We start from the raw sequence: 54607 nt of genomic DNA on the forward strand, positions 1-54607 counted from the left end.
AGTCCTACCGCGAGATCATGCCCTTCCTCGGGGCCGTCGGGACGCTCACATGGAGCGGCTGAGGATGGCGTTCTTGACCTCGGAGATGGCCTTGGTGACCTGGATGCCGCGGGGGCAGGCCTCGGTGCAGTTGAAGGTCGTGCGGCAGCGCCACACGCCCTCCTTGTCGTTGAGGATCTCCAGGCGCAGGTCCCCGGCGTCGTCGCGGGAGTCGAAGATGAACCGGTGCGCGTTGACGATGGCAGCCGGACCGAAGTACTGGCCGTCGGTCCAGAACACCGGGCAGGAGGACGTGCACGCGGCGCAGAGGATGCACTTGGTGGTGTCGTCGAAGCGCGCGCGGTCCTCCTGGGACTGGTAGCGCTCCATGGTCGGCTCGTTGCCGCCGGCCACGAGGAAGGGCATGATCTCGCGGTAGGACTGGAAGAACGGCTCCATGTCCACGATCAGGTCCTTCTCGCACGGCAGGCCCTTGATGGGCTCCACGGTGACGGGCTTGGACAGGTCCAGGTCCTTGAGCAGCACCTTGCAGGCGAGGCGGTTCTGGCCGTTGATGCGCATGGCGTCGGAGCCGCACACGCCGTGGGCGCAGGAGCGGCGGAAGGACAGCGAGCCGTCGATCTCCCACTTGACCTTGTGCAGGGCGTCCAGCACCCGGTCGGTGCCGTACATGGTGAGCTTGAACTCGTCCCAGCGCACCTCGTCGGACAGCTCCGGGTTGTAGCGGCGGACCCGCATGGTGAGGTCGAACGTGGGGATCTCCTGGTTGCCCTGCTGCTCCTCGGGCAGGTCCACCTGCGAGGCGGGCTCACCGCCCTCGGCGTTCTCGGCGGCGGGGTCCACGGCCGGGGCCTCGGCCTCGTTGCGCTCGTCGACGGATCCGGCGTCCGCATCGGTCTTGTAGCCCGCGCGGTCGTCCTGGTCGTGGCCCGGCGCGTGGCCGTGCTCGGGAGCCCGGTCCTGCGGGTCGTCGTTGCGCCCGTCCTCGGGTCGGTCGGGAGTGTGTGCGGTGGACATCAGTACTTACGCTCCATGGGCTCGTAGCGGGTGAAGATGACGGGCTTCGTCTCCTGCCGGATGCCCCCGGTGGGGGAGGAGGGGTCGAGGTAGACCATCGAGTGCTTCATGAAGTTCTCGTCGTCGCGCTCCGGGAAGTCCTCCCGGAAGTGGCCGCCGCGGGACTCGTTGCGGTGCAGCGCCGCGACCGTCATGACCTTGGCCAGCTGCAGCAGGAAGCCGAGCTCCACGGCCTCGAGCAGGTCCAGGTTGAAGCGCCTGCCCTTGTCCTGGATCGAGATGTTCGCGTAGCGGGCCTCGAGGGCGGCGATGTCGTCCAGCGCCGTCTGCAGGGTCTCCGCGGTGCGGAACACCTGGACGTTGAGGTCCATGGTGTCCTGCAGGTCCTTGCGGATCGCGGCGACCTTCTCGGTGCCGGTGCCGTTGCGGGCGTTGTCGAGCAGCGCCTCGGTGCTCTCCAGGGCGGTGTCCGGGACGGGCACGAACTCGGCCTGCTGGGCGTACTCGGCCGCGTAGATCCCGGCCCGCTTGCCGAACACGTTGATGTCCAGCAGCGAGTTGGTGCCCAGGCGGTTGGAGCCGTGCACGGACACGCAGGCCACCTCGCCGGCGGCGTACAGGCCCGGGACCACGGTCTCGTTGTCCTGCAGCACCTCGGCCTTGATGTTGGTCGGGATCCCCCCCATCGCGTAGTGGCACGTGGGGAACACCGGGACCGGCTCGGTGTAGGGCTCCACGCCCAGGTAGGTCCGGGCGAACTCCGTGATGTCGGGCAGCTTCGCGTCGATGTGCGCCGGCTCCAGGTGGGTGAGGTCGAGCAGGACGTAGTCCTTGTTGGGCCCGGCCCCACGGCCCTCGCGCACCTCGTTGGCCATCGAGCGGGCCACGATGTCGCGGGGGGCGAGGTCCTTGATGGTGGGGGCGTAGCGCTCCATGAACCGCTCGCCGTCGGCGTTGCGCAGGATCCCGCCCTCGCCGCGGGCGGCCTCGGAGACCAGGATGCCCAGGCCGGCCAGGCCGGTCGGGTGGAACTGGATGAACTCCATGTCCTCCAGCGGCAGGCCGTTGCGGAACGCGATGGCCATACCGTCGCCGGTGAGGGTGTGCGCGTTGGAGGTGGTCTTGTAGACCTTGCCCGCCCCGCCGGAGGCGAAGACCACGGACTTCGCCTGGAAGACGTGCAGCTCGCCGGTGGCCAGCTCGTAGGAGACCACGCCCGCCACGCGCCGCTGACCGTCGACCTCGGTCATCACCAGGTCCAGGACGTAGTACTCGTTGAAGAACTCCACGTTGTGCTTGATGCAGTTCTGGTAGAGCGTCTGGAGGATCATGTGCCCGGTGCGGTCCGCGGCGTAGCAGGCCCGGCGCACGGGCGCCTTGCCGTGGTCGCGGGTGTGGCCGCCGAAGCGGCGCTGGTCGATCTTGCCCTCGGGGGTGCGGTTGAAGGGCAGCCCCATCTTCTCCAGGTCCAGGACCGCGTCGATGGCCTCCTTGGCCATGACCTCCGCGGCGTCCTGGTCTACGAGGTAGTCACCACCCTTGATGGTGTCGAACGTGTGCCACTCCCAGTTGTCCTCCTCCACGTTGGCGAGTGCTGCGCACATGCCGCCCTGCGCCGCGCCGGTGTGGGAGCGGGTGGGGTACAGCTTGGTCAGTACGGCAGTACGAGAGCGCTGGCCGGCCTCGATGGCGGCGCGCATACCGGCACCACCGGCACCGATGATGACCACGTCGTACTTGTGAACCTGCATACCGGTTGTTCTTTCTGTTGGGTGTTCAGGAGGTGTTCTGGGGTCCGGTCGCCTGCGGCCGGACGGCGCGGACGGCCCGCCGGGGAGCGGGCCGTCCGCGCGAGAGGTCTCAGCCCGCGGTGCAGAAGGAGGCCAGCAGGGCCGGGTCCGCGCCGGTGGGGCAGGGCTCGAAGGTGAAGATCACCAGGGTGCCCAGCAGGATGACGAAGGCGGAGGTGGTGAAGAGGAAGACCTTCAGCCAGAACCGGGTGCGGTCCTTCTCGGCGTAGTCGTCGATGATCACGCGCAGGCCGTTGGTGCCGTGCAGCATCGCGAGCCACAGCAGGAGCATGTCGAAGACCTGCCAGAACGGGCTGGCCCACTTGCCGGCCACGAACGCGAAGTCCACGGCCTCGACCCCGCCCTCGGGGGAGACGAGGTTGACCCACAGGTGGACGAAGACCAGCACGAGCAGGACCACGCCGGAGAAGCGCATGAACAGCCACGCGAACATCTCGAAGTTGTTGCGACGGGAGGAGGAGCGGTTGTACTTGACGCCGTTGACCTCGAGGTCCTTGCTCCGGGGGACCGAGATGCTTGCCTTGAGCGGAGTGCTCATTGTTTAACCCCCGAAGATGGAGAGGTGGAAGATGTTGGACAGGTGCCGGACCAGGAACGGGACCATCACCACGAGCCAGAGCACGAGGACGCCCCAGAGCATCTGCTTCTGGTAGCGGGTGCCCTGCGACCAGAAGTCCACGAGGATGATGCGCAGGCCGTTGAAGGCGTGGTAGACGATGGCCGCCACGAGGCCGGCCTCGCCGAGGCCCATGACCGGGTTCTTGTAGGTCTCCATGACCGCGTTGTAGGCCTCGGGCGAGACCCGCACGAGCGCGGTGTCCAGGACGTGGACCAGAAGAAAGAAGAAGATGGCCACGCCGGTGATGCGGTGGGCGACCCAGGACCACTGGCCATGGGCCTGGCCGCGGTACAAGGTGCCCTTGGATGTCTTCGCCACTGAAAAACCTCCCTGAGTCGCTCGCCGTCGTGCGCTCTTGAAAACCGGGAATTCGCACTGCGCACGACGTGAGCGGAGCCCTCCGGCTCTGTGTCGGATGTTGCGCGAGTTCCTTTCCACGATACCAGCACGGACGCCGTTTACTGACAGCCTGTCCCCCGCCAGGTCACGGATCTCGCCGTGGGCGGACGTCGTTTTCCGTGCCGCCCGTCCCGGCGTCGTATGGTGATCCGTGTGACCTCTCCCCTCGCGCACTTCCACCCCTTCATCCCGGCCGGAGGGGTCGGCTCCCGGCTCTGGCCGCTGTCCCGGGCCGACGCCCCGAAGTTCCTGCTGGACCTCACCGGATCCGGCTCGTCGCTGCTGCGGGCCACCTACGACCGGCTGGCCGGGCTCAGCGGCGGCCGCGTGATGGTCGTCACCGGACGCACCCACGCCCCCGCGGTCTGCCGGCAGCTGCCGGAGCTGTCCCCGGGGGACCTCGTGCTCGAGCCGTCCCCCAAGGACTCGGCGGCGGCCATCGGCCTCGCCTGCATGCTGATCGCCCGGCAGGACCCGGACGCGATCGTCGGCTCCTTCGCCGCCGACCACGTGATCGAGCCCGCCGAGGCGTTCCAGGACGTGGTCCGGGAGGCGGTGGCGGCGGCGGCCTCGGGCCGGATCGTGACCATCGGCATCCCGCCGAGCTCCCCGGCCACCGGCTTCGGCTACATCCGCGCCGGCACGCAGCTGGGCCTCGAGGGCGCCCCGCACGCCCTGCAGGTCGAGCAGTTCGTGGAGAAGCCGGACGAGGCCACCGCGCGCGCCTACGTGCACAGCGGCAACTACACGTGGAACGCCGGCATGTTCGTGGCCCCCGCCTCGCTGATGCTGCGCCACCTCGCCGCCAGCGAGCCCGCGCTGCACGCGGGGCTGGCCGAGATCGCCGACGCGTGGGGCACGCCCGCGCAGGACGAGGTGGTCGACCGGGTCTGGCCGGGACTGCCGAAGACCGCCATCGACTACGCCGTGGCCGAGCCCGCGGCCGCGTCCGGGGACGTCGCGATGGTGCCCGCGACCTTCACCTGGGACGACGTGGGCGACTTCGCCGCGATCAGCAGGCTCAACCACGTCGACCCGCAGGGGGACCCGCACGTGACCGTGCTGGGCGACAACAGCCGGGTGCTCGCCGACAGCTCCACGGGCATCGTCGTCTCCGACACGGGCCGGATGATCGCGCTGATCGGCGTGGAGAACATCGTCGTCGTCGACACCCCCGACGCGCTGCTGGTGACCACGCAGGAGCACGCCCAGCGGGTCAAGGACGCGGTGGCCTCGCTCAAGCAGAGCGGCAACACGGACGTGCTGTGAGCGTCCCGGGCCGCGCGCGGCCCGGAGTACCCTGGACAGATGCCTGACGCGCCATCTCCCGCCGCGGCCCTGGAGGCCGGCCTCCCGCCGGCCATCGGCCCCCTCCTCAAGCGGTTCCTGCCGGACCTGATCGCCTTCCGGCGCGACCTGCACCGGCACCCGGAGCTGTCCTACCAGGAGTTCCGCACCACCGACCGGATCGTCGCCGCCCTGGAGAACATGGGCCTGAGCCCCGTGCGGCTCACCGACACCGGCTGCTACGTGGACATCGGCCACGGGCCGCTGGCCGTGGGCCTGCGCGCGGACATCGACGCGCTGCCCATCCAGGAGGCCACGGGCCTGGACTACTCCTCCGTCAACGACGGCGTGGCCCACTCCTGCGGCCACGACATCCACGCGACCGTGATGGTGGGCGTGGCCAAGGTGCTCGCGGACCTGCACCGCACCGCGCACATCGCCGGCACCGTGCGGATCGTCTTCCAGCCCGCCGAGGAGCAGCTGCCCGGCGGCGCGCTCACGGTGATCCGCCAGGGCGCGCTGGAGGGCGTGCCGCGCATGTTCGCCCTGCACTGCGAGCCCAAGGTCGACGTGGGGCAGGTCGGGACCCGGATCGGGGCGATCACCTCCGCCTCGGACACCGTGCGGATCGAGTTCACCGGCCGCGGCGGGCACACTTCCCGCCCGCACCTGACGCAGGACCTCGTCTACGCGATGGCCCAGATCGCCGTCAACGTCCCCGCCGTGCTCTCCCGGCGGATCGACGTCCGCTCCGGGGTCGCGGTGGTCTGGGGGCAGATGCACGCCGGTGTGGCACCCAACGCCATCCCCGCCACCGGGTTCATGTCCGGGACCATGCGCTGCCTCGACGCCGACGCCTGGCACCGGGCCGGCAGGCTGCTCGACGAGGTCGTGCACCAGGTCGCGGCGCCCTACGGGGTCGACGTGGAGCTGGAGCACATCCGCGGCGTGCCTCCCGTGGTCAACGGGGAGACCGAGACCACCATCATCGAGAACGCCGCCCGCGCGGAGCTCGGCGAGGACGCCGTGGTCCTGGTGCACCAGTCGATGGGCGGGGAGGACTTCGCGTGGTTCCTCCAGGAGGTCCCCGGGGCGATGATGCGCCTGGGCACCCGGACCCGGGGCGGGCACACCTACGACCTGCACCAGTCGGACTACGTGGCCGACGAGGCGGCCATCGGCTGCGGCGTCCAGGTCATGGCCAACACCGCCCTGCGGGCCATCCGGCTGCGCTCCCGGGAGACGCGCCCCGACGTCACGACGAATTAACGCCAGCCTCCGTCCACCGCGCCTACCCGTGGGTAGAATGACACCACGTCACGCCACACCGCGTGGACGGGACCCGTTGCCCGCGGCCGGGTCACGCCTGTCTCCTGGAGGAACCATGACCTTCTCGCCCCGGATGTCCCGAGGACCCCGCCCGCTCTCCGCCGCCGCGCTGCTCGGCGTCTCCGCCCTGGTCCTCGCCGGCTGCGGGGCCGCGCCCGAGGAGGGCGGTGAGGCGCAGGAGCAGGCCAGCGACTTCACGGGCTGCATCGTCTCCGACTCCGGGGGCTTCCAGGACCGCTCGTTCAACCAGAACTCCTACGAGGGCCTGCAAGCCGCCCAGGAGTCCATGGGCATCGAGATCCAGCAGGCGGAGTCCCAGGCCGAGACGGACTTCGTGCCCAACCTCAACTCCATGGTCCAGCAGGGCTGCGACCTGACCGTCGCCGTGGGCTTCCTCCTCGCCGACGCGACCCGTGAGGCCGCCGAGGCCAACCCGGAGTCGAACTTCGCGATCGTGGACGACGCCTCGATCGAGCTCGACAACGTCAAGCCGCTGGTCTACAACACCGCCGAGGCCGCGTTCCTCGCCGGCTACGTCGCGGCCGGCACCACCCAGACCGGCAAGGTCGCGGCCTACGGCGGCATGGACATCCCCACCGTGACGGTGTTCATGGACGGCTTCGCCGACGGCGTCGCCCACTACAACGAGACCAAGGGCGAGAACGTCGAGCTGCTGGGCTGGAACAAGGACGCCCAGGACGGCACCTTCGTCAACAGCTTCACCGACACCTCCGCGGCGAAGACCACCACGCAGAACTTCATCAACGAGGGCGCGGACATCATCATGCCCGTGGCGGGCCAGGCGGCGCTGGGCACCCTCGACGCCGTGGTCGCCGCCAACGACGGCGGCGACGAGGTCCGCTTCGTGTGGGTCGACGCCGACGGCTACGAGACGCTGGACCAGGGCCAGCAGTACCAGCTCACCTCCGTGCTCAAGCAGATGAGCACCTCCGTGCAGGACGTCGTCGAGAACTCGGCGGAGGGCGAGTTCAGCAACGAGCCCTACATCGGCACCCTCGAGAACGGCGGGGTGGGCATCGCGCCGTACCACGACCAGGAGGAGGCCGTGGGCGAGGAGCTCGCCGCCGAGGTCGAGCAGCTCCAGCAGGACATCATCGACGGCACCGTCACCGTCGAGTCCGAGAACTCGCCGCAGGCCTGATCCCGGACGTCGGCGACCACCGCACCCACCGCCGCCAGCACGGCTCCCCGGCCGCAGCTGGCGGCGGTGGCGTGCCCGCCCGGGGCCGCGCACGGCCCAGGAGGAGGACCACCATGAAGCTCGAGCTGCAGTCCATCACCAAGCGGTTCGGTGCCTTCGCGGCCAACGAGGACATCGACCTCGTCGTCGAGCCCGGGCAGATCCACTGCCTGCTCGGGGAGAACGGGGCCGGCAAGTCGACCCTGATGAACGTCCTGTACGGGCTCTACCGGCCCACGGCGGGGCGGATCCTCGTGGACGGCACCGAGGTGTCCTTCAGAGGCCCCGGTGACGCCATGGCCGCCGGCATCGGCATGGTGCACCAGCACTTCATGCTCGTGCCCGTGTTCACGGTCGCCGAGAACGTCGCCCTGGGGGCGGAGAGCACGAAGGGCGCGGCCCTGGACCTGGAGACCACCCGCCGCCGGATCCGGGAGATCTCCGACCGCTACGGCTTCCACGTGGACCCGGACGCCGTCGTGGAGGACCTGCCCGTGGGCGTCCAGCAGCGCGTCGAGATCATCAAGGCCCTCGTGCGGGAGGCCCAGGTGCTGATCCTCGACGAGCCCACCGCCGTGCTCACCCCGCGCGAGACCGACGAGCTGCTCGAGATCATGCGCCAGCTGCGCGGCTCGGGGCGCTCGATCCTGTTCATCTCGCACAAGCTGCGCGAGGTCAAGGAGATCTCCGACGTGATCACCGTGGTCCGCCGCGGCCGCGTGGTGGGGCAGACCTCCCCGGAGGCCTCGACCTCCGAGCTCGCCGCGCTGATGGTGGGCCGCGACGTCTCCCTCACCGTGGCCAAGGGGCAGGCCGAACCGGGGGAGCGCGCCCTCGAGGTCAGCGGTCTCACCGTGGTCGGCGACAACGGTGTGAAGCTGCTCGACGACGTCAGCTTCGACGTGGCCCGCGGGGAGATCCTCGCGGTGGCCGGTGTGCAGGGCAACGGCCAGACCGAGCTCGCCGAGGCGATCCTGGGCCTGCGGGAGCGGGCCACCGGCTCGATCCGGCTGGGCGGCACGGAGTTGCTGGGCCGGTCGGTGCGCCAGGTGCTGGAGTCCGGCGTGGGGTTCGTCCCCGAGGACCGCTCCACGGACGGGCTCGTGGGGCCCTTCACCGTGGCCGAGAACCTGGTCCTGGACCTCTACGGCGACGACCGCTTCTCCCACGGGCCCTCCCTGCGCCTGGGCGAGATCCAGACCAACGCCCGCCGTGCCGTCGAGGAGTTCGACGTGCGGACCCCGTCGGTGGACGCCCCGGTGCAGACGCTCTCCGGCGGCAACCAGCAGAAGGTCGTGATCGCCCGGGAGCTGTCCCGGCCCCTCGAGCTCTTCCTCGCCTCCCAGCCCACCCGCGGGGTGGACGTCGGGTCGATCGAGTTCATCCACGAGCAGATCGTCGCCGAGCGGGACAAGGGCGTGCCCGTGCTCATCGTCTCCACCGAGCTCGACGAGGTCTACGCGCTCGCGGACCGCATCGCCGTGTTCTTCCACGGCCGCATCATGGGCATCGTCGGCCCCGACACCCCGCGGGACGTCCTGGGCCAGATGATGGCCGGGGCCACCGTCGAGGAGGCCCGCGCCTCCGCCCCCCCGCACACCGCCCCGCACACGAAGGAGCAGGCATGAGCGCCACCGGAGCGGCCCCCGCGGTCGCCGAGCAGCAGAGCGTGCCGCCGCCCACGGCCACCACCCCCGACGCCCCGCGGCGCACCTGGCTGGGCTCGGCGCTGCAGTCGGTGCTCGCGATCGTCGCGGCCCTGGTGCTGGGCGGGCTGCTGATCGCCGTGACCGACGAGCGCGTCGCCGACGCCGCGGGCTACTTCTTCGCCCGCCCCGGGGACACCCTCGCCGCGATGTGGGCCGCGGCGTCGTCCGCCTACGAGGCCATGTTCTACGGCGCCGTCTACAACCCCAGCGGCACGACCTTCGCCCAGCGGATCTACCCGCTCACCGAGACCCTCACCGTGGCCACCCCGCTGATCCTCGCCGGTCTCGGCGTGGCCGTGGCCTTCCGGGCGGGGCTGTTCAACATCGGCGCCCAGGGCCAGCTGCTGATCGGTGCGGCCCTCGCCGCGTGGGTGGGCTTCGCCTGGCAGCTGCCGGTGGGCGTGCACCTGCTCGCCGTGGTCCTCGCCGGCGCCCTGGGCGGGGCCCTGTGGGGCGGGATCGTCGGGCTGCTCAAGGCCCGCACCGGCGCCCACGAGGTGATCCTCACGATCATGCTCAACTACATCGCGCTGAACCTGGTCGCCTACCTGCTGACCCGGCCCGCGTTCCTGCGCCCCGGCTCCTCGAACCCGATCAGCCCGCAGGTCGCCGAGACCGCGATGTTCCCGCGGCTGCTGGGGGAGCAGTTCCGCCTGCACTGGGGCTTCGTGCTCGCGGTCCTCGCCACCGTGTTCGTGGCGTGGCTGCTCCACCGCTCCACGGTGGGCTTCGAGCTGCGCGCCGTGGGCGCCAACCCGCGCGCGGCCCGCACCGCCGGCATCTCCGTCACGCGCGGCTACGTCGTCGTCATGCTGCTCGCGGGCGCACTGGCCGGCCTCGCGGGCGTCGCGCAGATCGCCGGCACCGAGCGGGCGCTGACCTCCGGGATCGCCGCGTCCTTCGGCTTCGACGCGATCACGGTGGCCCTGCTGGGCCGGTCCAGGCCGTGGGGGACCTTCTTCGCCGGCCTGCTCTACGGCGCCTTCCGCGCCGGGGGCGTCACGATGCAGTCGATGACCGGCACGAACATCGACATCGTGCTGGTCGTGCAGTCGCTGATCGTGCTGTTCATCGCCCTGCCGCCGCTGCTGAGGACCGGCCAGGACCGGGTCCGCCGCCGGCGCGGACGGGGCACCACCACCATCGCCACCGAGGGGGCCCGGGTATGAGCTCGCAGGAACCGACACCGCAGCCCGAGAGCGCCCCGTGGGCCGGCGGCAGCACCGCCACCACCGCCGCTGACACCGCCACCGCGCCGGCCGAGGCCGAGCTGTCCACGGCGGCGGCCAACGAGGTCGTGGGCGTGACCAGCTGGCGCACCCCCGTGGTCCTGGCCCTGCTGAGCGCCGTGGCCCTCGTCCTGTTCGCGCTCAACGCCCCGGACACCCGGGTCGCCTTCCGCGTCTCCGAGGACGGCGACCTCTTCCGCGTGCCGGACCTCGCGGTCAACGGCGTGGTGTGGGGCTGGCTCACCGTGGTCGTGCTCCTCGCACTGACGGCCCTGGCCTTCGTGCGCGCCCGGGCCCGGGCGCAGCTGCCGCGCTGGGCGGTGCTGGTGTTCGGCTTCTTCTTCGTCAGCGGCTTCCTCGTGTGGGTCGTGGGCAGCTCGCGCACCCCGGACGTGTCCCTCTCGGGCCTGCTGGCCGGGTCCGTGGCCCTGGCCATCCCGCTGATCTTCGGCTCCCTGGGCGGACTGCTGTGCGAGCGCTCCGGGGTCGTGAACATCGCGATCGAGGGCCAGCTGCTGTTCGGCGCCTTCTCCGCGGCCGTGGCCGGGTCCCTGTCCGGCAGCGCCTGGGTGGGTCTGCTGGCCGCCGTGGTCGGCGCGGCCCTGGTCTCCCTGGTCCTCGCCGTCTTCTCGATCACCTACAAGGTCAACCAGGTGATCGTGGGCGTGGTGCTCAACGTGCTGGTCTCCGGGCTGACCGGCTTCCTGTTCGCCACGGTCCTGGAGACCAACGCGAGCGTGTTCAACTCCCCGCCGCGGCTGCCGCGCTTCGCCGTGCCCGTGCTCTCCGAGATCCCCGTGGTCGGCCCCATCCTCTTCGACCAGTCCGTGATCGGGTACCTGATGTACGTGGCGGTGGCCGTGGTGTGGTTCGCCCTCTACCGCACCCGCTGGGGACTGCGCACCCGCGCGGTGGGCGAGCACCCCAAGGCCGCGGACACCCTGGGCGTGAGGGTCAACGCGCTGCGCTTCCGCAACGTGCTGCTCGGCGGTATGGTCGCCGGTGTCGGCGGGGCGTTCTACACCCTGGTCTCCGTCTCCGCGTTCACCCGGGACATGACCTCCGGTGCGGGGTACATCGCCCTGGCCGCGCTGATCTTCGGCCGGTGGAACCCCATCGGGGCGCTGCTCGCGTCGCTGCTGTTCGGCTTCGCGTCCAACCTCCAGTCGATCCTGTCCTTCCTGGGCACCCCGGTGCCCAGCCAGTTCCTGGCGATGCTCCCGTACGTCGTGACGATCCTGGCGGTGGCCGGGCTCGTCGGCGCCTCCCGCGCCCCGGCGGCCTCGGGCCAGCCCTACACCAAGGAGTGAGCCCATCGTGACCGAGCACCAGCCCCCGGCGGGGACCGCAGCCGAGCACGGCGCCCCGGAGGACGCCGTGGACTGGGCGCGTCTGCTCGCGGCCGCCGTCGCCGCCCGCGAGCACGCCTACGTCCCGTACTCGCGCTTCCCCGTGGGCGCGGCCGCCCTGACCGAGGACGGGCGGGTGGTCTCCGGGTGCAACGTGGAGAACGCCTCCTACGGTCTGACGCTGTGCGCGGAGTGCTCCCTGGTCTCGGCCCTGCACATGTCCGGCGGCGGCCGGCTCGCCGCCTTCGTCTGCGTGGACGCCGGCGGCGACGTCCTGATGCCCTGCGGGCGCTGTCGTCAGCTGCTGTACGAGCACCGCGCGCCCGGTCTGCGGCTGCTCACCGTCTCCGGGGTGCGGACCATGGCCGAGGTCCTGCCCGACGCCTTCGGCCCCGAGCACCTCTGACGGGTCGCGGGCGCCTCCGACGAGTCCTCCGGCGGTCCTCCGCCGCCGCACCGCACCTCCTCCCGAAAGGACCCCTCATGACCGAGCAGTTCGACGCCGTCGACGTCATCCGCACCAAGCGCGACGGCGAGGCGCTCTCGCCCGCACAGATCGCGTGGGTGGTGGACGCCTACACCCGCGGGGCCGTGGCGGAGGAGCAGATGAGCGCGCTGGCCATGGCGATCTTCCTGCGCGGCATGGACCGGGACGAGATCGCGGGCTGGACCCGGGCGATGATCGCCTCGGGGGAGCGGATGGACTTCTCGCAGCTCGTGCGCTCCGGGGCCCGCTCGGCGACCAGCGACAAGCACTCGACCGGCGGGGTGGGGGACAAGATCACGCTGCCGCTGGCCCCGCTCGTGGCGGTCTACGGGGTGGCCGTCCCGCAGCTGTCGGGCCGCGGGCTCGGCCACACCGGCGGCACCCTGGACAAGCTCGAGTCGATCCCCGGGTGGCGCGCCGCGCTGACCAACGCGGAGATGATGGACCAGCTGCGCGACGTCGGCGCCGTGATCTGCGCCGCCGGCTCCGGCCTGGCCCCGGCCGACAAGAAGCTCTACGCGCTGCGTGACGTCACCGGCACGGTGGAGTCCATCCCGCTCATCGCGTCCTCCATCATGTCCAAGAAGATCGCCGAGGGCACCCAGTCCCTGGTGCTCGACGTCAAGGTCGGCTCCGGCGCGTTCATGAAGGACCTCGCGTCCGCCCGCGAGCTGGCCCGCACCATGGTGGACCTCGGCACGGACGCCGGCGTCACGACCACCGCGCTGCTCACCGACATGTCCACGCCACTGGGCCTGGCGGTCGGCAACGCCGTGGAGGTCCAGGAGTCCGTGGACGTGCTCGCCGGGGGAGGCCCGGCCGACGTCGTGGAGCTCACCGTGGCGCTCGCCGCGGAGATGCTCGACGCCTCCGGGATCCCCGACGCCGACCCCGCGGAGGCCCTGCGGGACGGCCGGGCCATGGACGTGTGGCGGGCGATGATCTCCGCCCAGGGCGGGGACCCCGACGCCCCGCTGCCGCAGGCCCGGGAGTCCGAGACCGTCACGGCCGAGGCCGACGGGGTGCTCACGGAGCTCGACGCCTACAAGGTCGGGCTGGCCTCATGGCGTCTCGGCGCGGGCCGGGCCCGCCGGGAGGACCCGGTCCAGGCCGGGGCCGGAGTCCTGCTGCACGCCAAGCCGGGCGACCCCGTCCGGGCGGGCCAGCCGCTGCTGACGCTGCGCACCGACACCCCCGAGCGCTTCGCCCGGGCCCGGGAGGCCCTCGAGGGCGCCGCCGTGGTCCTGCCCTCGGCCCCGGAGGACCGTGCGGCCCGCGGGGTGGTCCTCGAGACCGTGCGCTGAGACCGCCGGGAGGGGGCCCGCGGGCGCGCCTATACTGCGGAGAGAACCAGCGCGAAACGAGAACCGAGGGCGTGCGCACACGCTCAGAAGGGTGGGTCCAGTTGGGTCTGCGAGGCATTTTCCGGAAGAACAGCGGTGACGGCAGGTCGCAGGAGACGGCCCCGGAGGGCCGCCCGGCCGCTCCGCCCGCCGGGCAGACCGGTCCCGGCGACGCCGAGGGGCGAGCGGGCGCACCCGTGAGCCCGGGCCGGGAGCACGAGGCGCCCGGGGCCGGGGAGGCCCGTCCGGTGCCGCCGGAGGGGCCGCTGGCCGTTCTCGTGGAGCGGCTGACCTCCCGCGGTGCCGACCGCGCCGTGCTCACCCTGGTCCAGCGCGGCAACACCATGACGCACCAGACGGAGCAGTCCGTGGGGGACGTGGCCCCGTCCGTGGAGTCGGGCACCGTGGACCAGGACTCGCCGCTCTTCGACCCGGTCGCCGACCTCTACAGCGAGGCCATGTCCTCCCCCCGGGGCGCGTGGCAGAGCGCCCGCATCGAGGTGGGCCCGGAGCAGGACGGGGTCCGTCCCGTCGTGACGACCTACGGGTTCGCCGACGGCGCCGAGGACGTGCAGACCTGGCGGTCGGGCCGTCCGACCCCGGCGCCCCCGGCGAGCGCCGTGGGGACGGACGGCGACGAGCGTCCCGGTGACCGGGCCGCCGCGGACGCCCCGGCGCCCGAGCAGCGCCCCGACGAGCGGTGGACCGAGGAACCCGGGGACCGCTCCGGGACCGGCACCGCGGAGGCCGCGGCGCAGGACGCCGAGGCCTTGGGCAGCGATGCGACGGCGGACGCCCCGTCCGCTCCCCGGACCGGCGGCACGCCGGTCATCACCGAGGTCGACGGGCCCACCGGCTCCTCCGCCGGGCGAACCGCGCCGGGGACCGCGACCGGGAGCGACGACGCCCAGCGCGTCCCCGACCACGTCGACCACGAGGAGTGGCACGAGGACGTCGAGCCGCCGGCCCCCACGGGCGCCGGCGCCGCCGCTGCCGCCGCGGTCGCGGCCGGCACCGCGGCCGGCGAGGACCAGGACTCCTCCGCGCCGGAGACCGCCGTCTCCACCGACGTCTCCCCGTCCTACCGCGCCCCGTCCGGGGCTACGGACCGCCCCTCGCAGGACGCCCTCGCCGAGGGCAACCTCGTGCTCAAGGAGGCCGACGTGCTGCGCCGGCTCGCGGCCGCCCAGCGGCGCCTGTTCGGCCCGGACGGCACCGCCATGGACGTCTCCACCGTCCTGGTGCGCATCCGTGCCCTGGGCACCTACTACGACGCCCTCACGCACGTGCGCAAGAACGGCTTCTGGGACCAGCGCCGCACCTTCGACCTGGTCCCCGAGGACCTGCTGCACGTGCAGGAGTTCAAGGACGAGTCCTACGTGGAGGGCACCGGCGCTCCGCTGGCCATGATGTTCCGCTTCCGCCCGGGCATCCCCCCGGAGGTGTCCTTCGACTACGCGGACGAGGAGGCGTTCGTGCGCTACGAGGAGCGGCTGCCCGCGCAGAACTACCTCGAGGAGCTGCGCATGTACCCGCGGACCGGGGCGAACATCCCGCAGCACATGAACGAGGCCCTGCAGGACTGGAACTACTGAGCCCGTGATGCTGACGTCCGCCGAACGCGGTCCGGCCCGTGTGCCGGACCGCCTGCTCCGCGACCTGCCCAAGGTCTGCCTGCACGACCACCTGGACGGCGCGCTGCGCCCGGCCACGGTGGTCGAGCTGGCCGCCGCCGCCGGGCACCGCCTGCCGGCCGAGGAGCCCGAGGCCCTCGGCCGGTGGATCCGCGCCAGCGCCGACTCCGGCTCGCTGGTGCGCTACCTGCAGACGTTCGAGCACACCGTAGCCGTGATGCAGTCCCCCGAGGCGCTCGTGCGCTGCGCCCGGGAGTACGTCGAGGACCTCGTCGCCGAGGGCGTCGTGCACGCGGAGGTCCGGTGGGCGCCGGAGCAGCACACCGCGGGCGGGCTCTCGATGGCCGAGGCCGTCGAGGCCGTCCGGCTCGGGCTCTCCGAAGGGGTGCTCGCCGCGGAGGACGCCGGGCACATCGTTTCCGTCACCCAGATCCTGTGCGCCATGCGCCACGCCGAGCGGTCCCTCGAGGTCGCCCGCCTGGTGGTCGACAACCGGGACCGCGGCGTCGTGGCCTTCGACCTCGCCGGTCCCGAGGACGGCTTCCCGCCGGTGCGCCACCGGGCGGCCCTCGAGCTGCTCGCCGACGAGCTCATGCCGGTCACCCTGCACGCCGGCGAGGCGGCGGGCATCGGGTCCATCCGGGACGCCCTGGCCACGGGCCGCGCCCTGCGTCTGGGCCACGGGGTGCGCATCGCGGAGGACATCGAGATCGAGGAGGAGGACGGCGTCGCCGTCGTCACGCTCGGCCGCACGGCCGAGTGGGTCCGGGACCGGGGCATCGCGCTCGAGGTCTGCCCCACGTCCAATCTCCAGACCGGCGCGGTGGCCGCCTTCGGTGCCGCCCCCGAGCGGCACCCGGTGGACATGCTCTACCGCACGGGCTTCACGGTGACCATCTCCCCGGACAACCGGCTGATGAGCGGTACGTCGGTGACCGGCGAGCTCGCCTATCTCGTGACCCACTTCGGCTACGGGCTCGAGGACCTGGAGCAGCTGCAGCGCAACGCGGCGGCCGCCGCGTTCCTGCCCCTGGAGGACCGCAGCGCGCTGGAGGGCATCATCACGGAGGGCTTCGAAGGGATGCACGGATGAGCCAGGGACACGGGACGGACGACGTCCCCGCCGGACTGGGCGTGCCCGAGCGCACCGCGCAGCGCTTCGCGGAGCTCGTGGCGGTCATGGACCGGCTGCGCTCGCCGGGCGGGTGCGCCTGGGACGGCCAGCAGACCCACGAGTCCCTCGTGCGCTATCTCGTGGAGGAGGCCTACGAGGTGGTCGAGGCCGTCGAGGCCGAGGGCGGCCCGGCGGCCCACGCCGCCCTGCTGGTCGAGGAGCTCGGCGACGTCCTGCTGCAGGTGGTCTTCCACGCGCGCGTCGCCCAGGAGCGCCCGCGCGCCGAGGGCGGGTTCGACGTCTCCGACGTGCTGGAGGCGATCACCGCCAAGCTGGTGCGCCGCCACCCGCACGTCTTCGACCCCGGGGCGTCCGGGGACGTGGCGGGGGAGCAGACCCTCGACCAGCTGCACTCCCGCTGGGAGGACCTCAAGAAGGCCGAGAAGCCGGAGCGGACCGGGCCCTTCGACGGCATCCCCCCGCACCTGCCCGCCCTGGCCCTCGCGGAGAAGACCCTCGCCCGGGCCCGCAAGCACGATCTCGAGCCCCCGTCCCCCCACGGGCAGGAGGCCTCCGGCCCGCACACCGAGGAGGAACTGGGGGAGGCCCTGTTCGCGCTGGTGCGCACCGCCTCCTCCCGCGGACTGGACGCCGAGCGGGCCCTGCGCGGGGCCGCCCGCTCCTACGCCGCCGCCCGGGACGGCGGCTGAGCCCGTCCCGGGCCGCCGCCGGCAAGGACCGGGCCGCCACGAGTCGCTAGGCTGGATCCGGCAGGGGCGCCAGGTCGTGACGGGGCGTGCCCCGACGGGTGCCCGGCACCGGTCTCCCGCCCGCCCCGCACGTTCCACGCCAGCACCACCGTCAGCACGAACGCCAGCACCAACGTCAGGAGCACCACATGGCCATGATCACCGCAGTGCACGCCCGTCAGATCCTCGACTCCCGCGGCAACCCGACCGTGGAGGTCGAGGTCCTCCTGGAGGACGGCAGCTACGGCCGGGCGGCCGTCCCCTCGGGCGCCTCGACCGGAGCCTTCGAGGCCGTCGAGCGCCGCGACGGCGACAAGAAGGTGTACCTCGGCAAGGGCGTCCTCGACGCCGTGAAGGCCGTGGACGAGGAGATCGCCGAGGCCGTGATCGGTCTCGACGCCACCGACCAGCGCCTGATCGACCGGACCATGCTCGACCTCGACGGCACGGACAACAAGGGCAGCCTCGGCGCCAACGCGATCCTGGGCGTCTCCCTCGCCGTGGCCCGCGCGGCCGCCAACGCCTCCGACCTGGAGCTCTACAAGTACCTGGGCGGGCCCAACGCCCACGTGCTGCCGGTGCCGATGATGAACATCCTCAACGGCGGCTCCCACGCGGACTCCAACGTGGACATCCAGGAGTTCATGATCGCCCCGATCGGCGCGGCGACCTTCTCGGAGGCCCTGCGCACCGGTGTGGAGGTCTACCACTCCCTCAAGGCCGTGCTCAAGGAGCGCGGGCTGGCCACCGGCCTGGGCGACGAGGGCGGCTTCGCCCCGAACCTCGAGTCCAACCGTGCGGCCCTGGACCTCATCTCCGAGGCGATCGGGAAGGCCGGCTACACCCTCGGCACCGACGTGGCGCTCGCCCTCGACGTCGCCTCCTCCGAGTTCTTCGAGAACGGCTCCTACAGCTTCGAGGGCAAGCAGCTGAGCGCCGCGGAGATGACCACCTACTACGAGGAGCTCGTGCGGGACTACCCGATCGTCTCCATCGAGGACCCGCTGGACGAGGACGACTGGGAGGGCTGGCAGACCCTGACCGCCTCCGTGGGCGCCAAGGTGCAGATCGTCGGCGACGACCTCTTCGTCACCAACCCGGAGCGGCTCTCCCGCGGCATCGAGGAGGGCGCCGGCAACGCGCTGCTCGTGAAGGTCAACCAGATCGGCTCCCTCACGGAGACCTTCGACGCCATCTCCCTGGCCCAGCGGCACATGTTCCACTGCATGATCTCCCACCGCTCGGGCGAGACCGAGGACACCACGATCGCCGACATCGCGGTGGCCACCAACGCCGGGCAGATCAAGACCGGCGCACCGGCCCGCTCCGAGCGCGTGGCGAAGTACAACCAGCTGCTGCGCATCGAGGAGGAGCTCGGCGACGCCGCCCGCTACGCGGGCGCCTCGGCGTTCCCGCGCTACACCGCGAAGTGAGCCGACGCGGCGGCCGGCGGGTCCGGCCGCCGCGGGGGCGGGCCGTCCCCGGACGGCCCGCCCCCTGAGCGCTAGACTGGTCCCCGTACCCGCCCGTTCCCCATGAGGTCCCCATGCCCGCTCCCCGTCCTCGCACCACCCGCCTGCTCGGCGGCCGGGACGCCGCGCAGGGCGCCGCGCCGGGGACCCGCCGGCCGGGCGGCGGCTCCAGCGCCGTGGGCTCTCCCACCCCCGCCCGCACCTTCAGCGGCCGTTTCCTGCTCCTGACGCTCGTGGCCGTGCTCATCGTCTTCCTGGCGGCCCCGACCACCAAGATCTGGCTCGAGCAGCGCGCCGAGATCGCGGCTCTCGAGCAGTCCATCGCCGACATGGAGGCCGAGCAGGCGTCCCTGGAGGACCGGGTGGACCAGTGGTCCGACGAGACCTACGTCAAGCAGCAGGCCCGGGACCGGCTCCTCTACGTCATGCCGGGGGAGCGGTCCTACCTCGTGGTGGGCGCCGAGGAGATGGAGGGCGCCGTGGTCGACTCCTCGGCGGCCCAGGTGGAGGCCGAGAAGCCCGCCTGGGTGGACGCACTCTGGGACTCCGTGGTCGCCTCCGCCTACGAGGACGCCGCCGCAGCACCGGAGACGCTCGGCACCGAGGACACCACCGGCACCGCGGACACCACGGGCACCGACGAGACCACCGGCACCGACAGCACCGACAGCATCGACAGCACCGGCACCGGGACCACGGACGGCACCGGTGCCGCCGAGGACACCGGCGGGGCCGCGGACGCCGGGACCCCCGTCCCGGCGGACGGCGCCGCCGAGGGGACCCCCGCCCCGACGGGCGGGACCGACGAGCCGCAGGACGCGGCGACGGACAGCCGCGGCACGGCCGCGGAGTGAGGAACGGCGTGAACTTCCAGCACGGACACGAACCCGGCGAGGCGGCGGGCGGACCGCACGCCCCGCGGGGGCTCGGGGTGACGGCCGAGACGGTCGCGCCCACGGCCCTGGACCTGCAGGTCCTGTCCCGCCAGCTCGGGCGCCCGGTCCGCGACGTCGTCGAGATCCCGGCCCGATGCACCTGCGGGAACCCGCTCGTGGCGGCCACCGCGCCCCGGCTGGCCAACGGGACGCCGTTCCCCACCGTGTTCTACCTGGCCCACCCGGTGATCACGGCCGCGGTGTCCCGGCTCGAGGCCGGCGGGCTGATGTACGAGATGTCCGACCGGATCCTGCAGGACGAGGAGCTCGCCGCGGCCCACCGCGCCGCGCACGAGGACTACCTCGCCGAGCGCGCCCGGATCGGGGCCCGGGCGGGCACGGGGCCCGTCCCCGAGATCGAGGGCATCTCCGCCGGGGGCATGCCCGTGCGCGTCAAGTGCCTGCACGTGCTCGCCGGCCACGCCCTGGCGGCCGGCCGCGGCGTCAACGTGCTCGGCGACGAGACCCTGGAGGCCATCGCCGAGTGGTGGACCCCCGGAACCTGTCACTGCGACCCGGCCTGGCGCGACGCCTGAGTCCCCAACCGGTCCGCTCCGGCGGCCCGGCGTTCCCCCGCCCCCACCACCCCCACCACCCCGAGGACGACCCATGCGCGTAGGCGCCATCGACTGCGGCACCAACTCCATCCGCCTGCTCATCGCCGACACCCGGGAGGAGGACGGCCGCACGGTCCTCGGCGACCTGGTGCGGGAGATGCGCGTGGTCCGGCTGGGCCAGGGCGTGGACGCCACCGGCTGGCTGGCGGAGGCGGCCCTGGAGCGCACCTTCGCGGCCGCCGACGAGTACGCCCGGCTCCTGGCGGAGCACGGCGTGGAGCAGCTGCGGTTCGTCGCCACGAGCGCGACCCGCGACGCCGGCAACCGGGACGTCTTCCTCGCGGGGATCCGCGAGCGACTCGGTGTGAGCCCCGAGGTGATCACCGGGGACGAGGAGGCGGAGCTGTCCTTCCTCGGCGCGGCCGCGGCCGTTCCCGGCACCGACCCGGAGGACCGGGTGCTCGTGGTCGACCTGGGCGGCGGCTCCACCGAGTTCGTGCTCGGCAACTCGCGGGGCGTCCGTGCCGAGCGCAGCGTGGACATCGGCTGCGTCCGGCTCACCGAGCGGCACCTGGGCTCCAACCCGCCCACGCCGGAGCAGCAGGAGGCCGTGCTGCGCGACGTCGACCACGCCGTGGACGTGGTGCTGCAGAGCGTGCCCCTGGCCGAGACCACCCACCTCGTGGGGGTGGCCGGCACGATCACCACTGTCACCGCGCACGCGCTCGGGCTGCCCGGCTACGACCCGGAGGCGATCGACGGGACCGAGCTGCAGGCCGACAGGATCGACCGGGCGTGCCGGGAACTCACGGCCATGACCCGCAAGGAACGGGCCGCGCTGCCCTACATGCACGAGGGCCGGGTCGACGTCATCGGCGGCGGAGCCCTCGTGTGGCGCCGGATCGTGGAGCGGGTCGGGGCCGCCACCGGCGGCCGGGTGTGCACGGCGATCGCCAGCGAGCACGATATTTTGGACGGGATCGCCCTGTCCCAGATCGGCTGACCGGCCCCGACCCGGAAGGACCCATGGCCTCCACCCCCGTGCGTCGCCGCGCTCCGCGCCCCCGCGTGCCCGTGCGGTGGACGGCAGCGGCGGCCGTGTGCGCCGTGGCCGGCACCGCCGTGGCGGGGCCGGCCCACGCCCGGCCGCCCGCCCCGGCCCCCAGCATCCCGATCGAGGACCCCGTCACCGCGGCGCCCGGCGAGAGCCCCGCCCCGGACACCTCGCGGATCGCCGAGGACGGCATCCGCTCCCTGCAGTACTGGCTGGACGAGTACGGGGTGCGCGAGGCCTGGAAGGAGTCGACGGGGGAGGGCGCCCGGATCGCGGTCATCGACACGGGGGTGGACGGTACCCACCAGGACCTGGAGGGCGCCGTCGTCGGCGGCACCGACGTCTCGGGCGGGGGCGCCGACGACGGCCAGAAGGGCCTCGGCACGGAGCCCGAGCACGGGACCCTCGTGGCCTCCGTGGCCGCGGGCCGCGGCCACGTGGCCCCGGGCGGGCGCGACGACGCCGGACCCGGCCAACCCGCCGGCGTGGTCGGCGTGGCCCCCGACGCCGAGGTGCTCGCCGTGTCCACGTGGCTGGGCGGCGAGACCTCCGAGGTCCGCAGCGTGGACGAGCAGCTCCCGGACGCCGTCCGGTGGGCCGTGGACCAGGGCGCGGACGTCATCAACATGTCCGTGGGCTCCAACACCACCTCCTGGCCCGAGAGCTGGGACGAGGCCTTCCTCTACGCCGAGGAGAAGGACGTCCTGATCGTCGCCTCCGCGGGCAACCGGGGATCCGGGCTCGTCCAGGTGGGCGCCCCGGCCACCATCCCCGGGGTGCTCACGGTGGGCGGCGTGGGCCGCACCGGTGAGGCGAGCTGGGAGTCCTCCTCCCAGGGCATCTCCATCGCCGTCGCCGGCCCCTCCGAGGACATGGTGGGCGCCATCCCCGGGGACCGCTACGCCTCCTGGGCGGGGACCTCCGCGTCCGCGCCCGTGGTCGCGGGCACCGCCGCCCTCATCAAGGCGAAGTGGCCCGAGATGAGCTCCGCCCAGGTCGCCAACCGGATCATCTCCACCGCCCGGGACACCGGGGCCCCGGGCAAGGACCCGCTCTACGGCTACGGGGTGCTCGACGTCGAGGCCGCGCTGACCGAGGACGTCCCCGAGGTCGAGGCGAACCCGCTGGGCAGCATGCGGCAGTGGGTGCAGGTGCACCGGCCGAGCTCCCGGGCGACCCCCGGGGCCACGCCCTCGGAGAGCTCCGCACCGGTCACCGAGGAGGTCGAGGCCGAGGTCGCCCCGCCCGAACCGGTCGCCCCGATCGACGAGACGGGCCTGCTGCCCGTGGTGGTGCTCACAGGATTCGGTCTGCTCGTCCTGGGCCTGACCGCCGGCGCCGCGGTGCACATCCGCCGCATCGTGCGCGAGGACGCGGACGGCGGAGCCTGAGCCGGTGTCCCGCCCGATCCCGGACACGGTGGCGGGGCTTCCGCCGGGGATCCGGGGCCGACAGCTTTCTGAGTAGACTCGGGGGCATGTCTTTCACTCAACTGGCCAAGGATCGTCCGCGCCTTCTGATCGTCGGCGGAGGCTACGTCGGCTTCACCGTGGCGCAGGAACTGCAGAAGCGGATCAAGGACTCCGGCGGGGTCGTGACCGTCGTCGACCCCAACCCGTACATGACCTACTTGCCCTTCCTCCCGGAGGTGGCCGCCGGCAACATCGAGGGGCGCCACGCCGTGGTCCCGCACCGTCAGCACCTGCGCGACTGCGAGCTCATCGGCGGGCGCGTGATCGGCGTCGACCACGCCAACCGCACCGCGACCGTCCAGGGCGTCGACGAGGGCGAGACCTTCGAGCTCGCCTACGACGAGATCGTGATCTCTGGCGGGTCCGTCACCCGCGCCTTCCCGATCGAGGGCCTCGCCGAGAACGGCATCGGCCTGAAGTCCATCGAGGAGGCCGTCGGGCTGCGCGACTGGGTCCTCGAGCGCATCGAGTACGCCTCCCTGACCTCCGACGAGGACGAGCGCCGCCGCGCGCTGACCTTCGTCGTCGTCGGCGGCGGGTACGCCGGCACGGAGGGCCTCGCCGAGATCGAGGACATGGCCCGCAGCGCCGTGGAGCGCAACGACCGCCTGCAGCCCTCCGATCTGCGCTTCGTGCTGATCGAGGCCATGGGCCGGATCATGCCGGAGGTCTCCGAGGAGCGGGCCGAGAAGGTCGTGGCCCACCTGCGCAGCCGCGGCATCGAGGTGCTGCTCAACACCTCCCTCGACTCCGCCGTGGACAAGCACCTGAAGCTGATCAACATGCAGGACAAGTCCCCGGCCGGCGAGATCGACACGGACACCCTCGTCTGGACCGCCGGCGTGCAGGCCAACCCCCTGGTGAAGAACACCGACTTCCCGCTGGACCAGCGCGGGCGCGTGCGCGCCGGGGCCGACCTGCGGATCACCGGCGACGACGGGCCCCTCGAGGGTGCCTGGGCCGCCGGAGACGTCGCGGCCGTCCCGGACCTGACCGGCGGCGGCGTCGGCGGGTTCTGCGTGCCGAACGCCCAGCACGCCGTGCGCCAGGCCCGCGTCCTGGCCAAGAACGTCCTGGCCGCCCGCGCGGGCAAGCCGCTGGAGGACTACTACCACGAGAACCTCGGCGCAGTGGCCGGCCTCGGCCTCTACAAGGGCGTGGCCAGCATCAAGAACCTGCCCGGCATCAAGGGCAACGGGGTCGAGTTCTCCGGCTTCCCGGCGTGGATGATGCACCGCCTCTACCACGGCTACGCGATCCCCACCGTGGAGCGCAAGGCCCGGGTGTTCTCCGAGTACGTGCTGAACGCCGTGTTCGGCCGCGACACCGCGCCGATCCGGAACGCGCGCGAGCCCCGGCTGAACTTCCAGGAGGCCACCGGCACCGCCCCGGCCGCCAGCAAGGCCAGCCTCTGACACCACCGTCCGACCCGCTCGACCCCGCTCCGGCACCGGCCGGCGGCGGGGTCGAGCCGTTCCCGGGCCCGGCACGGGCGGGAGGGGATGGTCCGCGAAGCGCACATCTCCTTGTGGGCGGGCGCTGCGTTCCCTAGGCTGACGCGACCGCGGAACACCGTCTCGCGGCCACCGCACGCGAAGAAGGGTGCACCCATGGACCACCACGTCTCCGTCCTCGTCCAGGTCGACCGGCAGGGCGCCGCCGTGCGCCTGGTCGTCAGCGGATGCCTGACCGAGCACAACCACCAGGCCGTGCGTCCGCTCGTCCTCCGGGCGCGCACCCTGTTCCCGCCGGCGAACGTCTCGGTCGATCTGACCTGCGCCGACCACGTGGAGGCCTCCGCGGTGGACCTGCTGCGCTGGTCACTCGACGAGGACGCCATGCTCGAGCAGATCGGCCCGGTGGAGCTCGTGCTCCCGGATCCGCTGCCCGAGCACCGCCCCGCACTGCACCGCGGGCACCGCGGCCGGGACGCGGCGTCCGGACTCGCGGCCTGAACAGGCACCTCGCCCACCAGGACGAGCGCGCACCGGGCGGGGCGCGCCCCGGACAGCGCGCCGACCGGTTCAGGCGGCCAACCATCCGGGAGCCCGCTGGTCCATGGGAGCATCCTTCTTCGCATGCATTCCGTCGGCCGTCTGCTGGACCGCTCCTCAGCCTAGGCATCGCGCGGCGGTCGTCACCAGCGGCCTGCCCGCACAACGCCGGACAGCCGGCCCGCGAGCCGCCGCAGCTCGGCGTCCTGCCCCGGGTCGTGCGCGGTGCCCGTCCCGGACCGGTCACCGGCGACTAGGCTCGGAGCAGAACGGAAGGTCCTCGGGCGCCGCGGTGCCCTGCCGATGCGCCCCGGTGCGCCCGACCCGCCCGGTAGTCCGGACGACGGTGGACGGTGGACGGAGCCGGGCGCGCGACGAGAGAGGACGACGATGCGGACGACGACGGTGGGGATCATGGCCGATCCCGGCCTGCCGGAGAAGGTGGCGCGGCGGGTCGCGGAGGACCTGCCCGGGGTGCTGTCGGAGCGCTCCGGTCCGGACGTCTCCTGGGAGATCGAGGTCAGCCGCGAGACGCTGCCGCTGACCGAGGAGGGCGCCATCCCCCTGCTGGACCGGGCGGAGGAGCTGCGGGAGCGCTACGGCTGGGACGTCGTGGTCTACCTGACGGACCTGCCCCGCTCCCACGGCGGGGCCCCGATGGTGTGCGAGCTCAGCGCCGAGGCGGCCGCGGCGCTCGTCTCCCTGCCGACCCTGGGCCTCGACCACTTCTCGCAGAAGGCGCGCCGGCTGCTCGCCGCACTGGTCGACGCCCTGCAGGAGGGCACCGCGCAGTGTCCCTCCGCGACCGAGGTCGTGGAGGCGCTCGGGCACGGCCAGGTCCGCTGCGTGCTGCCGGACGGCGACAAGGACGTGTCCTACATCGTGCTGCCCGGACGGGCGAATCGACTGCGGCTGCTGGCGGGCATGGTGCTGAGCAACCGCCCCGGACGGCTCCTCCCCGCGCTGGCCAGTTGCGTGGCCGCCGCCGCGGCCACCGGCGCCTTCGGCATCTTCTACGCCTCCATCTGGAACATGTCCGACGCCCTGCACCCGGCGCGGCTGGCCATGATCAGCGTGGTGGTCACCGGAGCGCTCAGCGGATGGCTCATCTTCCACAACAGCCTGTGGAACCGGAGCAGGGACACCGACGAGCCCTGGCGGGCCGGGTCCGACAACGCCTCCACCGTCATCACCGTGTGGCTGAGCGTGGCCATGATGTACGCGGTGCTGTGGTCGCTGCTCTTCGCCGTGTCCCTGGCGGTGATCGAGGCCGACTACCTCCAGAGCCAGCTCGGCCATCCCGTCGGCGTCCTGGACTACGTGCACCTGTCCTGGCTGGCCGCGTCCCTGGGCACCCTCGCCGGAGCCCTGGGCTCGAACTTCGACAGCGACGAGGCCATCCGCGAGGCCACCTACAGCCGGCGGGAGCACCAGCGGCGGCAGCTCGCGGACACCTACGACGACTGAGGCCGGAGCGCGTCCGGGACGCTGCGGGCGGCGCTGATCTCCCGGGCGTCGAGCTCCACGGTGATCTCCTGGCACCGCTCCAGGGTGAGGGGATGGGCCCCGTCCGGGACGGTGAGGTACTCCTGCTCGAGCTGGCGGGAGACCTTGCTGTGGAGCACGTGCAGCTCCGTCTCGGCGAGCTCGGTCAGATCCGCGGGGAACGCCGCCTCCGGCGGCAGGTAGGTGCTGGGTGCCGGGTCACCCGGCACCGCTGGGTCGCCGCTCATGCCGCCCACCGGATTCCCGCGGCGTGCTCGGGGCACGTTTCCTCCAGGGACCGCCGGGCGGTGGATGCGAGGGATGGGTGGTGCACGGCGGCAGCCTCCTGCGTGTTCGACGACGACGCGGCCGGCTGCTCGACCACCGTCGAAGAATACTCGATCCGGACGGGTGGCGTCGCTCCGTCCGGCGTCGTGACCAGATAGGGTGGTGCGGCGCCCGAGAGGGCGACACCGGCCCCCATAGCCCAATCGGCAGAGGCAGCGGACTTAAAATCCGCTCAGTGTCAGTTCGAGTCTGACTGGGGGCACACACTGCCCGCAGCACCTCGCGGGAACCGGCCGATTCGCCGTTCCTCCTCCGAGCCCGACACCGAATCGGCACGGGGGCGATGTGTGCTCCTCCGGCCATAGGCCGCAGAGCTGACGGGAGGGCAGCAGAACTCGGCACGTCACCGCAATGGATCCCCCTGGGCGGCAAGCTTCTTCAGGAGCGGGTCGTCCTCTCCTGACTCCTGGCGGGGCTGCGGCCGGCTGAGCGCCTGAGGCGTCGTTAGGTCGTGTGACTCCGGGTGGTACGGACCCGCGCCATGGCGGTGTCTGCACCAGGGCGTGTCCGCAGTCGTCGAACACTTCAAACGCCTTGTCGGCATCGACGCTCACGCCCTGCACCCCACCTTCCGCGGCATCGAAACAGCACCGGTGACGTCGTCGATACGGGCACGTTCCCGACCACCGGCGCAGTGACCGGGCGCCGTTCGATGGGAACGACGGTACACACGGTCGGCGGGTACGGGCGTCGAACGTTGTCTGCGGCACGGCCCCGCCGTGGCAGGTGGGCGCATGGCCCTTACCCCACGCCTGCCGTGCGATGCCGCCGGCACCCGCCCACGGATGAGGGGTCAGAACACCCCGGGCGCTTCGTGGCGCGATGCGAGGACCACGACGGCGATCCGGGAGGCCACCTTGTCCAGACGGGCCCAGCGTCAACCCTCCGAGCGTCAGGAGTAGGGCATGCCGTCGCGGACGTGGATCCTGCTGGGAGCGCTCGGACTGTGCACGATCGCGACGTTGTGGTGCGCGGTCCGCAGCGGCGGGTCGGCCGCCTGGGCGCAGTTTTCCGGTCCGGCCTCGATGGACGTCTCCGTCTCCGGGTGGGCGGTCCGCAGGCGCGACAAGAGATCGACTCCCGGCCCGACGGAGCCCCGATGAGGGGCGTGGTGCTGGGCGTCTGCGCCGGGACGGCGGTCGTGGCGCTGGGCATGTGGATCATCTGGGTCTCCCGCGGGGTGTTCCCGATCTGGATCCTGCTGGCGGCCGTCGCCGTCCTCATCGGGCGTCCGGTGCTCGACTGGTTGGGGTGGCAGGTGCGGACCTACGAGCGCGACCGCCAGGACGAGGAGTAGCGCTCAACTCCGGTCGGTGCCGACCGGAACGACGACCGAGGCCCCCTCCCGGACGACTGCCCCTCAGGATCGGTGCTGCGAATGCTCATGCCTCGGGCTCCGTCGTGGAGCGCCAGGGGGTTCGTCGCCTCGCTCGAGGTCATGAAGTCGTCGTAGGTCACAGGCCCGCGACGATCCACGCCGAGCACTTGGGGTGAACCTGTGGTGGTGCCTAGCGTCGAAGCACGGCACTTCTGAGAGAAGTGGCACTGCGAACGGAGGGGATCATGAGTGACACCCACACATCCGTCGTCGGGCCCGTGCCCGGTGCCGGACAGGACCGGCGGGGAAAGGTGGACCGGATCTTCCACGCCCTCAACGCCCATGACGACACCGCGTACGTCCGTTTCTACGGTGCCGACGCGATCATGTACACCTCGACCGCACCGGAGCCGGTGCGCGGCCAGGCGGCGATCCAGCGGGAGATCCAGCAGTGGTTCACTGCGATGCCGGACATGATGCTCCAACTGGAGGAGCTGCTCGTGGACGGGGCCTCTGCAGTGTCCCGCTTCCAGTTCGTCGGAACCCACACCGGACCCATGGCGACCCCATCAGGAGAGGTGCCACCGACGGGCAGAAGAGTGTCGGTGCCCATGGCGGTCTTCAGCCGGGAGGACGACAACGGTCTGATCGTCGAGGAACACCGCTTCCTGGACATGATGGGCTTCCTCCAGCAGCTGGGGCTCACCTGACCGCTCGCGTCGCCGACGCCCTGCGGGCTCCGGGGCGGGGCACCGGGGTGTCGGCCGAGACGGATGGACCGGATCGGGCGTCCTGAGTCTCGAACTCCGCGAGTTCGTCCTCGTCGTCGCAGGCGGCCAGGGCTGCCCGCCGGTTCACCATCGGTTCGAGAGGTCGCTCCGAGTCCCGAGCTCATCCTTCAGCGTGTGCGCGACGTCGGCGGGGCTGCGGATGATCACCCGGTTGGCCGCGTGCGGGAGGTGCTCATCGGAGGAAATGTCGGTGCGGCGTAGTGCTTACGCCTCTCCGCCCCGTCGAGGTGGGCTGCACACCTCGGTCACGTCTGTGCACACAGATGATGCGGATTGATCGTGGGACTGATACAGGGCCGTCGAAATCTGTCGAGGTTGGTGCCGCTCAGCTCGCTTCAGCGATCGACGACGCGGTCGCTGTGAACCGGGTCGAGGCCGTCGCGGGCACTGCACCGGCCACGGTGTGCCGGCCGGCGGGCACGCCGTGGAGCTCCACACCGCTCAGGCGTACTCGTAGGCACGGTGGGCGAGCGCGCGGATATCCTCCAACAGGGCGGGGCGGTGACCCGCACCTCGAGGTTGGCGATGCCGACGTGACCCAGGGCGCTCACCGCGGACGTCCGGGGTGCCGACGCGAAGGAGCAACGCATGAAGACCAGGCGCATCGCCGCGGTGCAGGCGGCAGCAGCCGTGCTTACCCTCGCCGGGTGCTCACCGGGTTCGTCCGACCTGTACACCGGGGAGCAGGCCGAGCACGACCGGCTGCCCGCGACGATCGACACCGCCGACCGTGCCTGGGACGCGGACAGCTCCCGGTTGCTGGCCACCCACGAGGGCGTCGAGTTCTACGTCGTCTCGGGCGAGGAGGGCGACTGCCTGATCACCTTGGAGCCGTAGGCAGCAGATGACTGGGTGGCCGGGTGCTCGCCGGGTGGGCGCGTCGGCACCAGCGGACAGCTGGGCGTCTCGACGGACTTCGCGGCCGCCGGTCTGCCCGGGCAGACACCGGAAGGATGGGTGCGGCTCACCCCGCGGCTGCAGATCCAGACCGGTTGACCGAATCCATCACCGGCACGCGCCGGGGCGCCGCCGACAGTCGTGCAGCGAGGCCGCACACGCGCCAGTGAAGCTACGGGCGGGAACGCCTCCGCGCTGCCGAGACGATGAGCACCACCAAGCCCAGCAGCAGGATGCTCCAGCCGACCACACCCCGCCACGGCAGGTCGGTGAGCGTGATGATCGACGCTCCGGCGACGGCCAGGAGCACGGCAATCACCATGGACAACATCCCTGGGCTCCTCATCTCTCCACGGTACGCCCGTTGGCGCGAGCGCCCGGCCATCCGGGCTTGCCCGTGTCCGCATCCCGAAGCATCAACAGCAGCGGCCGAGTCACTCCCGGTCACCTGCCCTACCGGGCGCCGGGTCTATCCCCGGCCTGCGCGGTCGGCGATCATGAGGCATGACCGATCATGCCGATGAGGAGACACCGCAGTTCGTCACGTTCCAGTCGTGGCGGATCCGGGTCGCGATCGCCGTCGTGTTCTTCGCGCTGATCATGGTCGCGTCCGCGCTCGTACCGGACGGGCCGTATCTTCTGACGACCGGACCGGTGTTCTTCATCGGCTTCACGGCGTACTCGATCGCTCTGCACAGATCGGTCGTCATTCGACTGGAGGACGACGCCGTGGACATCCGGCTCGGCTTGCACAAGGCGAGGATCCCCTACGAGGACATCACCGCGGCGGCCGTCGGGCCGCGCACCGAGTGGTGGCGCATCGGCCGGCGCCGCCTGGACGACCGGGCCACCGGCTACCTGACGGGCGGGCCCAGCGTGCTCATCAGCACCGGGTCGACGTCGGTGGTCGTCTCGGCCGCGAAGTCCTACCGGGTGGCCGGGGCGATCCAGCGGAAGTGCGATCACCTCGCCGAGGAACGGGGTGCGGCACGGAGCAGGCCGGCCGCTGAGGCAGCCGAGCCGGCACCACAACAAGGGAGGACAACGAGATGAGACCACTTCGATACTCGATCAACGTCACGCTCGACGGCTGCTGTCATCACGAGGCGGGGCTCCCCCCGGACGCGGAGTCGATGCGCTACTGGACCGCTGAGATGGAGCGAGCCGATGCCCTGCTGTTCGGCCGGGTGACCTACGAGATGATGGAGTCGGCGTGGCGGAAGCCGGCCACGGGCCCGTGGCCCGACTGGATGGACGAGTGGGAGACCCCCTTCGCCGAGGCCATCGACCGGGTGAAGAAGTACGTCGTGTCGAGCACGCTGAGCGGGGTCGACTGGAACGCCGAGCTTGTGCAGGGCGACCTGGGGCAAGCGGTTCAGCGGCTCAAGCAGGAGTCGGGCAACGGCCTGTGGGTGGGTGGCGTGACGCTCCCGACGGCGTTGGCGGATCTGGGACTGATCGACGAGTACGAGTTCCTGGTGCAGCCGGTCCTTGCCGGGCACGGGCCGACGTTGCTCGCCGGTCTGCGCGAGCGCGTCCAGCTCGAGCTCGTGGACCGCCATGAGTTCCGGTCGGGGGCGGTCGCCCTGCGATACCGGCCCACGCGAATTGCGGCTTGACGTGCTTCGTCCCGGCACGTCGGCCGCTGCCTCGCGACGGAACGACGACTCGGAGTCTCGCTGCCCCGCGCCGGCCGTGGCGCGGACGAGCGGGCATGTCGGCGGGGTATGGCCCGGAGGCACCGGCAGCGGCCAGGGCGGATGCTGCCTGACGCGGCGCTAGGTTGACTCCATGATGATCGAGGTGGAGCTCAGTGAGTGGGAGCAGCACTGCTGCGGAGACCCGTTCCGGATCGGGGCGACCGTCACCTGGAAGCTGGTGGCCCGAGCCCCGATCAAGGACGCCGGCACGGTGCGGCGCTACCGCGAGGAGCACCACGGCGAGACGCCCGAGCATGTGCCGCACCTGCCGGTGACCGGCACCGTGCGCACCATCCAGGGGCTGCACTACGCCTTCGACGAGGGACCGCACCCGGGTGAACTCACCGTGCGGCCCAGCAACGAAGTGGCCGTGGGGCTCGACGCGGTCCCCGGCGCCGGCACCCAGCTGCCGGGGTGCTCGGCAGAGCACCGTCTGCTGGTCTACCGTGTTCGGCTGGAGGTCGCCGAGGACGCGGTGCTGCCGGGTTACGTCGGTGACGGCCAGGACGACTGGTTGGGTCAGGGCCAAGACCGGGGCCGACCGACCGGCCACCGAGCGTGTGCTCAGTCCTCGACGTCGATGCCCAGGTGCGCGGCCAGCTGAGGGGCCAGCTGCTGGAGCTGGAGATGGTCGATCATCGCCCCGCGCAGGTGGCTCAGGCCGGTGATCTCCGGTAGGTCGAGCCTGCGCAGGTCGACGTCGCGCAGGGTCGCCCCGGAGACGTCCAGGGTGCTGAGCTCGGAGTCGGTGAACGCCAGCCGTTCGACCCGGGCGCCGGTCAGATCCAGCTCGCCGATGACGCAGTCGGTGAAGAGCACGTCGCGCACGGTGGCTCCGCGCAGGCTGAGGTAGCCGAGTTTGGCGCCGCGGACGTGGACGGCGTCCCAGGTGCCTTCGATGCACTGCAGCACCCCGAGCCGGGAGTGCTCGAGCACGGTGTTCCGGAATCGGGCGTAGGCGGCTGCGACGGTGGGGATGTCCAGCCGGGCGAGCAGCGAGTCGGAGATCCGGGTGCTGGTGAGTTCCAGCTCGTGGGTGTTCAGCGCGGTGAAGGAGCAGTCGCTGAAGCCGATGTCGGAGAGGTCGACCCCGGTGAGGTCGTCGCCGGTGAAGGCCAGCGCCTCGTAGCTACCGTACGGGTGGATCGTGGTGCTCGTGCCGTCGGCGAGCTCGGGCAGGTGGAGGTCGTGCAGCCGTGGGGGAGCGGGGATGGTGCGTCGGGGCATGGGTTCCACGGTAGCCGGGGGGCGTCCAGCGAGATGTGCGGCCGGATCGTCAGCCGGTGCGGCCGGCGGTGTGCAGGCCCGCGCGACGGCGGCGGTCTACTGCTCGGCGCGCAGTCGCTGGTCCAGGCGCTCCATGCGCCGGCGGTACTCGAGGTCGCTGGTCCGAAAGCGCCGCCAGGTGAGCACGGTGATGACGAAGGTGAGCAGCTAGTTGGCCGCTGTGAACCACGACATCATGCAGATCAGCGCGAGGACCACTGCGGCGACGAAGAGGACGCCGCAGGCGATCGCGATGGCCCCGCTGATCGGAGCTCTTCCCTTGAACACGGCGCCTCCTGCTTCATGTCGTCAGCCGGTGCGCTCGGAGGTCTCGAGCAGCGCTTTGACCCGTTGCGGGTTCACGCTCTTGTCCCGTCGCGGACGTGGCGCCTTGACGAGGTGATGCGCCGCCAACGGCACAGCGACAAGGGCGGCGATCGCCACGGACAACCACGGTGCGCGGATCTCCTTGGACGGGTCCAGCAACCACCACACGGCCAGTAGGAGGCCGACCGCCGTGAGCATGGTGGCCGCCAACGTGCGCATGAGGAGATGCCAGCCCGTCGGCACGGGCACCGCATCGGTGCGCTGGGCAGTCTCGTCCATAGCGCTGACGCTACCGGCCGGCCGACTCGGCTCGGCAGAGGAACATGAGGGGAACGACGGGGCGGGGGTCGGCGTGCCAGGATGCGAGCACGGCGGAACGGGGAGGTACGAGCGGTGGCGCGACGGATGCGTTGGTTCTACGCGATCTTCGCTGGGGTCATGCTGATCGCCGGGATCGCTCGGGCAATCGAAGGCGACTGGTACGGGTGAGTCATGGTCGCTGGTGCCCTCATGATGGCGGCGGGCGTGCTGAGACTGGCCAAGGGACAACGCAGGCCGGACCGATGAGCTCGCGCGTCCCGCGGCACCGAGCCCGGCGGTCAGCTTCAGTGCGCCGGGCCGAACGGCAGGGGCTCCTGGCACTGATCGCATAGCCGTTCCTGCTCGCGTTCCTCATCTGGCATGCCGTGCGCACCGACAACATGCTGCTGGCGATCGGGCTGGTCGTCGGCTCGGTCCTCGGGACGCGGTGGCACGACAGGCGGAAGGCTCGGAAGAAGGCGCGGCGGGGCTCCGAGCCGCTGGTCTAGGAGGAGGCGTGCGACTCGCGGTAGCGATACAGGCCGGCGCCCAGCAGGGCAAGCAGGGCGGCAGGCGCGGCGTACATCACCGCATGCACGAAAAGCGGCTCCACCATCTGCGCCAGATCGCCCAGCGGAAGGTCCAACACCATCCCCCACAGACCCATCATGTAGCCGTAGACCAGGTTCACGACCGCCACCATGGCTCCCGCCGCAGCCCACAGGGCGACCACCTGCGGCGTGGGCACGTACCGATATCCGTCGACCACCGCCCAGATGCCCGCCGGCACGAAGGCGAGCATCGCGGCCACGAGTCCGGGCATGTACGGGGAGTCGGTGACGAACCAGTTGTTGCGCAGCAGCACTTCGAAGCTCCCCTGCAGCACGACGACGACCGGGACCACGCGCAGCAGCACCTGCAGCACCCAGTAGCGAGGTCGCGTGCGAGGCGGAACTGAGGTCGCGGATGAGGCGGTCCCATCGTGGCTGCGTTCTGTCGTCATGTCGTCAGCCCCTCCGTGGCTCGGGTGCGCGGCGCCGGCCGACGGCCAGCCACAGGAGCGGGCCGAGGACTGGGGCCGCCATGATGACGAGCACCCACAGCAATCGCTGGACCGCGGTGTAGTGACGGTCCTGTGACAGAGAGACCACCGCGACGGCGACCAGCGCGATCAGCACTCCGCCGGCCAGCAGCGCAGTGCACTCCCAGTGCGTGGGGAGGATCGGATTCGCGCCCGAGGCCTCGCCGAGGACCAGAGCGGCAGGGGCACCGGTCATGAGCGGAGTCCTTCAGCTTCTCGTGCCCGTGCCTCGACAGCGCGCCGGCGCACCCACCACCAGCCGAGAAGGGAAGCCGCCACGTACTGCGTCACGGCGACAGCTCACTTCATGGCGAGACCCTCGAACAGGTAGGTCGACAGACCGAGGCCAACCGCGATCAACAACCCGATCCAAGTCATGATGCTCGGAGCGTGGATCCAGTCGTCGTGGAACCGGGCCGGACTCAACGGCTGGCCTGGTCACTGCAGATGGACGTGGTCATCACTTCTCCTCTGCACGGTGGCTGGCTTCTACGCGGCGGCGGGACGGGCTGACCGCGATCCAGAAGACAGAGGCGATAGCCGCACCCGGGAACGTCGAAACGAGATCCATGTCCCAACGGTAGGGGAGCGGACGGCGTGGGCGGCTGGAGCCCTGATCGGGGAGCGTGTTCAGGGCGGTGGAGGAGCAGTCGCCGAAGTCGGCGCCGGAGAGGCCGACCCCGGTGAGGTCGTTGACAGTGAAGGCCAGCGCCTCGTAGCTCCCGTGCGGGTGGATCGTGGTGCTCGCGACGCCGGCGAGCTCGGTCGGGCGGAGGTCGTGCAGCTGCGAGGGAGCGGGGATGACGCATCGGGGCGTGAGCTCCACGGTGGTCGCGGCGGCGACCGTGAGGTGATGACCGGGCGTCAGACGGTGCGGTCGGAGATGTGCAGTGCGCGGCCCGTGGGGCTCAGCCCAATTCGGGGATCCGCGCCTTCAGCCAGTCGAGGACCCACTGCTCGAGCTGGTGGGCGTCCCAGTCCGGGGCGCGCACCAGCACCACCTCCCGGTCCTCCCGGTGGGCCGAGACGACGCCGGGCTGGGTGGCAAGCTCCTTGACCAACCGGTTCACCGTGTGTGAGTGCTCGTGGGCGATCTCCTCGTGCAGTCCGACGTCGAAGACTTCTTCGTCGCCGTCGGCCCCGACCTCCACGAGCGGCTCGTCCACCACGGGGACCGGCTCGTTCTTCCCGCGCAGCTCGGTGATGACGGTGGTCGCGTACTCGGTCATCTCGTCCTCGCGCAGTGGGCCCATGCGCGGCGCAGCCGGTTGGCTTCGACGGCGACCAGGTTCGGAGGATAGGTTTCCGAGGCGCCGAGTGAGCTCTTGAGCACCCAGGGGACGTCCTCGTCCTCCAGGGTCATGATGCGGCTGGCGACCCATACCCACAGCGGGGTGAGGGACTGCGGGGTCCCGTCCAGCAGGGCGTCCGGGTCCAGGCCGTCGATGGCGAGTTCCTCGCGCAGCCGGGCCAGTGCCGCGGGGCGTTCGGACAAGTACTCCTCCAGGGCGTGGGCGGCCTGGCGCCTGGTCATCTTCAGGTAGTGCGTCATCGCCATGAGGCGGACTCTACGGGCGGCGCCCGATGGTGGTGCGGACGTGTGTGCGCTGCGCCGGGGAGCTGGATCGCACGGCCACGAGCACGGCCACGGTGACCACCGCCCCGGCGACCAGCCGGCGGTTCAGCGCGGCAGATGGCGTTCCAACCACAGGGTGCACCACAGCTTCAGTTGGAGTTCGTCCCAGTCGGGGAAGTCGACAGTGAGTGCGGTGGGTCCGTAGCGGTGCACCGCCACGACACCGTCGCGGTCGGCGAGCTCGGCGATCAGCTGTTCCACCAGCCCGGGGTGCGCGGCGATGTCCTCGCGCAGGCCGACGTCGAAGCAGTCGACCTCGGCGACCACCGTCACCATCGGCTCCTGGAGGTCGGTGGCCTCCGGGCCCAGTCCGTGCAGGGCGTCGATGGTGCGTCGGGTGTGATCGAGCATCTCCGTCCCGGACAGCGGGGACCTCCCGTGGGCTGACTGGTAGGCGCCGTAGAGCGGGAAGGCGGGCAGGAAGATCTGGTGGTGACCGGCGGCGAGCACCGGCCGGTTGTGCAGCGGGTGGTCACCGATCAGGTGCTCTCCGACGCCCCAGGTCGCCTCGGGCACGGCAGTGCGCAGGATCTGTCCGAGGTAGGACACGAAGCCGTCCACCAGGAGGATGGTCTCCGCCGGCGGGTGCGGATCCACCAGTCGGCCGTGCCGGGCCCAGGACGGCCAGGTGGGGCGGGTGGGGTCCTCGGTCAGGGACGTCGGGGCGGTCCCGAGCTCGATGGCCCGGGCACTGATCCACGCCCACAAGGGGGAGATCGAGTAAACGGAGCCCTCGAGCATCTCTTCGGGATCCAGACCGGCGCCGGTCAGGGTCCCGCTCAGCCGGCGCAACCCACCGGTGCGTTCGGCCAGGTAGGCGTCCAGCGCGTCCGCTGCCTGCCGGGCGTCCATCAGCTCGTAGAGCAGGTCCCCCATGGGCATGACCATACCCCCGCTCGGTTCGGGGGAACCCTCCTCGGGATGCGGCCGGTGCGCCGCTGATGCCCGGGGTGACGCCTCCGGCCGGTTGTTCGCCGATGCGATGCACGACGAGTTCGGCACCTGGATGCTGGGCTACACCCCTTACGGCGGTGGTGACTACGGCGACGTCGCCGCGGTGGCCGCACAGGTGGGCGAGGGCGACGACGGGGCGTTCTACGACGCCTGGGTCGCCGCCGGGGACCGGGCCGCCGCCGAGGCCGGGACCGCAGCGGCGGCCGGGCACCGGTCGAGCGCGGAGGAGCTGTACCTGCGGGCCAGCGCCTTCTACGCCAGTGCCTATCACCCGCTCTACGGCACCCCGGTGGATCCTCGTCTGCTGCACGCCTACCGGGCACAGGTCCGGGCCTTCGACCGCGCCATAGCGCTGCGCCGGACCCCGGTCCGCCCCACCGAGGTCCTCCTGCCCGACCCGGCGCGCGGATCGGTGCGGATGCCCGTCTACCTCATCCCCGCACCGGGCCACGAGATCGAGGTGCGTCCGCTGCTGATCCTCGTCAACGGCTACGATGCGACCATCACCGACATGTACTTCGCCTCCGCGGTCGCCGCGCTGGGCCGGGGCTACCACTGTCTGCTCTTCGACGGACCCGGACAGGGCGGGGTGCTCTACGAGCAAGGGGTGCCGCTGCGCCCGGACTGGGAGGTGGTCGTCGCCGCGGTGATCTATCACGCCCTGGAATCGGCGATCGTGGACCGGGACCGGATCGTGGTCAGCGGCTGGAGCCTGGGCGGATACCTCGCCCCGCGCGCCGCCTCCGGGGACACCCGGATCGCCGCCTGCATCGCCGACCCGGGTCAGTGGGACCTGGGCGTGCCGGTGCGCGCTCTCCTCCAGCGCTTCGGAGCCACCCCGCACCAGGTCGCGGACCCGGCCCTGCTCGACGACGCCGTGCTGGATCGGGTCATCGAGACCGTGCGCGCCGACCCCGGACTGGCCTGGGGAGTGCTCCGGCGCGGATTCTGGGCCAACGGGGTCACCGACCTGCGCGGCTTCCTCACCCAGACCCTTCGGTTCACCCTGCGCGATCGCGTCGCCGGGATCCGCTGCCCGGGGCTGCTGACCCGCGCGGAGAACGATCCCCTGGCCGCCGGGGTGGCCGACTTCGCCGCCGCGCTGTCGGCTCCGACCACGGTGCTGGAGTTCGCCGCGGCCAAAGGAGCCGGCGAGCACTGCGAGATGCGGAACCGGTCCCTGCTCAACCGCCGCGTCCTGGACTGGCTCGACGACACCCTGGCCTCCCAGGACCGGCCGTGACGACCACCGCCGCGGCGGGCTGCCGCAAGTCGGCGCGTCGCAGGCCCAGACGACCGCGCCCGGCGGGGCGCTCCCGGCTTCGACCCAGGTGCAGCACAGGAGGCGGTGGCAGGCTCGGGCACTATGAGCACACCGACGACGCGCAGCCCGTACGAGAGAGCCGCGGCGGCGCGGACGGCCACCCGCGCGGGACTGGCCGTGCTGACCGCCGTCCTGTTCTGCGCGGCCGTCTACTTCGCCGAGATCGAGTTCATCACCGCCGCCCTGCTGACCGGGGTGGCCGGCGTCGCGGTCGACCTGCGGCAGACGGAGAAGCTGGCCCGGGCGCGGGCGAAGACCTGGGCCGGGCCCACGACCGCCGGACGCGCGAATCCGCGCTGACCGACCCCGACCGGTCGGGCCCGGCGTCCCGCGCCCCACCGCGGCGGGGGCGAGGACTCTGGAGCGGTCGTACCGGGGCGGTGCTGCAGGGGCGGCGGATCAGACCAGGCCGAGCTGATGGGCCAGGTCCATGATGTCCAGGTAGCGTTGCTCCTCCGCGGTCAGACCGTCCTCCCCGAGCCGGTCGAAGACCGCCATGGGGACCGAGACGCGGCGTCCGTTCGCCGGCATCTCCCCGGTCGGCATCGACAGAGGCCCGGTGTGGGTGCCCACGAAAATCAGCCGGAGCACGTTCGTGGATCCGTCCTCGAGCAGTTCCTCGAGTTCGAGCGTCATGTCCGGCATGGCGCTGATCCATCCGCGGGTGTCCTCCTCGATGGCCTCCCGGCCCTGCAACGGTCCGGGTGCGGCGGGGGTGTAGACGATCGCGTCGTGGCTGAAGGTCGCAGCGAAGCCCGCGGCGTCGTGGGCGTTGAGGGCCGCGAGGGCGCGCGTGACCGCCTCCCGCCGCTCATCGCCCGCGCCGGGCACGGGCCCCACGACGGATGTGTGCGTGTCGTTCATGACGGCCTCCACTCCTGGTCCTTGCTCTCCGGGAAGTGCTGTCTCCGAGGCTAGGCACCGCATGCGGGCGTCTCCAAGCCTTTCGACGCGATCGCCACCGGTCCGTGACCGTCGACCACATCGTGACGCCGGCCGTGCCCGGCCACGCCCCGGCGCCCCACGGCAGGACTCACGCGTACACGTGCCCACCGTTCCCGGAAGCGCGCGGCAGCGCGCGGTGCCGGGGCGGTTCCCGGCCTCCACGGCACCTGCGGCTGACAGTTCCGCGTCGGGTCAGCGCGGCAGGTGGCGCTGCAGCCACAGGGTGCACCACAGCTTGAGGCGCAGCTCGTCCCAGTCGGGGACGTCGACGACCAGGGCGGCGGGCCCGTAGCGGTGGACGGACTCGACGCCGTCCCGGGCGCACAGCTCGTCGATCAGCTGCGGCACGATCTGCGGATGGTCGGCGGGGATGTCCTCGCGCAGGCCGACGTCGAAGCAGTCGATCTCGGCGACCACCGTCACCAGAGGCTCCTCGATGGCGGCGGCCTCCGGGCCCTCTCCGTTCAGGGCGTCGATCGTGCGGCGGGTGTGGGCGAGCATCTCCGTCCCGCTCATGGGGGACCGGCCGTGAGCGGACTGGTAGGCGCTGTAGAGCGGGAGGGCGGGCAGGAAGATCTGGTGGTGATCGGTGGCGAGCACGGGATAGTTGAGCAGCGGGTGGTCGGCGAGGAGATGTTCCCCGACCTGCCAGGCCGCGTCGGGGGCCGCGGCGTCGATCAGCCGGCCGAGGTAGGAGGCGAAGCCGTCGACCAGCGCGATCGTCTCGGCCGGTGGGTGCGGGTCCACGAGCCGGCCATGCCGTGCCCAGGACGGCCAGCCGGGCCGGGTCGGATCCTCGGCGAGCACATGCGGGTCCACCCCGAGCTCGGTGATCCGTGCGGTGATCCAGGCCCACAGCGGGGAGACGGAGTAGACCGACCTGTCGAGCGTCTCGTCGGGGTCCAGGCCGCCGTCCGCGAGGGCACCGCGCAGACGCCGCAGCGCCGGGTCGCGTTCGGCCAGATAGGCGTCGAGCGCGTCAGCGGCCTGTCGCGCGTCCATCATCTCGTACGGCTGGTCCACCATGGGGGTGACCTTACTGCGGATCGGCGTGTTCCGCTTCCCGGCCGTGCGCGGACCGGGGCTGCGGTGGGCGGGGCGGGGCTCTTCCGTGACGGGGGCGTCCGGGTGCACAATCTGATCCATCGAGGGCCTCGCGAGCGCACCGATGCACCGGTGCAGTGGGGTCCTCGGTCCATCGACGACCTCCCGGGACCGGCCGGGACGGCCCGAAGGAGTGCGCTGGCATGGAGTCCAACGAGTGCACCGAGTGCGACTGGGGCACGGTGGCCCGCTACCGGGTGACCGCCACGCAGGAGATCGTCCAGTTCTGCGACGAGTGCGAGGCAGTGTGGGACGCAGAGGAGGACCGCACGTCGCCGTCGGTGACCACGATCGAGCAGTTCCTCACGGTGCGCGGGCTGCCGCTGCTGCGGTCCGGCCTGGTGCCTCTGGTGTGAGCCGGGGCGCGCGGTCCTCCGAGGGGCCGGACGAGCCCGTGCCGCTGGGCCTGCACATCATGCCGACGCCGCGGGGTTCCTTCCCGGGAGAAGCGTCCTCGCCCCGGTGACGGAGTGCCGCCCTCGGGAAGCGACGTCTGTCGCCCGGTGGGCGGCGCCTCACCGGGGGCCGCTGTCGTTCTCGTCAAGCGGCCAGGGCCGCCGGTGACGAGTTCTGAGGTGCGTCGGGGTCCTGGTAGAGGGTGTCGTCGCGCAGCATCGCGAAGGGCACGTCGGCCCGGCGGGCCAGGGCGATGATCGCCCGGTTGTGGCGCTTGCCCTGGCCTCTCTTGCGGTCGTAGTAAGCCCTCGAGAGTTGAGGGCCGAGCGAGAAGGCCGAGAGGAGCAGGGGCCGCTTCAGTCGTTCGTCCCCGCCCTTGGTGGCGTGCTCCCCGCGGACCGAGGTGCCCGACCGCCTCATGCCGGGGGCGACACCGGCGTAGGAGACCAGGTGTCCGGCGTCGGCGACATACTTGCCGACGACCTCGGTGAAGATTCGCGCGGCGGTCCTGGCTCCGATGCCGGGCATCGGGGTCAGGACCTCGGAAAGAGGGTGGGTCTCCTCCAAGGCCTCGACCTCGGCGTCCACGGTGGCGCGGTGGTGGATCGACACAGTCAACTGCTTTGCCAGGATCGGGATCACGGAGGCGGCGGCCCTCGGCGTCGGCGACCACCACGCTCTGCTGCCCCAGGGCGTCGAAGACCTCCTCGGTCAGGGCCTCGTCCACCCGGACGCTACGCAGGACGTGCCGCTTGATGCGGACGGTCTAGGCGATGATCAACATGCCGCGGGCGTCGGTCGTGGCCGTGCCCGGGTGCAGATCCGCCGCATGGTCAGCCCCGGCAGATACGCCACGGAGACTCGCTTCATTGCCTGGTCCACGACCACGGGCAGCACCCCGATGGTGGCCGGTTGTTCCACGACCATCAGCACCGGACCGTGCGCAGCGGCCAGTTCGATGAGGATGATCCGCAGCCGGGCCTCGTCGTTTCTTGGGGCCTTGTCGTGGACCGTCTTCCCGGTCGAGGTCACGGCCACGGCGTGATGGTCGGACGAGTCGATATCGAGACCGTCGAAGACCGACGGCAGCGGTTGCTCCGACACGATCGGCTCCCTACCTCCTGCACTGGCTGCTGCACGAGCTGCTGGCCGGCCGGAAAGTGGTGACGTTCGGCATCCACGTTACGACAGTCTTCGAGAAGAAGGTTGCGCCTCTACCAGCGATCCGTGACCACCGGACCGGTCCTCGGTGACAACATCCCCGGATCATCGATGACCGGGGGGCAAACGATCATGCCGAGGACCGACCGGCCAGCACTCCTCCATTCTGCTGGACGAGGGAGCTGGGGCGAAGGTAACGGGAGGCTCCGTGGGCCCGGGCGGGCCCATGGCCAGGATCCGCGAGGCGGCTGTGGGCCGGTCGTCGATCCCGGACACACCGCGGCCCCGCTCCGTGGGACGGATGCGGGGCTGCGGTGTGTCTGGACGTGGTCAGCGGTAATCGACCCGGGTCGATCCCCCTGGGCGCCAGGTGATCGATCCACCCTGGAAGTGCTGCACCACGGAGCCGTCGGCGCGGCTGATCTCCCCCGTCCGGGGGAAGCCCAGCCGGCTCCTGGTCCCGCCCAGGGCGAGGTAGGTGTTACCGATCGAACCCTTGATCTCCTGCGCGTAGGTGGTCGGGCTCCAGTAGATCCGGCCCCTCTGGAAGGCCTGGTACACCCCGCCGGTGCCGGTCGGAGTCTCGTCTGAGACCGGATAGCCGAAGCTCCCCGCCGTGCCGCCGGACCGGGCGTGGTGTCCGGCGATCGAACCCTGAAGCGCGTGTGCCCCGGTAGCCGAGGTCCAGACGATCCGGCCTCTCTGGAAGAACTGCTGAACTCCGCCGGTGCCGTCCGGCGTTTCCCCGGAGGTGGGATAACCCAGGGAGTTCTTCTCGGAGCCTGCTCGATCGTAGGCGCCGCGGATTGCTCCCTTGACGGCGTAGGCCCCGGTCTGCGGACCCTGCACGATCTTGCCCTTCTGGAAGATCTGGTAGAAGCCTCCGGCGCCGTTGCCCCGCTTGTCCGAGGTCGGGTAGCCGAGGACTCCCCTCTCGTTGCCCAGCGCGGCGTAGGCCGCTCCCACAGGGCCCTCGAGCGCGTAGGCGCCGTGGGCGGATCCCCAGAGGATCTTGCCGTTCTGGAACAGCTGGTAGGCGCCGCCGATCCCGTTGGACCTCTCGTCCGAGCGGGGGAAGCGCAGCACCCCGTTGGCGGTGCCGTGGCGCTTGTAGGCGGTCTCCACGCCTCCGCGCACCCAGTAGGCCCCGGTGGCGGGGGACCAGTAGATGGTGCCCTTGGTGAAGGTCTGGTAGACGCCGCCGGCGATGGGCTTCTCGTTGGAGGTGGGGGCCCCGGTCTGAGCCTTGATCCGGGTGTAGAGGGAGCCGATCGCGCCCTTGGTGGTGTAGCTGGGCGCCGGGGCGGTAGGAGCCGGTGCGGCGGGAGTCGCGGTCAGGGCGGGCTTGGTGATGTAGAGCGCGTCGTGCGTGTTCAGCGTCTTGGCCCCGCCCAGGGACGCCTGGGGATCACCGGAGTCGAGGATCTTCTGCTTGAGCTGGTCGGAGGTCAGCGTCGGGTTCTTCTGCTTCAGCAGCGCCAGGGTGCCCGCCACGTGTGGGGTGGCCATGGAGGTGCCGTAGTCGACGCGCGTACTGGCCGCGACCGGGCCCCTGGTGCCGGTGTTGCCGGCGGAGTGGATGTAGTCGCCGGGGGCGTAGATGTCCACGGCGGTTCCGGCGTTCGAGTACGGGGCCCGGGGGTACCCGGCCGCGGTGTTGGTCGGGCCGTAGGCGCCCAGGTTGGCGATCGCCCCGGTGGTGATGACGTTGTAGCAGTTTCCGGGAGCGTAGTTCATCGCCGGGAGGGGTTTGGTCGAGGTGGAGTTGTTCCCGGCGGCCACGGCGACGGGGATGCCGCGGTTCCAGGCGGTGTTGATGGCGTCCTGCAGCAGCGGCGGACAGGTGCCCCACATGGACAGGGACATGTTGATCACGTCGGCGCGATCCGCGATCCGGCCGGGGCCGACCACGGACTCGCCGGCCAGCCAGTACACGGCCGCGGCCATGTCCGAGACGTAACCCGTGCCGCAGGCGCCCAGCGCCCGGGCATTGATGATCTTCGCGTCGGGGGCGATGCCGACGGTGCCGTAGGTGTTGCGCGCTGCGGCGGCCGAGCCGGCCACGTGGGTGCCGTGCCAGATGGAGTTCGTGGCCGCGGAGCCGGCGTAGCACTGCCCATAGGCCGAGTAGGTTCCCGGGTCGCGCCCGTCGGCGTCGCGGCCGTCGCCGTCGTTGCTCAGCGCCGTGGAGGAGACGAAGTCGTAGTCGTTGATGACCTTTGCGTCCAAATCCGGGTGGCTGGCGAGGCCGGTGTCGACGATGCCGATGTTCACGCCCCTGCCGGTGGCGGTGTCCCAGGCCTCGTAGGCGCGCAGCTGCCGCAGCGCCCACATGCTGCCGGCCCACGGGTCGGAGGCGGTGGCGGCGGCCTGCGCCAGCTGCTCGGGCTGCTCGGTCGTCCCGGTGATCGTGGCGGTGAACACCCGCCGGTCCGGTTCGGCGTAGTCGACGGCGGGGTCCTCGGAGATCTCCTGCGCCAGCTTCTCCACCTCCTCGGTGGAGGTCTCCTCGGCCAGCTCGAGGACGGCGGCGCCGTCCACGACGGTGTTCACCCGGGTGGCCTCGGCGGCTTCGGGGACGTCGGCCGTCTCGGCGGCCTCCTCGACGAGCCTCTCGACCGGCGCGGCCTGGGTGGTGGCGTCGTCCTTGTACTTGACGATCACCCGGTCGGTGGTCTTGGCCGCCTCCGGCAGCGGGCTGGGCTGCTCGGCGAGGACCTGCTGCTCGGACGGGGACGATCCGGCCTGATCCGGGGTGGCCGCTGCGGGGGTCAGCGGTGCCAGCACGAGGGCCAGGGCGAGGGCGGACACGGTAGGGGCGAGCGTGGATCGTTGCATGGGCGTACTCCTGGGGGGTGGGGGTCCCGAGACAGGTTCTCACATGCAAATACATGCGGAAAGATCTAAACGGAGATCACGGCTTCATCACGAAGTGTGACGCCACCTGGGGCGCAGGCCGATCCGTGCGGTGTGGCGCCGGGGGGTCAGAACGCGGAGACCAGGGCGCAGAGCAGCTGGGCGTGGCCGAGGCCGAGGGGGAGGGCGGCGGTCGCCGCGGCCAGGCCCGCGCCGGCCACGGCCCGGTCCAGGTGCGCGGCCGCGGCCGCCCGCGATCCGGGGGCCCGGCGCCGGCCGGGCCCGGAGCGGTGCAGCCCGGCCTGGACCAGGCTCCACGCCGACGTGGCGACGGAGGCGGCCACGACGAGGCATCCGTAGAGCACGAGGACGCCGGGCAGCTGCACCATCGGGGATCTCCGGCCGCTCAGCCGGCGGCCAGCGCCACGGCCAGCCCCAGGGTCAGCACGCCCACGAGCTCCCACGTGCGGCGGTAGGCCCGGCGGTACTGCTGCTCCCCGCGCAGCTCCAGCCATGCCACCGTGGACGGGGCCAGGGCGGCCTGCGCCCCGCTGCGGGATCGGTGCAGCCGGGTCAGCGTGCCGATGTAGCGGCTCCAGTGCAGGGCGGACAGGCCCCCGACCACGAGCAGCACGGGGATGGCGGCCAGCAGCACCCACGAGACGAAGGAGTCGGGCATGGTGGGCCTCCGGCGGTGAGGGATGTTCTCCACCAGAATGTGTGCACCAGCAAACACTTGTCTGTCCGCAGATGTGGGGCCGCCCCGGCGGCCCGGGGGACCGCCGGGGCGTGGTGCTCAGTCCAGGGCGATCGGCCCGAGCTCGTCGAGGAGGTCTCCCGGCCCGGGGTTGCCGGGGGCGCTCGCCCCGCCCAGGTGCCGGACGACGCCCCACACGGCGTTCAGGCCGGTGGTCACCGCCCCCTCGGCCCAGCCGGCGGTGAAGGAGATGTCGTCCCCGGCCAGGAAGATGCCGCGCTGGTGCTCCGGGAGGCCCTCCTGCGCGAAGTGGGTGAACAGGCGCTGCTGGTAGCGGTAGTGGCCGGGCAGGTTGGCCTTGAAGGCGCCCATGAAGTTGGGGTCGGCCTCCCAGGAGACGGTGATCGGCTCCCCGACGATGTGGGAGGCGATGTCCACGTCCGGATAGATCTGCTTCAGGGAGTGCAGCATCAGCTCCACCCGGCCGTCGGCGTCGAGGGCGAGCCACTTCAGGGCGTCGTCGTTCCAGGTGTAGGACAGGAGGATCACGGCCGGCCGGTCCGGGCCGTCGTCGAGGAGGTAGGTGGCGCGCGGCAGACGGTCGGTCAGGGTCATGCTCAGGGTGTCCCGCCCCGTGGCCGGGTCGACGTCCTTCCAGAAGGGGCGGTCCACCATCACGAACGTCTTCGAGGACTGCATGTAGTGCGAGCGCTCCATGGCGGTCCACAGCGGCGCGGGGAAGAGTCCCTCCTCGGTGTGGATCCGCGTGGAAAGCAGCCAGGACTGGCAGGTGGCCACGACCGCGCGGTACTCGGCGGCGCGCCCCCACTTCTCCTCGATGCGCAGGTCCCCGACGCCGCCGTCGGCGGTGGCGGGGCGCGAGATCCGGGCCACGGCGCCCCGGGGGGAGCCGTGGTGCAGCGAGGCGAGGGACGTCCCGGCGGGCCAGTGGGCGATGTCCTCCGGGGCGTGGTGCCACAGCGCCTCGGGGAGCCGCTGGGCGCCGCCGGCGATGCTGCGGTGACCGTCGTCGGCGTCGGTGTAGACCACCCGGAGGATCTCGAGGATGGAGTTGGGGAAGTCGGTGTCCCAGCCCCCCGTGCCGAAGCCCACCTGACCGAAGGCCTCCCGGTGCTCGAAACCGGCCTCCTTGAACGCCGTGCTGGCGGCGATGAACCCGTAGAAGGTCTGCTCGTCGAGGTCGCGGACCAGCTCGTTCCAGAGCTGTTTGATCCGGCGGGTGTCGCGGGCCTTGATCGCCTCCTGCATCTGCAGGAACTGGGCGCCGTCGTCGACCGCGTGGTGCCAGGCGTCGGCGACCTCCTGGAAGAACGCGGGCAGCTCGTCGGGGGTGCGGGCGTAGTGGGACCGGCCGCCGAGCTCGATGACCGTGCTCGGGGTGACCTCGGAGAGGGGGTTGGGGAACGCCTCGGTGCGCAGCCCCAGCTTGTCGACGTAGTGGTAGAAGGCCCGGCCGGAGACCGGGAACCGCATCCCGCCCAGGTCGGCGGTCACCGACGGCGCGCCGGAGAACGAGGCCGTGCGGAGCCGCCCGCCGATCTCGCCCGCCTCGTACACCACGGGGTGCAGGCCCAGCTTCATCAGCTCGTAGGCCGTCACGAGCCCGGACAGGCCCGCCCCGATCACCGCGACCTTCGTGCCGAGTGCGGCCTCGGGCACGCTGCCCAGTCCCGCCGGGTGCTGGAGGTAGGTGTCGTAGCCGAACGGGAAGTCGGGGCTGAGCATGGTGATCGGCGCGGCGCCGGCGCCGGAGTGGTTGATGTCGGTCGCGATGGTCATGCGGTGTCCTTCACGGTCTCGTGGGTCGGGGTCACAGGGGCGGAGGCCTCCGCGTACTCACTGTCGGTCAGGGCGGCCACGGCCGAGTGCCTGCGGCCGTAGCCGAGGTACACGCCGGCGCCGACGGCCATCCAGAGGGCGAACACCACCCAGGTGGAGCCTCCCAGATTCAGCATGAGGAAGGCGCACATGAGCACGGCGAGGATCGGCGTGACCGGATAGAACGGCACCCGGAAGGTCCGGGGCAGGTCGGGGCGGGTGCGGCGCAGGTGGATCACGGCGAGGCTGACCAGGCTGAAGGCGAAGAGGGTGCCGATGCTCGTGGCGTCGGCCAGCTCGCCCAGGGGCACGAGCCCCGCCGTGGTGGCGATGACGCCGCCCGTGATCAGCGTGTTCGCGATCGGGGTGCCCGTGCGGGCCGACACCCGGCCGAAGACGGGCGGCACCAGACCGTCGCGGGACATGGCCATCAGGATGCGCGTCTGCCCGTAGAGGACGACGAGCACGATGCTCACGATGGCCACGACGGCGCCCGTGGCGAAGACGAGCGAGACCCAGGGGCGTCCGGTGATCTCCTGCAGGACGCCCACGAGGGCGGCCTCCTGGCCGTCGAACCAGTGCCACGGGCGGGCACCGATGGCGGCCACCGCGACGAGGATGTACAGGGAGGTGATCAGGGCCATGGAGAGGATGATGGCCCGCGGCAGGTCCCGCTGCGGATCGCGGGCCTCGTCCCCGGCGGTGGAGGCGGCGTCGAAGCCGATGTAGGAGAAGAACAGGCGGGACGCCGCGGCGGTGACGCCGGCGGTGCCCATCGGGAGCAGCGGGGCGAAGTTGCGGGAGTCGAAGGCCGTGAACGCCACGGCCACGAAGAACAGCAGGACGGCGATCTTGAGCACCACCAGCACGGTGTTCACCCAGGCGCTCTCGCGCGATCCCCGGATCAGGACCACCGTGGCGAGCAGCACGACCGCGACGGCGGGGACGTTGAAGACACCGCCGTCCCCGGGCGGCTGCACGAAGGCCTCCGGGAGGGTGACGCCGAACGCCGTGGCCATCTCGGTGAGGTACTCCCCGGCGCCGACGGCGATGGCGGCGACGGACACGGCGTACTCCAGCAGCAGGCACCAGCCGCAGATCCAGGCGAGGCCCTCGCCCATGGTGGCGTAGGTGTAGGAGTAGCTGGACCCGGAGACGGGCACGGCGCCGGCCATCTCCGCGTACGAGAGCGCCGAGAGCATGGCCGCCACACCGGCGATGACGAACGAGATCCACACCGCCGGCCCCGCGAGGGGCACCGAGTCCCCGAGCACCACGAAGATGCCCGTTCCGAGCGTGGCGCCCACGCTGATCATGGTCAGCTGCAGCAGCCCGAAGCTGCGGATGAGCCCGGTGCTGGCGGTCTCGGACTCGCGCGCCATCTGGTGCAGCGGTTTGCGCCGGACCAGCTGGCTGCCGAGCGGGAGGCCCGGGCGCGACCGCCGGTCCGGCAGGGTGGGTGTTGTGGTCATGGTGGCGTCCCTTTCGACGAACGACCTGCGGGGCACCACACACCCTAGGGATGTGACGTGCATCTCAGGCGGGACGAAGTGTCCTATAGTTCCCTCGCATGAGCGGAAATGCACCACTGCGGGAACCAGCCGCCACGGAGGGCTGGGGGGAGCTGACCCTGGACCGCCTGCTGGCGCAGATGCCGGCGGAGCTGGAGCTGGTGACCTCCTGGGCGGGGGCGTCGGCCCCGCCGCTGCGCTGGGTGGCCACCAGCGAGCTGGAGGATCCCACGCCCTTCCTGCTGGGCGGGGAGCTTCTTCTCACCGCCGGGGTCCCGCTGGCCGGACGGTCGCCGGCGGAGGTCGCCGACTACGTCGCGCGGCTGGCCGCCGCCGGGGTCACCGCCCTGGGGCTGGGCGTCTCCCCGGTGCACGAAGCTCTTCCCGCCGGGCTCGCCCCGGCCTGCGCGCAGCACGGCCTGCCCCTGGTGCGGGTCGCGGAGCACACGCCGTTCGTCGCCGTCACCCGCAGGTTCGCCGCCGTGCTGGAGGCGGAGAACGACCGGATGGCGCGGCAACTGGTCCAGGCCAACCGCCGGATGCTCAGGGCCGTGCTCTCCGGCGCCCCGGAGAGCTCCCTCCTGGAGGTGCTGGCCGCGGAGGTCCGGGCGTGGGCGGTGCTCACCGGTGCCGACGGGCGGATCAGTGCCTCCGCGGGCCGTCCCGTCCTCGACGAGGAGCAGCTGCGCCCCCTCCAGGAGAAGATCCTCGCCGGCAGCGGCCCGCGGGTCGAGGTGGCCAGCTTCGCCGAGCCCGGGGCGGCCGTCGTCGTCGGCCACCCCCTGCGCAGCGAGCGCGACGTCAACCTCGGCACGCTCGTCCTCGGAGCGTCCGCCGCGCTCTCCCCGGCCCAGCACACCGCGGTCTCCGTCGCCGTCGGCCTGCTCGAAGTGCTCCTGCGTCAGCGCACGGTCGGCAACCTGGCGCCGAGCCGCCTCGCCACCGCCCTGCTGCTGGGGGCGGGGGGGCCCGGGGATCGCGCCGTGCTGCGGGCGCTGGCGCAGAGCGTCGCCGGCCCCGAGGGGGAGCCGGTGCGGGTGGTGCAGGGGGTCCGCGGGCAGGGCCACGACGGGCCGTGGCCGCCGCTGGTCCCCGACGAGCTCCCCGAGCTGCTCCAGCTGCGCCGGCTGTTCGACACCCGGCTCGTGGAGCTCACCGAGTACGGCTTCGTCACCGTCACCCGCTCGCCGGTGCCCGGCCGGCTGGTCACGGACCTCGAGTCGCAGGGGTGGGTCGTGGCCGTCGGCCGGCCCGCGGGACTCTCCGGTCTGCGGGCCGCGCACGAGGAGGTCTCCGCCCTGCGCCGGAGGCTGCGGGCCGGCGGCGGGAGCCTGCGCGCGGAGGACGTTCCGTGGTCGGTGGCGGGCCTGCTCGGCCCGGAGTCGGGGCGGCTGGTGGCGGACCGGCTCCTCGCGCCGCTGGAGCAGCTGCCCGAGCAGCGGCGGGAGCTGCTGCTCGCCACGCTGCGATGCTGGCTGGACGCCCACGGCAGCTGGGACGCCTGCAGCCGCCGGCTCGGCCTGCACCGCAACAGCGTGCGCCGGCACGTGCAGCAGGTCGCCGAGCTGCTGGGCGTGGACCTCGACGACGCCCGCGTGCGCGCGGAGCTGCTGATCGCCCTGCAGTTCGTGCCCGGGGCGCCGTAGTCCCTCAGCGGGCCGAGCGCCCGCCCCAGCGCCCGTACAGGTCCGGGCGGCGGTCCCGCAGATAGGGCACGCGCTCGCGGGCGGCGGCCACGAGGGCCGAGTCCACGACGGCGTGCACCAGGTCGGGGCCCGTGCCGGCGTGGGCGAGGAGGCTCCCGTCGGCGCCGGCGACCACGCTCTCCCCGCCGAACTCCAGCCCGCTCTCGGTGCCGCAGTGGTTGGCGTAGGCGATCACCACCTGGCTCTCGAGGGCGCGGGCCGGGAGGAGGATGTTCGGCACGGCGGCGAACCCGGCGCCGAGGGCGGTCGGGACCAGCAGCAGCTCCGCGCCCTGGTCCGAGGCGGCGCGCACGCTCTCCGGGAACTCCACGTCGTAGCAGATCAGCAGCGAGACCCGCAGGCCGCCGTGCTCCACCACCTGCGGGGCGTCCTCGGCGGGGGTGAAGGCCCGCCGCTCCTCCTCTCCGAACAGGTGCACCTTGTCGTAGCTCAGCACGGCCCGCCCGGCGTCGTCGAGGAGCGTGGCGGCGATGTGCCAGCGCCCGCCCGTGCCCTCCCGGGGGGCGCTGTAGACCAGGGCGATCCCGTGGCGGCGGGCGATCGCGGCGGCGCGGTCGGCGATCAGGCGCAGGTCCTCGGCCGTCAGCCGCTGCCGGACCAGCTCGGGGCTGTAGCCGCACGGGAACAGCTCCGGGGTGAGCAGCAGGTCCGCGCCGTCCTGGCGGGCCCGCCGCGCGGCGTCGTCGACGACCCGGAGGTTGGCCTCCAGGTCGAGGACCGTGGCCTCGGCCTGGAGCACGGCGATCTTCATGGGCGGCCTTTCTCGCAGGAACCGGCGCCGGGCGGGAATCCGCCGGCGCTGCGGGCTGTGATGCCCGGCACAGTCTGTCAGCACGTTGTCCGCGGAGCAACAATTGTTGCCACGGCGATCCCGGGCGGGGCCGTTCCGGACGGCCCCGCCCGCCGAGACGCCGGCCGAGCCGATCCGGGAGCCGCGCCCTCGCCCGGACCGGCACGATAGTCTCGGCGGCAGCGGTGCGGGCCGGCGCGCCGCGGCCGGGGGCGGGACGCCGCCACGGCCGTCGTCCTCCCGGCCGGCACGGAAGGACACATCAGTGATCACGGTCGCCCAGGTGCTCGGGCTCGACGGCCTGGGCCTGCGCATGGTCGTCGAGGGGGACACGGGCGCCCCCGTGAGCTGGGTGGCCACCAGCGAGCTGGCCGACCCCACCCCCTATCTCAACGGCGGGGAGATCGTCCTGTTCACCGGGCTCAACAGCCCGGTCGACCGGCCCTCCTGGGGGCGCTACGCCCGCCGCCTCGCCGAGAAGGGGGTCGTGGCCCTCGGCATGGGCGTCGGGCGCAGCCTGTCCCACCCCGAGGTGCCGGAGCAGCTGGTCGAGGCGGCCCGGGAGGCCGGCCTCACCCTGTTCAGCGTGCCCGAGGAGACGCCGTTCCTGGAGCTGATCCAGGCCGTGGCAGAGATGCGGGCCGCCCAGGAGCGCACCGCCCTGGAGGCCATGCTCACCATGCAGCGCACGCTCACGCGCGCCGCCACGGGCGCCGACGGATCCACCCGGGTCCTGGAGTCCCTGGCCGGGCTCATCGAGGGGAGCTGGGCGGCGATCTGCACCGCGGACGCCGAGATCACGCACCGGTCCGCGCCCGTGGTCCCGGAGCTGCCCACGGGGCGGAGCCTGGAGGAGCTCGTCGACCGGCTCCGTCCCGCGCGGCTGCGGGGGTCGCTGAGCGAGTCCGGGCCCGCGGGCAGCATCGTGGTCCACCCGCTGGGCGTGCAGGGCGTGCCGCTCACCTACCTCGTCGTGGTCACGCCCCGGCCCGCGGAGCGGGCCCAGGCCGGGGCGATCACCACCGCCGTGGCCCTGCTCTCCCTGCACGCCGAGCGGGCGGGGGAGCGCGCCCTGTTCCGGCGCCGGGTCCGCGCCGGAGCCCTGGCCCTCGTCCTGGGGGGCGACGTGCGCTCCGGGGACGCCCTGCTGGCGGTCGCCGAGGACGGCGGCTGGGCCGGCTCGTGCGGAAGGGTGCGGGTGGTGCGCCTGCGCGGGGACGCGGAGCCGGTCCGGGAGGCGGCCCGGCGGATCGAGGGATTCGCCGACCGCACCGGCCACCGGGCGCTGGTGGGCGCCGCGGCGCAGGACGGGGCCGGGGAGGCGGACGTCGCCGTGCTGGTGGAGGACGACCCGGAGCTGCTCCGGGCCCTGCGCGAGGTCGTCGAGCGCTCCGGCGCCCGTGCCGGAGTCGGCGGCGCCGCGCCCGTGGAGGCCGCGGGCACGAGCGAGCACCAGGCCCTCGACGTGCTGGGGCGCACCACGGCCCGGCACCGGGTGGGGGTCTGGGACGACCTGGTGGCCGGTGGCTTCGCCGGGCTCCTGCCGCCCGAGGCGGCGCGGGCCTTCGCCCGGGACCTGCTGGCGCCGGTCAGGGCCCGGGAGGGCGGCGAGCAGCTGCTGGGGCTGCTGCGGACCTTCCTCGCCCACAACGGCAACCGGCGGCAGGCGGCGGCCGAGCTGGGAATCCACCGCAACACGATGCTGCAGCGGCTGCAGGCCGTCGAGCAGGCCCTGGGCCGCTCCCTGGACGACCCTCAGTTGCGGGCCGACCTCTGGATCGCCCTCCGCGTCCACGACGGCTAGAGCCGGCCGGGCGCCGGCGTGGGCTCCGCCGGTCCCGGACGCCCGGCGGCACCCGCCGCACCCCCGCGACCGGTGGGCACTCTGCACATCGGGCGGGGTGGACAGCGGCACTGTGCCGCGCGGGTGTGAGCCTAGTCTCGCAGTGTCGGGACGTGCGGACCTGGGTCCGCGGGGGCCCCGCTCCGCCGTCGGCCCCCGCCCCGCCCTGCGCCCCGGCGTCCCGGCGAACCGGTCCGTGCACCGGGCCGTACCGCGCCGCGTCATCCGCATCGAAGGAGATCCCATGACCACCCCCGTCCTCGCTCCCGCCGCCGACGCCCCGGGGGAGGCGGCGGCGGGCACCGGCCCGCTCGCCGAGGCCCAGGCCCAGCTGGCCGCGGCCGTGCGCACCCTCGGCTACGAGACCGGGCTGCACGCCCTGCTGGCCCGGCCGCGCCGGGAGATGACCGTGTCCATCCCGCTGCGCCGTGACGACGGGAGCGTGGAGGTGCTGACCGGCCACCGGGTGCAGCACAACTTCTCCCGCGGCCCCGCCAAGGGCGGGCTGCGCTTCTCCCCGGCCGTGGACCTGGACGAGGTGCGGGCCCTGGCGATGTGGATGACCTGGAAGTGCGCGCTCCTGGACGTGCCCTACGGCGGGGCCAAGGGCGGGATCACGATCGACCCCCGCCGCTACTCCCGGGGCGAGCTGGAGCGGGTCACCCGCCGCTACACCTCCGAGATCCTGCCGATCATCGGCCCCGAGCGGGACATCCCCGCCCCCGACATCGGCACCGACGAGCAGACCATGGCCTGGATGATGGACACCTACTCCGTGTCCGTGGGCTACACCGTGCCCGGGGTGGTCACCGGCAAGCCGGTGTCCGTGGGCGGGTCCCTGGGCCGCTCCGCGGCGACCTCCCGCGGCGTTGTGCACATCGCCCTGGCCGCCCTGGCCCACCGGGGGATCGCCCCGGCCAGGGCCACCGCCGCGGTGCAGGGCTTCGGCAAGGTCGGTGCCGGGGCCGCCCTGTTCCTCGCCGAGGCCGGGGTGGAGGTCGTCGCGGCCTCGGACCAGTACGGGGCGGTCCACCGCGCCGGCGGGCTGGACGTGCCCGCGCTGCAGCAGCACGTGGCCGCGACCGGCTCCGTGGTCGGCTTCGGGGGCGCGGACCCGCTCCCGGCCGAGCGGCTGCTGGGGCTGGAGGTGGACCTGCTGGTGCCGGCCGCCGTGGAGGGCGTGCTGCACGCCGGCAACGCGGCCGAGGTGGCCGCGTCGGTCGTGGTGGAGGGGGCCAACGGGCCGACCACGGCCGCGGCCGACGAGATCCTGGCCGCCAACGGCGTGCTGGTGGTCCCGGACATCCTCGCCAACGCCGGCGGGGTGATCGTCTCGTACTTCGAGTGGGTGCAGTCCAACCAGGCCTACTGGTGGTCCGCGGCCGAGGTCGACGCCCGCCTGGAGGCCCGGATGCTCGCGGCCTGGGGCAAGGTGCTCGAGGTCGCCGGCGAGCGCGGACTGAGCCTGCGCGAGGCCGCCACCGTCACGGCGGTCCAGCGGGTCGCCGACGCCCACCTCACCCGCGGCCTCTACCCCTGATCGGCGGCGCCGCCGAGCCGGCGGCACCGCC

Annotated in this window: 55 protein-coding genes, 1 tRNA gene and 1 pseudogene; 33 read left to right on the forward strand and 24 right to left on the reverse strand. The window is 72.3% G+C overall.

Annotated elements, in window-relative coordinates:
• Nucleotides 1-45: 45 nt before the first annotated feature.
• From ABL57_RS13610 to sdhC, 4 genes are all read right to left on the reverse strand, one after another.
• Nucleotides 46-1017 (reverse strand): succinate dehydrogenase iron-sulfur subunit, encoded by a 972-nt coding sequence (locus ABL57_RS13610; protein WP_238986060.1) that lies wholly within the window; start codon nucleotides 1015-1017, stop codon nucleotides 46-48.
• Entirely contained in the window at nucleotides 1017-2768 is a 1752-nt protein-coding gene (gene sdhA, locus ABL57_RS13615; RefSeq protein WP_047804022.1) for a succinate dehydrogenase flavoprotein subunit, read from the reverse strand. Before sdhA ends, ABL57_RS13610 begins: the two co-directional genes overlap by 1 nt.
• Before the next feature lie 109 nt (nucleotides 2769-2877).
• Nucleotides 2878-3366: a succinate dehydrogenase hydrophobic membrane anchor subunit gene (locus ABL57_RS13620; protein WP_047804023.1), complete on the reverse strand. Its 489-nt coding sequence runs from the start codon at nucleotides 3364-3366 to the stop codon at nucleotides 2878-2880.
• A gap of 3 nt (nucleotides 3367-3369) precedes the next feature.
• Entirely contained in the window at nucleotides 3370-3765 is a 396-nt protein-coding gene (gene sdhC, locus ABL57_RS13625; RefSeq protein WP_047804024.1) for a succinate dehydrogenase, cytochrome b556 subunit, read from the reverse strand.
• 222 nt (nucleotides 3766-3987) lie between these two features.
• On the opposite strand from sdhC, the gene ABL57_RS13630 reads away from it, so the two are divergent.
• From ABL57_RS13630 to ABL57_RS13720, 19 genes are all read left to right on the forward strand, one after another.
• Nucleotides 3988-5115, forward strand: coding sequence for a mannose-1-phosphate guanylyltransferase (locus tag ABL57_RS13630; protein WP_047804025.1), 1128 nt, complete (start codon nucleotides 3988-3990; stop codon nucleotides 5113-5115).
• Between the two features lie 39 nt (nucleotides 5116-5154).
• Nucleotides 5155-6402, forward strand: coding sequence for an amidohydrolase (locus tag ABL57_RS13635; protein ID WP_047804026.1), 1248 nt, complete (start codon nucleotides 5155-5157; stop codon nucleotides 6400-6402).
• A 115-nt stretch (nucleotides 6403-6517) separates the two neighbouring features.
• Nucleotides 6518-7624, forward strand: a complete 1107-nt coding sequence (locus tag ABL57_RS13640) for a BMP family protein (RefSeq protein ID WP_047804027.1) — start codon at nucleotides 6518-6520, stop codon at nucleotides 7622-7624.
• 113 nt (nucleotides 7625-7737) lie between these two features.
• Complete coding sequence (locus ABL57_RS13645) at nucleotides 7738-9291, forward strand: ABC transporter ATP-binding protein (protein ID WP_047804028.1); 1554 nt, start codon at nucleotides 7738-7740, stop codon at nucleotides 9289-9291.
• Nucleotides 9288-10541: an ABC transporter permease gene (locus ABL57_RS13650; protein ID WP_047804029.1), complete on the forward strand. Its 1254-nt coding sequence runs from the start codon at nucleotides 9288-9290 to the stop codon at nucleotides 10539-10541. The genes ABL57_RS13645 and ABL57_RS13650 overlap by 4 nt, the downstream gene beginning before the upstream one ends.
• Nucleotides 10538-11911, forward strand: a complete 1374-nt coding sequence (locus ABL57_RS13655) for an ABC transporter permease (protein WP_053004969.1) — start codon at nucleotides 10538-10540, stop codon at nucleotides 11909-11911. Before ABL57_RS13650 ends, ABL57_RS13655 begins: the two co-directional genes overlap by 4 nt.
• A gap of 7 nt (nucleotides 11912-11918) precedes the next feature.
• A complete protein-coding gene (locus tag ABL57_RS13660) occupies nucleotides 11919-12356 on the forward strand; it encodes a cytidine deaminase (protein WP_369821431.1) in 438 nt (145 codons plus the stop codon).
• 77 nt (nucleotides 12357-12433) lie between these two features.
• A complete protein-coding gene (locus ABL57_RS13665; protein ID WP_047804030.1) occupies nucleotides 12434-13741 on the forward strand; it encodes a thymidine phosphorylase in 1308 nt (435 codons plus the stop codon).
• 236 nt (nucleotides 13742-13977) lie between these two features.
• Entirely contained in the window at nucleotides 13978-15375 is a 1398-nt protein-coding gene (locus ABL57_RS13670; RefSeq protein ID WP_047804031.1) for a hypothetical protein, read from the forward strand.
• A gap of 7 nt (nucleotides 15376-15382) precedes the next feature.
• Nucleotides 15383-16507: an adenosine deaminase gene (locus tag ABL57_RS13675; RefSeq protein WP_047804032.1), complete on the forward strand. Its 1125-nt coding sequence runs from the start codon at nucleotides 15383-15385 to the stop codon at nucleotides 16505-16507.
• Nucleotides 16504-17238 (forward strand): MazG family protein, encoded by a 735-nt coding sequence (locus ABL57_RS13680; protein WP_047804033.1) that lies wholly within the window; start codon nucleotides 16504-16506, stop codon nucleotides 17236-17238. Before ABL57_RS13675 ends, ABL57_RS13680 begins: the two co-directional genes overlap by 4 nt.
• A 188-nt stretch (nucleotides 17239-17426) precedes the next feature.
• Nucleotides 17427-18710 (forward strand): phosphopyruvate hydratase, encoded by a 1284-nt coding sequence (eno, locus tag ABL57_RS13685; RefSeq protein WP_047804034.1) that lies wholly within the window; start codon nucleotides 17427-17429, stop codon nucleotides 18708-18710.
• 113 nt (nucleotides 18711-18823) lie between these two features.
• Nucleotides 18824-19603, forward strand: coding sequence for a septum formation initiator family protein (locus tag ABL57_RS22720; protein ID WP_082157448.1), 780 nt, complete (start codon nucleotides 18824-18826; stop codon nucleotides 19601-19603).
• A gap of 8 nt (nucleotides 19604-19611) precedes the next feature.
• Nucleotides 19612-20220, forward strand: a complete 609-nt coding sequence (locus tag ABL57_RS13695) for a DUF501 domain-containing protein (protein ID WP_047804035.1) — start codon at nucleotides 19612-19614, stop codon at nucleotides 20218-20220.
• A gap of 73 nt (nucleotides 20221-20293) precedes the next feature.
• Complete coding sequence (locus tag ABL57_RS13700; RefSeq protein WP_047804036.1) at nucleotides 20294-21244, forward strand: Ppx/GppA phosphatase family protein; 951 nt, start codon at nucleotides 20294-20296, stop codon at nucleotides 21242-21244.
• Between the two features lie 23 nt (nucleotides 21245-21267).
• Nucleotides 21268-22686, forward strand: a complete 1419-nt coding sequence (locus ABL57_RS13705; RefSeq protein ID WP_047804037.1) for a S8 family serine peptidase — start codon at nucleotides 21268-21270, stop codon at nucleotides 22684-22686.
• 86 nt (nucleotides 22687-22772) lie between these two features.
• Nucleotides 22773-24182: an NAD(P)/FAD-dependent oxidoreductase gene (locus tag ABL57_RS13710; protein WP_047804038.1), complete on the forward strand. Its 1410-nt coding sequence runs from the start codon at nucleotides 22773-22775 to the stop codon at nucleotides 24180-24182.
• Nucleotides 24183-24377: 195 nt separating this feature from the next.
• Entirely contained in the window at nucleotides 24378-24722 is a 345-nt protein-coding gene (locus tag ABL57_RS13715; protein ID WP_047804039.1) for a hypothetical protein, read from the forward strand.
• Between the two features lie 429 nt (nucleotides 24723-25151).
• A complete protein-coding gene (locus tag ABL57_RS13720) occupies nucleotides 25152-26228 on the forward strand; it encodes a hypothetical protein (protein ID WP_047804040.1) in 1077 nt (358 codons plus the stop codon).
• Here the strand turns inward: ABL57_RS13720 and ABL57_RS13725 are convergent.
• Complete coding sequence (locus ABL57_RS13725) at nucleotides 26216-26494, reverse strand: hypothetical protein (protein WP_075872844.1); 279 nt, start codon at nucleotides 26492-26494, stop codon at nucleotides 26216-26218. The genes ABL57_RS13720 and ABL57_RS13725 overlap by 13 nt on opposite strands.
• A 228-nt stretch (nucleotides 26495-26722) precedes the next feature.
• Between ABL57_RS13725 and ABL57_RS13730 the strand changes: the two genes are divergently transcribed.
• Nucleotides 26723-26796 (forward strand) — tRNA-Leu (locus ABL57_RS13730).
• 690 nt (nucleotides 26797-27486) lie between these two features.
• On the opposite strand, the gene ABL57_RS22400 is transcribed toward ABL57_RS13730, so the two are convergent.
• On the reverse strand, nucleotides 27487-27663 hold the full coding sequence (locus tag ABL57_RS22400; RefSeq protein ID WP_160310799.1) for a hypothetical protein: 177 nt from the start codon (nucleotides 27661-27663) through the stop codon (nucleotides 27487-27489).
• Between the two features lie 30 nt (nucleotides 27664-27693).
• Here ABL57_RS22400 and ABL57_RS13735 point away from each other — a divergent pair, with 30 nt between their 5' ends.
• From ABL57_RS13735 to ABL57_RS13745, 3 genes are all read left to right on the forward strand, one after another.
• Entirely contained in the window at nucleotides 27694-27891 is a 198-nt protein-coding gene (locus ABL57_RS13735; protein WP_047804042.1) for a hypothetical protein, read from the forward strand.
• A 266-nt stretch (nucleotides 27892-28157) separates the two neighbouring features.
• Nucleotides 28158-28622 carry an ester cyclase gene (locus ABL57_RS20815; protein WP_053004970.1) on the forward strand — a complete coding sequence of 155 codons (465 nt, stop codon included), beginning with the start codon at nucleotides 28158-28160 and terminating at the stop codon, nucleotides 28620-28622.
• Nucleotides 28623-29291: 669 nt separating this feature from the next.
• The gene (locus ABL57_RS13745) at nucleotides 29292-29540 is read left to right on the forward strand and encodes a hypothetical protein (RefSeq protein ID WP_047804043.1); all 249 of its coding nucleotides are present in this window, start codon (nucleotides 29292-29294) and stop codon (nucleotides 29538-29540) included.
• Nucleotides 29541-29772: 232 nt separating this feature from the next.
• On the opposite strand, the gene ABL57_RS22405 is transcribed toward ABL57_RS13745, so the two are convergent.
• Nucleotides 29773-29931: a hypothetical protein gene (locus tag ABL57_RS22405; RefSeq protein WP_160310800.1), complete on the reverse strand. Its 159-nt coding sequence runs from the start codon at nucleotides 29929-29931 to the stop codon at nucleotides 29773-29775.
• A 173-nt stretch (nucleotides 29932-30104) separates the two neighbouring features.
• Here ABL57_RS22405 and ABL57_RS20820 point away from each other — a divergent pair, with 173 nt between their 5' ends.
• From ABL57_RS20820 to ABL57_RS13760, 3 genes are all read left to right on the forward strand, one after another.
• On the forward strand, nucleotides 30105-30653 hold the full coding sequence (locus tag ABL57_RS20820) for a hypothetical protein (protein ID WP_053004971.1): 549 nt from the start codon (nucleotides 30105-30107) through the stop codon (nucleotides 30651-30653).
• A complete protein-coding gene (locus ABL57_RS13755) occupies nucleotides 30650-31219 on the forward strand; it encodes a dihydrofolate reductase family protein (protein WP_047804044.1) in 570 nt (189 codons plus the stop codon). The genes ABL57_RS20820 and ABL57_RS13755 overlap by 4 nt, the downstream gene beginning before the upstream one ends.
• Nucleotides 31220-31391: 172 nt before the next feature.
• Nucleotides 31392-31904, forward strand: a complete 513-nt coding sequence (locus ABL57_RS13760) for a DUF6578 domain-containing protein (RefSeq protein ID WP_047804045.1) — start codon at nucleotides 31392-31394, stop codon at nucleotides 31902-31904.
• Here the strand turns inward: ABL57_RS13760 and ABL57_RS13765 are convergent.
• Together ABL57_RS13765 and ABL57_RS13770 are read right to left on the reverse strand one after the other, a co-directional pair.
• On the reverse strand, nucleotides 31865-32527 hold the full coding sequence (locus tag ABL57_RS13765; protein WP_053004972.1) for a pentapeptide repeat-containing protein: 663 nt from the start codon (nucleotides 32525-32527) through the stop codon (nucleotides 31865-31867). The two genes, ABL57_RS13760 and ABL57_RS13765, sit on opposite strands and share 40 nt — an antisense overlap.
• 348 nt (nucleotides 32528-32875) lie before the next feature.
• Entirely contained in the window at nucleotides 32876-33172 is a 297-nt protein-coding gene (locus tag ABL57_RS13770) for a hypothetical protein (protein WP_047804046.1), read from the reverse strand.
• Nucleotides 33173-33579: 407 nt separating this feature from the next.
• Here ABL57_RS13770 and ABL57_RS23330 point away from each other — a divergent pair, with 407 nt between their 5' ends.
• Nucleotides 33580-33702, forward strand: a complete 123-nt coding sequence (locus ABL57_RS23330; RefSeq protein ID WP_256363817.1) for a hypothetical protein — start codon at nucleotides 33580-33582, stop codon at nucleotides 33700-33702.
• Here ABL57_RS23330 and ABL57_RS13775 read toward each other — a convergent pair.
• From ABL57_RS13775 to ABL57_RS13795, 6 genes are all read right to left on the reverse strand, one after another.
• Nucleotides 33699-34118 carry a hypothetical protein gene (locus ABL57_RS13775; RefSeq protein WP_047804047.1) on the reverse strand — a complete coding sequence of 140 codons (420 nt, stop codon included), beginning with the start codon at nucleotides 34116-34118 and terminating at the stop codon, nucleotides 33699-33701. The genes ABL57_RS23330 and ABL57_RS13775 overlap by 4 nt on opposite strands.
• Nucleotides 34119-34200: 82 nt before the next feature.
• The gene (locus ABL57_RS13780) at nucleotides 34201-34470 is read right to left on the reverse strand and encodes a PLD nuclease N-terminal domain-containing protein (RefSeq protein ID WP_047804048.1); all 270 of its coding nucleotides are present in this window, start codon (nucleotides 34468-34470) and stop codon (nucleotides 34201-34203) included.
• A gap of 264 nt (nucleotides 34471-34734) precedes the next feature.
• Nucleotides 34735-35100, reverse strand: a complete 366-nt coding sequence (locus ABL57_RS13785; protein WP_047804049.1) for a hypothetical protein — start codon at nucleotides 35098-35100, stop codon at nucleotides 34735-34737.
• An 82-nt stretch (nucleotides 35101-35182) separates the two neighbouring features.
• Nucleotides 35183-35503 carry a hypothetical protein gene (locus ABL57_RS22410; protein WP_053004973.1) on the reverse strand — a complete coding sequence of 107 codons (321 nt, stop codon included), beginning with the start codon at nucleotides 35501-35503 and terminating at the stop codon, nucleotides 35183-35185.
• Complete coding sequence (locus tag ABL57_RS20825) at nucleotides 35500-35832, reverse strand: hypothetical protein (RefSeq protein WP_053004974.1); 333 nt, start codon at nucleotides 35830-35832, stop codon at nucleotides 35500-35502. The genes ABL57_RS22410 and ABL57_RS20825 overlap by 4 nt, the downstream gene beginning before the upstream one ends.
• Nucleotides 35833-35955: 123 nt before the next feature.
• On the reverse strand, nucleotides 35956-36786 hold the full coding sequence (locus ABL57_RS13795) for a hypothetical protein (protein WP_082157455.1): 831 nt from the start codon (nucleotides 36784-36786) through the stop codon (nucleotides 35956-35958).
• 106 nt (nucleotides 36787-36892) lie between these two features.
• Between ABL57_RS13795 and ABL57_RS13800 the strand changes: the two genes are divergently transcribed.
• Both ABL57_RS13800 and ABL57_RS13805 read left to right on the forward strand, forming a co-directional pair.
• Nucleotides 36893-38107, forward strand: coding sequence for an alpha/beta hydrolase (locus ABL57_RS13800; protein ID WP_047804052.1), 1215 nt, complete (start codon nucleotides 36893-36895; stop codon nucleotides 38105-38107).
• A gap of 123 nt (nucleotides 38108-38230) precedes the next feature.
• Nucleotides 38231-38488 carry a hypothetical protein gene (locus ABL57_RS13805; protein WP_047804053.1) on the forward strand — a complete coding sequence of 86 codons (258 nt, stop codon included), beginning with the start codon at nucleotides 38231-38233 and terminating at the stop codon, nucleotides 38486-38488.
• Between the two features lie 99 nt (nucleotides 38489-38587).
• Here ABL57_RS13805 and ABL57_RS13810 read toward each other — a convergent pair whose 3' ends face one another.
• A complete protein-coding gene (locus ABL57_RS13810; protein WP_160310801.1) occupies nucleotides 38588-39052 on the reverse strand; it encodes an ester cyclase in 465 nt (154 codons plus the stop codon).
• 273 nt (nucleotides 39053-39325) lie between these two features.
• Nucleotides 39326-40159, reverse strand: a complete 834-nt coding sequence (locus tag ABL57_RS13815; protein WP_082157456.1) for a hypothetical protein — start codon at nucleotides 40157-40159, stop codon at nucleotides 39326-39328.
• 221 nt (nucleotides 40160-40380) lie between these two features.
• On the opposite strand from ABL57_RS13815, the gene ABL57_RS13820 reads away from it, so the two are divergent.
• On the forward strand, nucleotides 40381-40593 hold the full coding sequence (locus ABL57_RS13820) for a hypothetical protein (protein ID WP_047804056.1): 213 nt from the start codon (nucleotides 40381-40383) through the stop codon (nucleotides 40591-40593).
• 184 nt (nucleotides 40594-40777) lie between these two features.
• Here the strand turns inward: ABL57_RS13820 and ABL57_RS13825 are convergent.
• From ABL57_RS13825 to ABL57_RS13850, 6 genes and pseudogenes are all read right to left on the reverse strand, one after another.
• Nucleotides 40778-41722: pseudogene (locus ABL57_RS13825) on the reverse strand (transposase).
• Between the two features lie 402 nt (nucleotides 41723-42124).
• The gene (locus tag ABL57_RS20830) at nucleotides 42125-44632 is read right to left on the reverse strand and encodes a S8 family serine peptidase (RefSeq protein ID WP_152683402.1); all 2508 of its coding nucleotides are present in this window, start codon (nucleotides 44630-44632) and stop codon (nucleotides 42125-42127) included.
• 146 nt (nucleotides 44633-44778) lie between these two features.
• Nucleotides 44779-45039, reverse strand: a complete 261-nt coding sequence (locus ABL57_RS13835) for a hypothetical protein (RefSeq protein ID WP_047804057.1) — start codon at nucleotides 45037-45039, stop codon at nucleotides 44779-44781.
• A gap of 17 nt (nucleotides 45040-45056) precedes the next feature.
• Entirely contained in the window at nucleotides 45057-45329 is a 273-nt protein-coding gene (locus tag ABL57_RS13840) for a hypothetical protein (RefSeq protein ID WP_047804058.1), read from the reverse strand.
• Nucleotides 45330-45446: 117 nt separating this feature from the next.
• Entirely contained in the window at nucleotides 45447-47147 is a 1701-nt protein-coding gene (locus ABL57_RS13845) for an NAD(P)/FAD-dependent oxidoreductase (protein WP_047804059.1), read from the reverse strand.
• Nucleotides 47144-48658, reverse strand: a complete 1515-nt coding sequence (locus ABL57_RS13850; protein WP_047804060.1) for an amino acid permease — start codon at nucleotides 48656-48658, stop codon at nucleotides 47144-47146. Before ABL57_RS13850 ends, ABL57_RS13845 begins: the two co-directional genes overlap by 4 nt.
• A 98-nt stretch (nucleotides 48659-48756) precedes the next feature.
• Between ABL57_RS13850 and ABL57_RS13855 the strand changes: the two genes are divergently transcribed.
• Nucleotides 48757-50343, forward strand: coding sequence for a PucR family transcriptional regulator (locus ABL57_RS13855; RefSeq protein ID WP_047804061.1), 1587 nt, complete (start codon nucleotides 48757-48759; stop codon nucleotides 50341-50343).
• A 4-nt stretch (nucleotides 50344-50347) separates the two neighbouring features.
• On the opposite strand, the gene ABL57_RS13860 is transcribed toward ABL57_RS13855, so the two are convergent.
• Entirely contained in the window at nucleotides 50348-51154 is an 807-nt protein-coding gene (locus ABL57_RS13860; protein ID WP_047804062.1) for a carbon-nitrogen hydrolase family protein, read from the reverse strand.
• A gap of 304 nt (nucleotides 51155-51458) precedes the next feature.
• Between ABL57_RS13860 and ABL57_RS13865 the strand changes: the two genes are divergently transcribed.
• Together ABL57_RS13865 and ABL57_RS13870 are read left to right on the forward strand one after the other, a co-directional pair.
• The gene (locus tag ABL57_RS13865) at nucleotides 51459-52997 is read left to right on the forward strand and encodes a PucR family transcriptional regulator (RefSeq protein ID WP_047804063.1); all 1539 of its coding nucleotides are present in this window, start codon (nucleotides 51459-51461) and stop codon (nucleotides 52995-52997) included.
• 283 nt (nucleotides 52998-53280) lie between these two features.
• Nucleotides 53281-54576, forward strand: a complete 1296-nt coding sequence (locus tag ABL57_RS13870) for a Glu/Leu/Phe/Val dehydrogenase (protein WP_047804064.1) — start codon at nucleotides 53281-53283, stop codon at nucleotides 54574-54576.
• Nucleotides 54577-54607: the final 31 nt, after the last annotated feature.

Source organism: Kocuria sp. SM24M-10 (assembly GCF_001027955.1).
Lineage (GTDB): Bacteria > Actinomycetota > Actinomycetes > Actinomycetales > Micrococcaceae > Kocuria > Kocuria oceani.

What these genes read in the sequence shown, in the direction of transcription:
- ABL57_RS20825 (WP_053004974.1), bottom strand. Translation starts at nt 35,832, where the DNA reads ATGGCGATGACGCACTACCTGAAGATGACCAGGCGCCAGGCCGCCCAC.
- ABL57_RS13860 (WP_047804062.1), bottom strand. Translation starts at nt 51,154, where the DNA reads ATGAAGATCGCCGTGCTCCAGGCCGAGGCCACGGTCCTCGACCTGGAG.
- ABL57_RS13640 (WP_047804027.1), top strand. Translation starts at nt 6,518, where the DNA reads ATGACCTTCTCGCCCCGGATGTCCCGAGGACCCCGCCCGCTCTCCGCC.
- ABL57_RS13715 (WP_047804039.1), top strand. Translation starts at nt 24,378, where the DNA reads ATGGACCACCACGTCTCCGTCCTCGTCCAGGTCGACCGGCAGGGCGCC.
- ABL57_RS13770 (WP_047804046.1), bottom strand. Translation starts at nt 33,172, where the DNA reads ATGGACGAGACTGCCCAGCGCACCGATGCGGTGCCCGTGCCGACGGGC.
- ABL57_RS22720 (WP_082157448.1), top strand. Translation starts at nt 18,824, where the DNA reads ATGCCCGCTCCCCGTCCTCGCACCACCCGCCTGCTCGGCGGCCGGGAC.
- ABL57_RS13675 (WP_047804032.1), top strand. Translation starts at nt 15,383, where the DNA reads ATGCTGACGTCCGCCGAACGCGGTCCGGCCCGTGTGCCGGACCGCCTG.
- ABL57_RS22410 (WP_053004973.1), bottom strand. Translation starts at nt 35,503, where the DNA reads ATGACCGAGTACGCGACCACCGTCATCACCGAGCTGCGCGGGAAGAAC.
- ABL57_RS13665 (WP_047804030.1), top strand. Translation starts at nt 12,434, where the DNA reads ATGACCGAGCAGTTCGACGCCGTCGACGTCATCCGCACCAAGCGCGAC.
- ABL57_RS13810 (WP_160310801.1), bottom strand. Translation starts at nt 39,052, where the DNA reads ATGAACGACACGCACACATCCGTCGTGGGGCCCGTGCCCGGCGCGGGC.
- ABL57_RS13845 (WP_047804059.1), bottom strand. Translation starts at nt 47,147, where the DNA reads ATGACCATCGCGACCGACATCAACCACTCCGGCGCCGGCGCCGCGCCG.
- ABL57_RS13765 (WP_053004972.1), bottom strand. Translation starts at nt 32,527, where the DNA reads ATGCCCCGACGCACCATCCCCGCTCCCCCACGGCTGCACGACCTCCAC.
- ABL57_RS20820 (WP_053004971.1), top strand. Translation starts at nt 30,105, where the DNA reads ATGACCGATCATGCCGATGAGGAGACACCGCAGTTCGTCACGTTCCAG.
- ABL57_RS13680 (WP_047804033.1), top strand. Translation starts at nt 16,504, where the DNA reads ATGAGCCAGGGACACGGGACGGACGACGTCCCCGCCGGACTGGGCGTG.
- ABL57_RS22405 (WP_160310800.1), bottom strand. Translation starts at nt 29,931, where the DNA reads ATGTTGTCCATGGTGATTGCCGTGCTCCTGGCCGTCGCCGGAGCGTCG.
- ABL57_RS13725 (WP_075872844.1), bottom strand. Translation starts at nt 26,494, where the DNA reads ATGAGCGGCGACCCAGCGGTGCCGGGTGACCCGGCACCCAGCACCTAC.
- ABL57_RS13635 (WP_047804026.1), top strand. Translation starts at nt 5,155, where the DNA reads ATGCCTGACGCGCCATCTCCCGCCGCGGCCCTGGAGGCCGGCCTCCCG.
- ABL57_RS13800 (WP_047804052.1), top strand. Translation starts at nt 36,893, where the DNA reads ATGCACGACGAGTTCGGCACCTGGATGCTGGGCTACACCCCTTACGGC.
- ABL57_RS13745 (WP_047804043.1), top strand. Translation starts at nt 29,292, where the DNA reads ATGAAGACCAGGCGCATCGCCGCGGTGCAGGCGGCAGCAGCCGTGCTT.
- sdhA (WP_047804022.1), bottom strand. Translation starts at nt 2,768, where the DNA reads ATGCAGGTTCACAAGTACGACGTGGTCATCATCGGTGCCGGTGGTGCC.
- ABL57_RS13870 (WP_047804064.1), top strand. Translation starts at nt 53,281, where the DNA reads ATGACCACCCCCGTCCTCGCTCCCGCCGCCGACGCCCCGGGGGAGGCG.
- ABL57_RS13610 (WP_238986060.1), bottom strand. Translation starts at nt 1,017, where the DNA reads ATGTCCACCGCACACACTCCCGACCGACCCGAGGACGGGCGCAACGAC.
- ABL57_RS13850 (WP_047804060.1), bottom strand. Translation starts at nt 48,658, where the DNA reads ATGACCACAACACCCACCCTGCCGGACCGGCGGTCGCGCCCGGGCCTC.
- ABL57_RS13650 (WP_047804029.1), top strand. Translation starts at nt 9,288, where the DNA reads ATGAGCGCCACCGGAGCGGCCCCCGCGGTCGCCGAGCAGCAGAGCGTG.
- ABL57_RS13700 (WP_047804036.1), top strand. Translation starts at nt 20,294, where the DNA reads ATGCGCGTAGGCGCCATCGACTGCGGCACCAACTCCATCCGCCTGCTC.
- ABL57_RS13760 (WP_047804045.1), top strand. Translation starts at nt 31,392, where the DNA reads ATGATGATCGAGGTGGAGCTCAGTGAGTGGGAGCAGCACTGCTGCGGA.
- ABL57_RS13645 (WP_047804028.1), top strand. Translation starts at nt 7,738, where the DNA reads ATGAAGCTCGAGCTGCAGTCCATCACCAAGCGGTTCGGTGCCTTCGCG.
- ABL57_RS13630 (WP_047804025.1), top strand. Translation starts at nt 3,988, where the DNA reads ATGGTGATCCGTGTGACCTCTCCCCTCGCGCACTTCCACCCCTTCATC.
- ABL57_RS13655 (WP_053004969.1), top strand. Translation starts at nt 10,538, where the DNA reads ATGAGCTCGCAGGAACCGACACCGCAGCCCGAGAGCGCCCCGTGGGCC.
- ABL57_RS13805 (WP_047804053.1), top strand. Translation starts at nt 38,231, where the DNA reads ATGAGCACACCGACGACGCGCAGCCCGTACGAGAGAGCCGCGGCGGCG.
- ABL57_RS13735 (WP_047804042.1), top strand. Translation starts at nt 27,694, where the DNA reads ATGAGGGGCGTGGTGCTGGGCGTCTGCGCCGGGACGGCGGTCGTGGCG.
- ABL57_RS13780 (WP_047804048.1), bottom strand. Translation starts at nt 34,470, where the DNA reads ATGACCGGTGCCCCTGCCGCTCTGGTCCTCGGCGAGGCCTCGGGCGCG.
- ABL57_RS13755 (WP_047804044.1), top strand. Translation starts at nt 30,650, where the DNA reads ATGAGACCACTTCGATACTCGATCAACGTCACGCTCGACGGCTGCTGT.
- ABL57_RS13820 (WP_047804056.1), top strand. Translation starts at nt 40,381, where the DNA reads ATGGAGTCCAACGAGTGCACCGAGTGCGACTGGGGCACGGTGGCCCGC.
- eno (WP_047804034.1), top strand. Translation starts at nt 17,427, where the DNA reads ATGGCCATGATCACCGCAGTGCACGCCCGTCAGATCCTCGACTCCCGC.
- ABL57_RS20815 (WP_053004970.1), top strand. Translation starts at nt 28,158, where the DNA reads ATGAGTGACACCCACACATCCGTCGTCGGGCCCGTGCCCGGTGCCGGA.
- ABL57_RS20830 (WP_152683402.1), bottom strand. Translation starts at nt 44,632, where the DNA reads ATGCAACGATCCACGCTCGCCCCTACCGTGTCCGCCCTCGCCCTGGCC.
- ABL57_RS13720 (WP_047804040.1), top strand. Translation starts at nt 25,152, where the DNA reads ATGCGGACGACGACGGTGGGGATCATGGCCGATCCCGGCCTGCCGGAG.
- ABL57_RS13855 (WP_047804061.1), top strand. Translation starts at nt 48,757, where the DNA reads ATGAGCGGAAATGCACCACTGCGGGAACCAGCCGCCACGGAGGGCTGG.
- ABL57_RS13705 (WP_047804037.1), top strand. Translation starts at nt 21,268, where the DNA reads ATGGCCTCCACCCCCGTGCGTCGCCGCGCTCCGCGCCCCCGCGTGCCC.
- ABL57_RS13710 (WP_047804038.1), top strand. Translation starts at nt 22,773, where the DNA reads ATGTCTTTCACTCAACTGGCCAAGGATCGTCCGCGCCTTCTGATCGTC.
- ABL57_RS13840 (WP_047804058.1), bottom strand. Translation starts at nt 45,329, where the DNA reads ATGCCCGACTCCTTCGTCTCGTGGGTGCTGCTGGCCGCCATCCCCGTG.
- ABL57_RS13815 (WP_082157456.1), bottom strand. Translation starts at nt 40,159, where the DNA reads ATGGTGGACCAGCCGTACGAGATGATGGACGCGCGACAGGCCGCTGAC.
- ABL57_RS13795 (WP_082157455.1), bottom strand. Translation starts at nt 36,786, where the DNA reads ATGGGGGACCTGCTCTACGAGCTGATGGACGCCCGGCAGGCAGCGGAC.
- ABL57_RS13835 (WP_047804057.1), bottom strand. Translation starts at nt 45,039, where the DNA reads ATGGTGCAGCTGCCCGGCGTCCTCGTGCTCTACGGATGCCTCGTCGTG.
- ABL57_RS13620 (WP_047804023.1), bottom strand. Translation starts at nt 3,366, where the DNA reads ATGAGCACTCCGCTCAAGGCAAGCATCTCGGTCCCCCGGAGCAAGGAC.